This window comes from Eubacterium album, from assembly GCF_025336545.1.
Taxonomy (GTDB): Bacteria; Bacillota; Clostridia; order Lachnospirales; family Lachnospiraceae; genus Eubacterium_U; species Eubacterium_U album.
Map to the genome: position 1 here is coordinate 288,357 of NZ_JAODBU010000003.1, position 57,671 is coordinate 346,027.

Sequence of the window (57,671 nt, forward strand, 5' to 3'; positions counted from 1 at the left end):
AGTCAATTGAAAGCTGTGGAGCAGAAGTTCAGAAGGGTAATGCACCTACAGAACGTAAATTACAGAGATTGTTCAGACGTGAAGAAGTAAGTTATTTAATTAAGAAATGTAATGACTTTGGTGCAGGTGGTGTATCTGTTGCTATAGGTGAATTAGCAGACGGATTACATGTAAACCTCGATAAAGTAACTAAGAAATATGCAGGTCTTGATGGTACGGAAATTGCAATTTCAGAATCACAGGAAAGAATGGCAGTTGTTGTAGATCCTAAAGATGTAGAACAGTTCTTAAAATATGCTAATGAAGAAAATCTTGAAGCAACAGAAGTAGCATATGTAACAGAAGAACCTAGACTTGTATTAGAATGGAGAGGAAAAGAGATAGTTAATATTTCAAGAGCATTCCTCGATACAAACGGAGCTCATCAGGAAACAACAGTAGAAGTTGAAATGCCGGATGAAGATAAGAACTTCTTCAAGAAACCTCAGGTTGATGATGTTAAGGAAAAATGGTTAGAAACATTATCAGATTTAAATGAGTGTTCACAGAAGGGATTAGTAGAAAAATTTGACGGCTCAATTGGAGCAGGTTCAGTATTTATGCCATTTGGTGGTAAATATCAGTTAACAGAAACTCAGACAATGGTAGCTAAGCTTCCTGTACTTAAAGGTAAATGCGATACAGTAACAATTATGAGTTACGGATTTGATCCATATCTTTCAAGTTGGAGCCCATACCATGGTGCAATTTATGCAGTAGTAGATTCTGTAGCTAAGGTAGTTGCAACAGGTGGTGATTATAAGAAGATTAGATTTACATTCCAGGAATACTTCAGAAGAATGACAGAAGATCCAAAGCGTTGGAGCCAGCCATTTGCAGCACTTCTTGGTGCATATGACGCTCAGATGGGATTTGGTCTTCCATCAATCGGTGGTAAGGATAGTATGTCAGGTACATTTAATGATATTGATGTTCCTCCAACACTTGTTTCATTTGCGGTAGATGTTGCAAAAGAAAAAGATATTATTACACCCGAATTTAAAGAAGTTGGAAGTAAGATTGTTAAATTTGAAATATGCAGAGACCAGTACGAAAAGCCAAATTACGAATGTATGATGAAGTTATATGATGCAATTCATGAAATGATTCAGAATGGAACTATAATTTCAGCATATGCATTAGATAGTAAAGGTGTTATTCCAGCAGTAAGTAAGATGGCATTTGGTAATAAGATTGGTGTTTCTGTCAGCGGACAGATTCCTGGAGCAGATTTATTTGCACCTGGATATGGTGATATAATTGCAGAAGTACCTGCTGATAAGATTGATGATGTAAATGTAAGTTATGTATTAATCGGTGAAACAACAGATGATGCTACACTTAAATATGGAGAAGAATCAATTTTATTAGATGATGCAATTAAGACATGGGAAAAACCACTTGAAAAAGTATTCCCAACAAGAAGTCATAAAGACACATCAGTTATCGATACTCCTGTATACGATAAAGGAAGTGTTTATGTATGCAAGAATAAGATTGCTAAACCTACAGTATTTATTCCTGTATTCCCAGGAACTAACTGTGAATATGACAGTGCTAAGGCATTTGAAAATGCAGGCGCAAAAGTTATTACAAAGGTATTTAAGAATCTTACACCTGAAGATATCAGAGATTCAGTAAAAATCTTTGAAGAAAGCATTAATCAGTCACAGATTATTATGTTCCCAGGTGGATTTAGTGCAGGTGATGAACCGGATGGATCAGCTAAGTTCTTTGCTACAGCATTTAGAAATGAAAAGATTAAAGAAGCTGTTCATAAACTTTTAAATGAAAGAGATGGATTAGCACTTGGTATATGTAATGGTTTCCAGGCTTTAATTAAGCTGGGATTAGTTCCAAATGGACAGATTACAGGACAGAATGAAAATTCACCAACATTAACATACAACACAATTAACAGACATGTATCTAAGATGGTTTATACAAAGGTTGTGTCAAATAAATCACCTTGGTTACAGTTAGCAGAACTTGGTGGTACATATGTAAATCCTGCTTCACATGGTGAAGGAAGATTTGTTGCATCTGAAGAATGTATTAAAGAATTATTTGCTAACGGTCAGGTTGCTACTCAGTATGTAAATGAACAGGGACAGCCTACAATGGATGAAGAATGGAATGTAAACGGTTCATATTATGCAATTGAAGGTATTACATCTCCAGACGGAAGATGCTTAGGTAAGATGGCTCATATCGAAAGAAAAGGAAACTCAGTAGCTATGAATATTTATGGCGAACAGGATCTTAAGGTATTTGAAGCCGGAGTTAAGTATTTTAAATAATAAAAACACTTATATTGTAAATAATAAAAATAAACAAAATTATGGGCCCGGAGTAATCCGGGCTCATATTGAAAAGGAAGATGCGATATGAATTATTTGAAAAGTCTTAAATGGGAAATGGTAATTTATGCTTTGTTATGTATATTAATGGGCATTTTGATGATGATTTATCCAAGTAGCATATTGAATACAATTTGTTATATAATAGCAGTTATATTTTTACTTTTAGCAATAAGATATTTACTTGAATATAGAAAAAGAGATTTGATAAATGATTTTTATAAATATGAACTTGTAGTTGGAATTATTTTTATAGTTGCTGCAATATTTGTTCTTGTAAAAAAAGATTTTGTTATATCAATCATTCCGTTTATAGTTGGAATAATTATAGTGATAAGTGGAATTATGAAAATTGAAAATGCTTTGGATTTGAAAAGAATGGATTCACATTGGGTATTTTTACTTATAGTGGCAATTGTTAATGTATTATTAGGAATTGTAATATTAATTAATCCTCAGAACACAGCAGTATTTGTTACAAGAATTACAGGAATAATTTTAACATACTCAGGAGTTGTAGATTTAATTACAACATTAACTGTATCAGGTAAAATTAGAAGATGGGTAGATGATAATGCAATTATAGATACAGAAAGCAGAGATATAGATGAATAAAACCAAAAGCCTCGCAAATTGCGAGGCTTTTGGTTTTATTGGCTCTTTGTAAAGAATGGGGTAACCCAAGTTTTATTGTGCACCTTTTAGCACACGCTTTGAATCTTTGTAAAATATGGTGAAACCCAAGCGTATAAACATTTACTTCTCGTAATATATATCTATTTTAAAGTTTCGTATTTCTGAATAATACCTACACCTATAGGATAAGGACCTGTGTGAACAGCAGTTGTCATACCGATATCAACATTAAGTTCGTCTAAGCATTTTACTCCAAGTGTGCTTTCAGCATCCTTTAAGAATTCAGCTCCTTCCTCTTTATCATATCCCCAACCAACGTTGAAGTTGTAATCATCTTTACTCAAATTGTTGTCAGTAAAGTGCTTGTTAACAGTATCCAAAACAGCTTTCTTCAACTTAGCACGACTTCTGCCGATTCCGCCTAAACCTAATTCACCGTTTTTAAGTAAGATGATAGGTTTGATTCCTAATTTACCTGTTGCAATTGAAGCAAGCTTTCCAATACGACCACCGATTCTAAGATAATCAAGAGAACCAACAGTAAAGAAAATGATTGCTGTAGGAATTAATTTGTCAATTTTTTCAACAGACTCTTCAAAACTAAGACCGTCATTTTTCATCTTTACAATTTCATTTACTAATAATGCCTGTGTAACAGTGTTTTGCTTAGAATCAAATACTGCAATCTTTGCATCAGGGTAGTCTTCCTTAATTAAATCAGCAGCTGTTCTTGCTGAATTATAAGAACCACTAAGAACAAGAGAAATTGTTAAACATATAACAGGAATATCCTGTTTAACATATTCTAAAAATGTATTCATATATTCTTCAACTGATGGAAGTGATGACTTTGGAAAAACATTTTCATTAACAAGCCTTGTGTAAAACTCATCTCTTGTTATATCAATGCTGTCTTTTAAATAATGTTCCTGGTCAAAAGAAACAGAGAAAGGAACAACTGTAATGTCATTTTTTTCAACATATTCTTTTGATAAATCACATGCGCTATCGCTAATTATTTTATACATAAAACTAAACTCCTTAAGATAAAAGAATCTTTTGTAAAATCTATATAGTTATCAATACTAGATGAAGTATAACACTAAACTATCATACTGGCAATAGATAAAATAATAATAACATAAAATAATGCAAAATAGCTATGAACTTTATATATTTCATTTTCTTTTACTTATATATTTCATTTTCTTTTACTTGCCTTGAAACGAATACATTTATTTGATATACTTTTAGATGGCGTATTCTGCCTGAAAACAGGCGGCCGGAAAGAGGTATATATGACAATTCTTATTAAGAACGGAAGAGTAATTAATCCGTCTGAGAAAATGGACAAGGTGTTAGATGTCTATGTTAAGGACGGAGTAATTGTTGAAAAAGGGGAAAACATCGAAAAAGAAGCTGATAAGGTTATTGATGCTAAGGGATGTTTTGTAATGCCGGGACTTATAGACTTACATGTTCATTTTAGAGACCCGGGGCTTACTTATAAAGAAGATATAATAACAGGAAGTATGGCGGCAGCTAATGGTGGATTTACATCTGTATGTTGCATGCCAAATACAAAACCTGTTACTGACAATGCAGAAGTGGTCAGATATATTATAAATAAAGGAAAAGAAGCAGGATATACAAATGTACTTCCTGTAGGTTCTGTTACTAAAGGAATGGCAGGAAAAGAAATAACAGATGTATTCGAACTTAAAGAGGCAGGTATATGTGCTATAAGTGAAGATGGTAAATCTGTTATGGATTCTAATGTATATCGTGATGCAATGAAAAATGCAGTTAAAGCGGATGTGCCGGTATTAGCTCATTGCGAAGATATCAATTTAGTAAATGGCGGCGTAATGAATATGGGCGACAAATCAGAAGAATTTGGAGTTAAGGGTATTAGTAACGCTGTTGAAGATATAATTGTGGCAAGAGATATTTTGCTTGCAAAAGAAACAGGGGCTAAATTACATTTGTGCCATTGCTCAACAAAAGACAGTGTAACAATGGTTAAAAAAGCAAAAGAAGACGGAGTTAAAGTTACTGCAGAAGTATGTCCACATCATTTTGCCATGAGTACAGATGATATGGATAGTGCAGATGCAAATTATAAAATGAATCCTCCACTTAGAACAAGAGAGGATGTTGACGCACTTATAAAGGGACTTAGCGAAGATGTTATGGATGTAATTGCAACAGATCACGCACCACATAGTGCAGAGGAAAAAGCAAGAAGCATAACAGAAGCACCTTTTGGAATTGTAGGATTGGAAACAGCAGTACCATTAACAGTGACTCATTTGCTTAAACCGGGATTTATCACACCTATGCAGATGGCTGAAAAGATGAGCTATAATCCTGCTAAAGTATTAGGAATAGACAAAGGTTCATTGGACGAAGGAAAAGTAGCCGATATTACAATTATCAATCCGGATGAGGAATACATTATTGATGTAAATGAATTTAAGTCTAAAGGAAGAAATACTCCATTTGGAGGAACAAAAGTATCAGGAAAAGTTAAATGGACAATTTTAGGTGGAAAGATTGTTAAGGAGCCTGAAGAAGAAAGATAAGTAAATTAATATAAAGCATAAAGGAGCAGAATAGAATGATTAACAAACTTGTAAAAAAGATTAAAGAAACAAATGCACCTGTAGTTGTAGGATTAGACCCAATGTTATCTTACATACCAAAGCATATTACAGATAAGGCATATGCTGAATTTGGAGAAACACTTGAGGGTGTGTCAGAAGCACTTTGGCAGTATAATAAAGGAATTATCGATGCAACATACGATTTAATACCTGCAGTAAAACCACAGATTGCAATGTATGAACAATTTGGAATTCCGGGATTAGTTGCATTTGACAAGACTGTAAAATATGCAAAAGAAAAGGATTTAGTTGTTATTGGAGATGTTAAAAGAGGAGACATCGGTTCAACTTCTGCAGCTTATGCAACAGGACATCTTGGGAAAGTTAAGGTTGGCAATAATACATATTCATTATTTGATGAAGATTTTGCTACAGTAAATCCTTATCTTGGAACAGATGGTATTAAGCCGTTTGTGGATGTATGTAAAGAAGAAAAGAAAGGTTTATTCATTTTAGTTAAAACATCAAATCCATCAAGTGGAGAATTTCAGGATAGAATGATTGACGGAAGACCACTTTACGAATGGGTTGGTGAACAGGTTGCTAAATGGGGCGAAGACATAATGGGAGATGACTACAGTTATGTAGGAGCAGTTGTAGGAGCAACATATCCTGAAATGGGAAAAGTTCTTAGAAAGGTTATGCCAAAGAGTTACATTCTTGTACCGGGATATGGTGCACAGGGTGGAACAGCAGACGGATTAAAACCATACTTTAATGAAGACGGATTAGGAGCAATTATAAATTCTTCAAGAGGTATAATTTGTGCATATAAGCAGGACAAATATGCTAAATTTGGAGAAGCAAATTATGCAGATGCTTCACGTCAGGCTGTTGTTGATATGATTGAAGATATTAATTCAATTTTCTAAAATAGCTTATAATTAAAAGAGTAGTGGAATTGTATAATGCAAAAATGCATACCGGATTTCTACTCTCAAATTAAAATATACAAACACAATCTAAGAAAGGTGCTGTTTAGATGAAACATAAAGAAATCGCAAAAGTAATTTCACAGGAATCCATAGCAACAGGAGTTTACAGTATGTGGATTCAGACAAAAGATATTGCAGCAAAAGCTGTAGCAGGACAGTTTATATCTGTTTATTGTAAAGATGGAGCAAAGCTTTTACCTAGACCAATCAGTATTTGCGAAGTTAACAAAGAAGAAGGAACTTTAAGAATTGTATATAGAGTTGTAGGTGGAGGAACTACTGAAATGTCAGGATATGTATCAGGTGATGATATCGATATTTTAGGACCACTTGGAAATGGATTTATGCAAAGAGAAGGCAAAAAAGCGATTCTTATCGGAGGAGGTATAGGTATACCTCCAATGGTTCAGTTAGGAAAAGAATTAAAAGAAATCGCAGAAGTTCAGACAGTTGCAGGATATAGAGATGAATTGTTTCTGATTGACGAACTTGAAAAAAATGGTGATGTTTATATTGCTACAGAAGATGGAAGCACAGGAACGAAAGGAACAGTTATAGATGCGATTAAAGCATGTGCTGTAACAGGCGATGTAATTTATGCGTGTGGACCAACACCAATGCTTAGAGCAATAAAAGAATATGCTTTGGCAAATGACATTGAGTGCCAGATTTCATTAGAAGAAAAGATGGCATGCGGAATTGGTGCATGTCTTGGATGTGTATGCAAGTCAAAAGAAAAAGACCATCATACAAATGTAAATAATAAACGAATTTGCAAAGACGGTCCCGTATTTTTAGCACAGGAGGTTGAATTATAATGAATACAAAGGTTAATATTGCAGGCGTTGAATTCAAAAATCCTGTTATGGAAGCATCAGGAACATTTGGTTCAGGAGCCGAATACAGCGAATTTGTAGATTTAAATAAATTAGGAGCAGTAGTTACGAAGGGCGTGGCCAATGTACCATGGCCGGGAAATCCTACACCTAGAATTGCAGAAACTTATGGTGGAATGCTAAATGCAATCGGTTTACAGAATCCGGGATTTGATTTATTTGCAAAAAGAGATATCCCATTTCTTAAACAGTTTGATACAAAGATTATTGTAAATGTGTGTGGCCATTCTACAGAAGAATATATTGATGTTGTAGAAAAGCTTGGAAACGAGCCTGTAGATATGCTGGAAATCAATATTTCATGTCCTAATGTAAAGGAAGGCGGAATAGCTTTTGGACAGGACCCTAAGGCAGTAGAAGCAATCACTAAAGAAGTTAAAAAAGTTGCAAAACAGCCAATTATCATGAAATTAAGTCCAAATGTAACAGACATAACTGTTATGGCAAAGGCAGCAGAAGCAGGTGGCGCGGACGCATTATCACTTATTAATACAATTACAGGAATGAAGATAGATGTTGAACGTCAGAAATTTGCTTTGGCAAATAAGACAGGTGGTCTTTCAGGCCCTGCAATAAAACCGGTAGCAGTTCGTATGGTATATCAGGTTGCAAATACCGTAAATATTCCTATAATCGGAATGGGTGGAATTAAAGATGCAAATGATGCAATGGAATTTATATTAGCCGGTGCAACAGCAGTTTCAATAGGAACAGCAAATTTTACAAATCCATTAGTAACAGAAGAAGTTGTTGCAGGAATTGAAGACTATATGAGAAGACACAATGTTGAAGATATCAATTCATTAATCGGATTAGTAAAATGATAGAGGAGGAAACAAAATGAACGAAGTTCATTTTTTATAAATGTTTCCGACGAATAGCCGCTGACCGAAGGGAAGGGGCAATACAGATTGGTAAAGGAGAAACAAAATGGAAGCGTACAAGCAGGAATTTATTGATTTTATGGTAGAAAGTGATGTTTTAAAATTTGGAGAATTCACATTAAAAAGTGGAAGAAAATCACCATTTTTTATGAATGCAGGTGGATATGTAACAGGTTCACAGCTTAAAAAGTTAGGAGAATATTATGCAAAGGCAATCCATGATACATATGGAGATGATTTTGACGTATTATTCGGACCGGCATATAAGGGAATTCCTATCAGTGTTGTAACAGCTATTGCATATAGCGAATTATATGGAAAAGATGTACGTTACTGTTCAGACCGTAAGGAAGAAAAAGACCATGGTGCTGACAAGGGAAGTTTTCTTGGAAGTAAGTTAAAAGATGGTGATAGAGTTGTCATGATTGAAGACGTAACAACATCAGGAAAATCAATGGAAGAAACAGTACCAAAGGTAAGAAATGCTGCTGATGTTGAAATCGTAGGATTAATGGTTTCATTAAATAGAATGGAAGTTGGAAAGGGTGGCGAAAAATGTGCCCTTGATGAAATTAAAGAATTATACGGATTTGATGCAAATGCAATAGTAACAATGGAAGAAGTTGTTGAACATTTGTATAATAAAGAATGCAATGGAAAAGTAGTAATTACAGATGAGATTAAGGCAGCGATTGACGAATACTATGACAAATATGGAGTAAAATAGTCGGGAGATTTTAAAGTAGTGACAAAGACTCAAAAAAGGATACGGCTTTGGGGTCGTATCCTGTTTATATTGTATTTATTATGTGCTTTGTATGTAATGTTTTTCTCTGAAAGTTTAGATAGAGAGCTGGTTAGTGATACATACAGATATAATTTAACATTATTTAAAGAAATTAAGCGCTTTTGGAATATGCGCTACACATATGGCTGGAATGTTACACTTATAAATCTGGTAGGAAATGTAGTATGTTTTCTGCCGTTTGGATTTTTGTTGCCAACCATATCAAGAAAATCAATATTTAAAAATATAATAACAGTTACAATTTGGGCAATGCTGCTTAGTTTTGGAATAGAGACAGCACAGTTGCTGACAAAAGTAGGTGCTTTTGATGTTGATGACATTTTCCTTAATACATTAGGCGGATGTTTAGGATATATAATATTCAGAATAACAAAACTTCACAAACATGTTATGTAGGAGAAACAATGGCGAAAAGAAATAAAAAAGACAAAAAACAAAGAATAGCATTAAGCAGTTATACAAAGGGTGGAAGAATATCTTCGCTTATAGCACTTGAAGCTTTTATATTATTTGTTTTAACAGTTGCGTTATGCATAGTACAGAATGGAAACGCAGGTATATATGTAGGAATTTTGGCATGGGCTATATTTGGACTTGCGCTTGCCGGATTTGTAATAGGTTTAAAAAGTTATCAGGAAGAAACAAAGTTTCTAAAATACACATATATAGGAACAATTTCTAATGCAGTAATATGGATTGGAATTTTGTGCGTATTTTTAATATATGTATGATGCCAGGGTGAAATTGTGGGAGTGCGTAGCACGAAACAATCCGTGGACATCAAAGCCGGGGAGGTTTGCTCCACCCGATATCATATATATGATCAAGAAAACGATAGCCGGATAATTAGATTACAATTTTAAAAATATAAGAAAGGATGCTTTGCACAGCAGTAATGGTAAGACAATGTCGGATAAAGAAAGATTTGAAAAGCAGATGGAATTTATCAGAGAAGTAGATAAATCAAAAGAAATTTTTAGACAATCATATGTGACAAGTGGCAGTAGACATGAAAATGATGCTGAGCATGCATGGCATCTGGCTATGATGGCAATGATAATGAATGAGTATGCAAATGAAAAAGTAGATTTGCTTAGAGTTATAGAGATGGTACTTGTACATGACCTTGTTGAAATAGATGCAGGTGATACATATGCATATGATAATAAGGGAAATGAAACAAAGAGAGAGAGGGAGTTAGTTGCCGCAGACAGAATTTTTAATATACTTCCAAATGACCAGGCAAAAATGATTAGAGGACTCTGGGATGAATTTGAAGCCGGAGAAACAAAAGAAGCAAAATTTGCAATAACATTAGACAAAACTCAGCCAATAATGTTAAATGATGCTACTGACGGTAGAGCATGGATGGAGCATGGTGTAAAAAAAGAACAGATTATGGCGAGAAACAAAAAGACACCGGATGGTTCCGTGAAAATATGGGATTATTTTGAAAAGATAATTAATAAAAATGTAGAAAAAGGCAGAATTAAAGAATAGCCTTTAGGAGTAAATCTATGATTAAAGAAAGATATGATATTGCTATAGAAAGAATAAAAGAAATAATTACTGAAGATACAGTAGAAGAAAAATTTCTACCTTATTTTGTTGCAGCAGCACAGTTTATACTTAAAATAGATAATTTACTTGGGCTAATAGAAAGCAAAAAGATTGAAGAGTTGACTTTAGAACAGTTGACATTCCTTAATAAAGATTTATATGAAGATGAAACGGAAATTGTATATGAAAAATGCTTCGCAAATCCTAAATTTGCAGTAGAAAAATTAGGAGAAGAATACGGACAGTTATTATGTTATGTATTTACAGCAAATAGAAATATGATTTCTAACGCATTTCAGGGCAAATTAGAAGAAATAACATTGAGAATGGAATTGTTTATAGAAATATATAATCAATTTGAAGATAGAGAAAATCTTACAAAAAAATCAATTCATGATATGATTTATTCTTTTGAAAAAGATAATTCAGAAATTTTTATGACTAACAGAATAGATGAAATAATAAATCCTGAAAATGATTTTGCAGTTAAGATTGTAATGGAAAGTGATTTAGAAGATTTAAGATATTTATACAAATATGGTGAAAGTATTAGTGAAAACGAAATAGAAACAGCAAAATTTTTAAATACACTTTCACAGGAAAGAATAGATAAAATTGCAAGTGTTTATACAGAAGGATATAGACTGGGGTTTATAAATACAGGAAAGGATTTATCTATTAAAAGTGCAGTAGACATAAGATATTATATTGGATTTGAAAGAATAATCCGTGCGGCCATAAAGCAGTTTGAAAATATGGGCTTAAAACCGGTTATTTATAAAGGAGGATATGAATCTACCAAGATAAATAAACAGTATTGGTTTGACCATAAGTTTGATGATGCATTATTCTTTGACAAAGGTTATGTACAAAGAAAGTTAGAGGTTGCAACTACAGCATTTGAAAATAGAAAGAAAACAGCAGCACTTATGGCAGGACCGGCGGTTATAGAAGTATTTGGAGAAAATCCATTTGAGCCGGAAAATAAAAAAGAAGCTTTACAGTTAAACAAGGAGCAACAGAAATTAAAAGTTGAATATGCAAGAGAATATACTCAGATAGTTCAAAAATATATTAAGGGCGATGAGAGAAGCTTTACGATTATTGCGTTTCCACTTCCTGAAATTGGAATGGATTATGAAGAATTATTCGAAGAGACAGTTAAAATTAACTGTTTAGATCAGGATAAATATCGCAAGGTACAGCAGAGTATAATAGATGCCCTTGATAAGGCAGATTTCGTAAGGGTCGAAGGAAAAGGAAGCAATAAGACATACATTACGGTTAATATGCATGAATTTAAAAATCCTGAAAAAGAAACTAATTTTGAAAACTGTCTGGCAGATGTAAACATTCCATTAGGAGAAGTGTTTACTTCGCCAAAACTTACAGGAACTAACGGAGTGTTACATGTGAGTCAGGTATATTTAAATGAATTAAAATACAATGATTTGGAAATTACATTTGAAAATGGATGCATAAAAGACTATACATGTAAGAATTTCGATACTGAAGAAGAAAATAAAAAGTATATAAAAGAAAATGTTATGTTTAATCATGACACTTTACCTATAGGGGAATTTGCCATAGGAACAAATACAACAGCTTATGTTATGGCAAATAAATACGATATAGTATATAAACTTCCAATTTTAATAGTGGAAAAAATGGGACCTCATTTTGCAGTAGGTGATACATGTTACAGTTGGGAAGAAGATGTTAAGACATTTAATCCTGATGGAAAAGAAATTGTAGCAAAGGAAAATGAAATCTCAGCTTTAAGAAATGAAGATTTGTCAAAAGCATATTTCAGTTGCCATACAGATATAACGATACCTTATGATGAACTTGGAGAAATTACAGCCGTAACTAAAAATGGTGAAGAAATTGTCATTATAAAGGATGGAAGATTTGTTCTTCCGGGAACAGAACTTTTAAATGAAGCTTTTGATAAATAAAATAAACATAAAAATGTAAATAAATGTAATAAAATTGTTAATTTAGTACCCCATTTATTGACGTAATAAGTCTTAACAGTTACAATGTAAGTGTTTTTATGATTTAATAAGCCAGGGGAGGATTGTGTGAGTGCGTAGCACGGAACAATCCGTAGGCATCAAAGTTTAATGCAATACTATAAGAAATTATGAAGGAGAAGAGCAATGGCAAAAGTAGCAATTGTAATGGGCAGCGATTCAGATCTGCCGGTAATGAGCAAAGCAGCAGATTTTCTTGAAGAGATAGGAATTGATTATGAAATGACAATCATATCAGCACACAGAGAGCCGGACATCTTTTTTGAATGGGCTAAGGGCGCAGAAGAAAGAGGAGTAAAAGTTATTATTGCAGGAGCTGGTAAGGCAGCTCATCTTCCGGGCATGTGCGCAGCTTTATTCCCTATGCCGGTAATAGGTATACCAATGAAAACATCAGATTTAGGCGGAGTAGATTCATTATACTCAATCGTTCAGATGCCATCAGGTATTCCGGTTGCAACAGTTGCTATTAATGGTGGACAGAATGCAGGTATTCTTGCAGCAAAGATTCTTGCAACATCTGATGCACAGTTGCTTGAAAAGTTAAAAGCATATACAGAAAAAATGAAAAAAGACGTTGTAGCAAAAGATACAAAGTTGAAAAAAGTAGGATATAAAAACTACTAAAATTATATTAAAAAACGTAACGGTATTATATTTTCATATAATCGGTACTAAATTTTAATATGAAAAATAAAAAAACATATTTATTATAATTTGTTTTTGCATTATATGATTAAAAATGATTTAAGAAACCATTTGAAAGTAAGAGGAGAAAAGAATTATGGATTACAAGAAGGCAGGCGTTGATATCGAAGCAGGTTACAAGTCAGTTGAACTTATGAAAGAGCATGTAAAAGGAACTATGAGACCTGAAGTTTTAGGAGGTCTTGGAGGATTTGCCGGAGCTTTCAGTTTAGATTCTATTAAGAAAATGGAAGACCCTGTTTTATTATCAGGAACTGATGGATGTGGAACAAAAGTACAGTTAGCTTATATTATGGATAAACATGATACAATCGGTATTGACTGTGTTGCAATGTGTGTAAATGATATTGCATGTTCAGGTGGAGAACCACTTTTCTTCCTTGATTATATCGCATGTGGAAAGAACTATCCTGAAAAGATTGCTACAATCGTAAGTGGTGTCGCAGAAGGATGTAAACAGTCAGGAGCAGCATTAGTTGGTGGTGAAACAGCAGAACATCCGGGACTTATGCCTGAAAATGAATACGATTTAGCAGGATTTGCAGTAGGTGTAGTAGATAAAAAAGATTTAATTACAGGAGAAAATATTAAACCGGGAGATGCGTTAATTGGTATCGCATCATCAGGTGTACATAGTAACGGATTTTCTTTAGTAAGAAAAGTATTTGAAATGTCAGAAGAATCACTTAATACATATTATGATGAATTAGGAAAGACATTAGGAGAAGCTTTACTTGCACCAACAAGAATTTATGTTAAAGCATTAAAGAATGTTAAAGATGCAGGAGTAACAATTAAGGGATGCAGTCATATTACAGGTGGTGGATTCTATGAAAATATTCCAAGAATGCTTCCTGATGGAGTAAAGGCAGTTGTAAAGAAAGACAGCTATGAAGTACCTGCAATTTTTAAACTCCTTGCTAAGACAGGAGATATTGCAGAAGAAATGATGTACAACACATACAACATGGGTATCGGTATGGTATTAGCAGTTGACCCTGCAGATGTAGAAAAGACAATGAAAGCATTAGAAGCTGCCGGAGAAACATGCTATGAAATCGGAAAGATTGAGGCAGGAGAAAAAGGAGCTGAATTATGCTAAGAGTTGGGGTTTTAGTTTCAGGCGGAGGAACAAACCTTCAGGCAATCATTGATGGAATTAAGAATAAAGTAATTACAAATACAGAAATCGAAGTAGTAATAAGCAATAAGAAAGATGCATATGCGCTTGTAAGAGCAAAGGAAAATGGAATTAATGCAGAATGTATTTCACCTAAAGATTTTGCTGAAAGAAAAGATTTTAATCAGGCGTTAATTGATACTTTAGATAAGTATAAATTAGATTTAATCGTTCTCGCCGGATTTTTGGTTGTATTACCTCCTGAAATGATTTCAAAATACAGAAATAAAATTATAAACATACATCCATCTCTTATTCCATCATTCTGTGGAAATGGTTTTTATGGATTAAAGGTTCATGAAAAAGCATTAGAAAGAGGTGTTAAGGTAACAGGAGCTACAGTTCATTTTGTAGATGAAGGAACAGATACAGGTCCTATAATTTATCAGAAGGCGGTAGACATTTTACCGGGAGATACACCTGAAGTGCTTCAGAAAAGAGTTATGGAACAGGCTGAATGGAAGATTATGCCACAGGCGATTAATGATATTGCCAATGGTAAAATCAAAGTTGTAGACAATAAAGTAATATATCAGTAGACAATATAAGGAGAAGACAATGAAAGTATTAATTGTTGGAAGCGGTGGAAGAGAACATGCCATTGCAAATGCAGTAGCAAAGAGTTCAAAAGTTGATAAGATTTATTGTGCGCCCGGCAACGCAGGAATTGCAGAATATGCAGAATGTGTAAATATCGGTGCAATGGAATTTGATAAGTTAGTTTCATTTGCAAAAGAAAAAGAAATTGACTTAACTGTAATTGGTATGGATGATCCGTTAGTAGGCGGTGTTGTAGATGCTTTTGAAGCAGAAGGGTTAAGAGTATTTGGACCAAATAAGGCAGCAGCTATTTTAGAGGGATCAAAAGCGTTTTCTAAAGACTTAATGAAGAAATACAATATTCCAACAGCAGGATATGAAAATTTTGATTCTCCTGAAAAAGCATTAGAATATTTGGAAACTTCAAAATATCCAATTGTATTAAAGGCAGATGGACTTGCTTTAGGAAAAGGTGTATTAATTTGCAATACAAAAGAAGAAGCAATTGAAGGCGTAAAGAGCATAATGCTTGATAAGAAATTTGGCTCAGCCGGAAATACAATGGTTGTAGAGGAATTTATGACAGGAAGAGAAGTTTCTGTTTTATCTTTTGTTGATGGGAATACAATAAAGATAATGACAAGTGCTCAGGACCATAAGCGTGCAGGAGATGGTGACACAGGTCTTAACACAGGAGGAATGGGAACATTTTCACCAAGTCCTTTCTATACAAAAGAAGTTGATGAATTCTGTAAGAAATACATTTATCAGGCTACTGTTGACGCTATGAAAGCTGAAGGAAGAACATTTAAGGGAATTATCTTCTTTGGATTAATGATTACAGAAGACGGACCAAAGGTATTAGAGTATAATGCAAGATTTGGTGACCCGGAAGCACAGGTAGTTCTTCCAAGAATGAAAAATGACATAATTGATGTATTTGAAGCATGCATCGACGGAACACTTGATAAGATTGATTTGCAGTTTGAAGATAATGCAGCTGTATGTGTAGTTCTTGCAAGTGACGGCTACCCTGTAAGTTATGAAAAGGGATTTGAAATAAAAGGATTAGATACGTTTAAGGATAAAGACGGATATTATGTATTCCATGCAGGAACAAAGTTTGATGACGATGGAAAGATTGTAACAAACGGAGGACGTGTATTAGGCGTAACTGCAAAGGGAAAAGATTTAAAAGAAGCCAGAGCGAATGCATATAAGGCAACAGAGTGGATAGATTTCGATAATAAGTATATGAGACATGATATCGGAAAAGCTATCGACGAAGCTTAAAAGTAAGGGAAAGAGATGAAAAAAATATGTGAGAAAGGAAAATTGCAAATCATATAAGCCTTTGATTTGCACCTTTTAAACACAAGATGCTTGTGATTAAAGGAATGGGTACGAATAATGAGAAAAAGTAAATCATTATTATTAAGTTTAATTGTGGCTGCAGGATTAACAACATTAATGGGAGCAAATGTTTTTGCCGATTCTTCTTTAAAAGAACTGACAGTTAATGGTAAAACAGATTCAGGAGATAGCACGGTAGTAAATTTAAGCCCTTCATTTTCAGAAGATGTAACTGATTATGAAGCTACAGTAAAAAACAGTGTTAAGAAATTAGACATTAATGCCGTTGCAACTGAAAGTTCAGCAGATGTAAAAGTCTCATGGGATACATTAGATGAAGGGGACAATAAAACATATGTTGAAGTTACAGATTCAAATGGCCAGAAAACTACATACACAATTAAAACAAAGAGACTTACTACAGATGAGGAAGAAACCTATAAAGAAGATACCAATACTAAAAAAGATAGCGGCATTAAGGTCACTGTAAACAAAACAGAATTGACCATTTCTTCAAAAATTAAAAAAAGTGATATTCCTGAAGGATTTGAAGAAAGTACATTTACATATAATAAAAAAGAAGTGCCTTGTATTGTAGGCAAAGTTAAACAACTCACAGCAGTCTATATGACAAATGAGGAAGAAGGCATAGCAGGATTTTATATTTATAATGAAAAGAAGGACACTTTTTATCCGATGAGAAACATTCTTATTAAGAGTAGAATGTACACTGTAGTAAGACCGGAAAAAAGAGATTCATGCCTTAAGAATTATACAAAAAAAAGAATAACAATTTATGACCAGGAAGTTAGTGCATGGGAACTTGATTCAGAAGAAAAATTGTATCTTGTATATGCAATGAACTGGGATGGAGATATAAATCTTTATTGTTATGATGATCAGGAAAAAGTATTTCAGAGATACATAGCTACAAATGATGTTAATACACAGCTTGAGGCAGCAAATACTTCATATGGAAAATTACAGGATAAGTATAATAGTATTGTTGACAGATATAATATCTTAGTGAAAGCGATTGCAGGATTAATTATCTTAATTGTTATTCTTATATTTGCAGTGCTAAATCTTATATTGTCAAATAAAACAAAAAAGATAAAAAAATCAAAAGATGAAGAAACTAATAATTTTGGAATCAATGTAGAAGGTCAGGATGATGATGTTAAATCAGATGATTCTGAAAACGAAGAAAATCCTGAGACTACAGATAGTGATGATACTACAGAAGAAACTCATGAAAAGACAGAAGAAGATGAAATAGAAGAAGCTATTTCAGAAGTAAATGAGGATTTAAAATTAGCTGTGGCAATGGAAACAGGTATATTTGACGATACAGATGAACAGAATGAAGATAATGATACTGATAATGGAATTAATATCGTAGAAGAAACAAATGAAATCGAAGAAAATGAAAATAATATTCTGATGGAGAATGAAAAAGACATTCAGACAGAGAATGATATGAAAGACAGCACAGGAAAATCAGATGATGACGATGAAGATTTTGTTTTCGTAGATTAATAACAAAATAGCAAGGATCCGGAGTGTTGCAAGATGTAGCTTTCGGGTCCTTTCTGACATATAATAAAAGTATTTTTTTAATAATCACAGTTTTATTAAATTATTAAAATAATGATAATAAAGATATTTGCAAATAAATCACAAATGTCTGATACAATAAATACAGAATAGGAGGGAAAGCAATGGAGGACAAAAAATATACAAAACAGACTTTACAGGCTTTAGAATATGCAAAAGATATTGCTGTATATTTTGAGGCTGATTATATAGAAACAGAGCATCTTCTAGGTGGGCTTGCAAAGGTTACTGACGGTGTCGCTGCGAATATATTATACAATTATGAACTTGAAGCTCACGATATAATCAGGGCAATAGGCGAAGACATTACAGAGCAGGATATTTTAAAAACGAAGAGAAGAATTTCAAGAAATAATTTAAAATTTACATCCCGAAGTCAGGGAGTTTTAGATAGAGCAAAACTTGAAGCAGGAAGAATGGGAGTAAATGAAGTCGGTACAGAGCATGTTTTACTAGCAATAATTGCTGACTCAGAATGTCAGGCAAATAGAATGTTAACAAGTTTTGGTCTAAATTTAAAGAATTTATGCATAGATATTTTAAAACTTACAGATAGAGACCCTAATGAATTTAGAGCATATGTTAAGCAGGGAAGAAAAGAGCCGGTTAGAAGGTCAGATGTGCCTACATTAGAACAGTTTGGACGAGATTTAACAAGAGATGCACATGAAAAGAGATTAGACCCTGTAGTAGGAAGAGAAACAGAAATCCAGAGAGTTATACAGGTTTTAAGTAGAAGAACAAAGAACAACCCATGTCTTATAGGTGAACCGGGTGTAGGTAAGACAGCAATTATAGAAGCAATTGCACAGAGAATTGAAGCAGGTGAAGTCCCTGAAACAATGCTCGATAAGAGAATATTTATTCTTGATTTGACAAGCACGGTTGCCGGTTCAAAATACAGAGGCGAATTTGAAGAAAGAATTAAAAGAATAATAAATGAAGTTCAGGCAGCAGGCAATATTATTCTTTTTATTGATGAAATTCATACAATCATAGGAGCAGGAAGTGCAGAAGGCTCTATGGATGCTTCAAATATATTAAAGCCATCACTTGCAAGAGGCCAGATACAAATAATTGGAGCAACAACAATAAATGAATACAGAAAAAATATCGAAAAGGATGCAGCATTAGAAAGAAGATTTCAGCCTATAATGGTGGATGAACCATCAGTAGAAGATACAATTACAATTTTAAATGGTTTGAAAGAGACTTATGAAAAATATCATAACGTTGTAATCTCAGAAGAAGGAATTGATGCAGCAGCAAAATTATCTGAAAGATATATTAATGACCGATACCTTCCTGACAAGGCAATTGATTTAATTGATGAAGCATGTGCAAAGGCAAGACTTAAAGGAACACCAAAAACAAAAGCAGTTATTAATGCTGAAAACAATGTGGAACTTTACACAAATATGTTGGAAGACTCCATAAAGAAGGGTGACTTTAAGACGGGAAGCGAAGCTAAGATTAATTTAGACAAGGCAATGACTAAGTTAGATAAGGTTACTGAAAAATGGAACACAAATAAATATGAAAATAAACCTGTAATAGGTGAAAGTGAAATAGCGGAAGTTGTTTCAATGTGGACCAGAATTCCGGTAAGCAAATTAACAAAAGATGAGACAAAGCATTTGATTAAATTAGAGGAAGTTCTTCATAAGAGAGTGGTAGGTCAGGATGAAGCAGTAAAAGCTGTAGCCAAGGCTGTACGAAGAGGAAGAGTAGGATTGAAAGATCCAAACAGACCAATTGGTTCATTTTTGTTTTTAGGACCTACAGGTGTAGGAAAAACAGAATTGTCAAAAGCACTTGCAGAATCTGTATTTGGTTCTGAAGAAGCAATTATCAGGGTAGATATGTCTGAGTACATGGAAAAGCACAGCGTTTCTAAAATGGTAGGTTCACCTCCGGGATATGTAGGATATGATGAAGGTGGACAATTAAGCGAAAAAGTAAGAAGAAATCCATATTCAGTTATACTATTTGATGAAATTGAAAAAGCACATCCGGATGTATTTAACATATTACTTCAGGTACTTGACGATGGTCACATTACTGATTCTAAAGGAAGAAAAGTAAGCTTTAAAAATACAATTTTGATTATGACAAGTAATGCAGGTGCTTCAAGAATTATGGAACCTAAAAAATTAGGATTCAATTCAGAAGAAAATGAAAAACAGGATTATGAAAAAATGAAAGCAAATGTCATGGAAGATGTTAAACGAATTTTCAGACCTGAATTCATAAACAGAATTGATGATATTATTGTGTTCCACAGTCTTGGAAAGAATGAAGTAGGAAAGATTGTAAACATCATGCTTAACCAGTTTAAACACAGAGTAAAAGAGCAGATGGATATAGATATCAGATTTGCAGATTCTGCCAAAAAGTATATAATACAGGAAGGTTATGACAAGAAGTATGGGGCAAGACCACTTAGAAGAATGATTCAAAATAAAATTGAAGATACATTGTCAGATGAAATATTAAATGGAAATGTTACAAATGGAGACAGTATTACTATTTCAGTTAGAAATAAAGAGGTTATTATTCTAAAGAAATAATTGAACGAATAGTGATAAATTTGTAATAAAAATTTAATAAATTATATACGACTTTTGGAAGAAAAAAACGGACAAGTATGTTATAATGAAAAAAACACTAGGACGCCTGACGGAATTAACGGGCGAAAATAACAGGAGGATAAGATGGCAGTAGTAAGCGAATTGATTAGAAAAGAAAGCGATGGTTCTATTAGCTTTGGTGATTATACATTAGATAAGAAGACAAAGCTTGCAGATTTTGAAGTTGCAGGTGATATGTACAAAGTAAAGACTTTCAATGAGATTACTAAATTAGAAAGAAACGGAATGTTTGTATATGAATCAACACCGGGAACAGCAGTAAATGCATTCAAAGCAACAGCTGATGAAGTAAGTTTCTTTGTTGAAGGATTAGGACAGACTCAGATAACACTTGAATTAACAGCAGAAAAAGAATATGAAGTTTTCATCAGCAACAGAGCAGTAGGAAAAATGAAAACTAATTTAGGCGGTAAGCTTACAATTAGTGTAGATGCTGATAAAGAAGCTGTAACACACGTAAAAGTTGTAGCAATTTAATAATCAATAAGCACAATAATAAAATAAAAATAAACTAAAAAAGTGTCAAACCACATGGCACTTTTTTTGTTATACGCAATGAGCCAAATAATATCTGCTTTTTGCTTGCAAAAAAAGCAGATAGTATTTGGCGAATGCATAATCACTGAGAAGAAGCGAAGCGGATTCGAAGTGATTACATGGCGAAGCCATGGGTATAACAAAAAAAGATAAAGAATAAGAGTTGGCGAATGCATAATCACTGAGAAGAAGCGAGAGTTTTAAAGCCCGGAAGGTGAAGCAGGATAAATTTGAATAAAGAGCATTTGACGCCGTCGGTTCAAATCTTTGGCATATATTCTGACTGGAACCGTAGGTTCAAAAGTCAGAATATATGCCAAAGATTCAGAACCGCTACGAGCGGCAAGCAGCGCGAGCGTACTTTAGGCAAATTTATCCTGCTTCACCCCCATAGGATTGAAAAGGAGAAATATGGCAAAGGGAAAAACAACAGCATTTTTTTGCAAAGAATGCGGATATGAAACAAGCAAATGGTTAGGACAATGTCCGGGATGTAAAGAATGGAACACATTTGTAGAAGAATTAGTCACAAAGAAAACAAAGGGACTTACGGGAAAAAATATACTTGAAAGTAAACCGGTAGCAATAAATGAAGTTGATGCAGCAGATGAAGAAAGAATTTCAACAGGATTTTCTGAATTAGACAGAGTGTTAGGTGGGGGTATTGTGCCTGGAGGAATGGTACTTGTAGGTGGAGATCCGGGTATTGGAAAATCAACGTTATTGTTGCAGGTATGCAGAAACCTGTCAAATGATGGAAAAAAAGTGCTTTATATATCAGGTGAAGAATCAGTTAAGCAAATAAAATTAAGAGCAAACAGAATAGGAAAATTTAATGACAAAATGCTTCTTTTGTGCGAAACAAGTCTTGATACCATAGAAGAACAGATAAAAGTATGTAATCCGGATATTGTTGTTATTGATTCGATTCAGACAATGTATCGTGAAGAAGTAGGTTCGGCACCAGGAAGTGTAAGTCAGGTAAGAGAATCTACAAACGCTCTCATGCAGGTCGCAAAGGGAAGTACAATTCCAATGTTTATAGTAGGTCATGTAACAAAAGAGGGGGTTGTGGCAGGACCAAGAGTGTTAGAGCATATGGTAGATACAGTTCTATATTTTGAAGGAGACAGACATGCTGCTTACAGAATTATAAGAGGTGTAAAGAATAGATATGGTTCTACAAATGAAATAGGAGTATTTGAAATGAGAAGCGAAGGATTAGAGCAGATACTTAATCCTTCAGAATTTATGCTTGAGGGAAGACCTACAGATGCTTCGGGTTCAGTTGTAGCCTGCCTCATGGAGGGAACACGCCCTATTTTAGTGGAAATACAGGCACTTCTTACAAGAAGCAATTTTGGAATGCCAAGAAGAACTGCAGTTGGTACAGACTATAATAGAGTAAATCTTTTGATGGCAGTTTTAGAAAAAAGAATTGGAATTCAAATGGGAGACTTCGATGCTTATGTAAACGTTGCAGGCGGAATGAAAATATCAGAACCCGGTCTTGATTTAGCGCTTGTAATTGCCATGCTTTCAAGTTACAAAAACAGAGTTATTGAGGCAGATACAATATTTTTTGGCGAGGTAGGTCTGGCAGGTGAAATAAGAGCAGTTGCAATGACAGATCAAAGAGTTGCTGAGGCAAAAAAATTAGGATTTAAACGCTGTGTTCTTCCAAAGGTATCAATGGATAGCTTAAAAGATACTAGTGGAATAGAATTAATAGGCATTAGTAATGTAAAAGAAGCACAGGATTTAGTTTGAAGTAACTAAAAGAGTTAATAAGGCAAAATTTATAGAATAAAAGTTAAAATTACAAATTAGCAATATATACGATAGAAATTAATAATTAATTTTGAATAAGATAATAATTAATTGTAAATAGTAAGAAAATATATGGTGCCTGGACAAAGATAAAATCTGTAAAAACTAAAAAATAAAAAAGTATATACATAATTATAAATAAACCTGAAATTGATTTTAATTTTGCTAATAAATGTAAAGTGGAAGAATATATCAATTTCAGGTTTTTTATAAAAATATCTAAACAAAACAGTTGAGGAATGTCACATATTAATGTATAATATTTTGTGAGGTTCTAAATAATATGTACATTATGCATTAAATTTGTGAACTTATAAAGTAACAAAACAGATAAATGAAGGGAGAGTACAATGAGACAAAATGTAAAACGAACAATTGCATTTGCTGAAACTGTAGCAATGATTGCAACATTGACAGTAGGAATTACATTTGGCAACGCAACACAAGTAAAGGCGGATATAACATCCAGAACAAATAATATTCATATTGATACTTCAATTCCAATTTCGTCTCAGGGTGAAACAGTAGGTTATGAATTTACAGTTGAAAAAGATGGGTACTATATGTTGTACACACAGGGAGAGGATGATACATACGGAACTTTGTATGTAAAGGAAGGAACAACTTGGAAAGAACTTATCCATGATGATGATGGTGATGACGGCGATTCAAACAACTTTCTTTTAACAGCTACATTATATAAGGATAAAGAATATAAGATAGATGTTAGAGAATATGATAATAACAATTTTAGCACAGAATTATTTGCAACAGAATATACACCAATAATTAATGGGGTAAATTGTAGTTCTAATGTATATGCCAGGGTGGGTGATACAGTTGAATTGAAAACATATGCTGAAGATCAATATGGAAATTATATTGAGGATTTAGGAGATCTTGGAATAACATATAGATGGTATATGGAAGATGATGAGACAAGTAAAATTGACGAGTTAGGTACCGGAAGTTCTTATACAGTTAACAACGTAACGGAGCATATATTTAATGAAGTTACATACAAAGTTGATTGGCGTTATGGCGAATATAATGATACGCTTGAGTTTTATATATATGATATAGAATATTCTTATAAAATTAACTCAGATAATAGTGGCAATATATACGCAAGCCAGGGAGAATCTGTTTCATTAAATATTAAAGTTGAAAATTATAAAAAAGAAGAAGTTGACCCGGATGAAGAGGGAATTACTTGTACTTGGTATAAATGTAATGATGATGAAAGAAAAGAAATAGGAAAAGGAAAAAGCTATACAATTGATAGCGTTGAACAAAATGATTTATATGATGAAGATTCAAATATAAGATATCGTTGTATAATCAAAAAAAATGATAAATTTATTGATGCAACTACATTTTATATTTACGACAGAGTTTATGCATATGAAACACAGAGTATATGGATAAGAACAATGGCAGGACAGAGTTGTATACTTGAAGCTAATGTTGCTAATGCAGAAACATATAATGAAGTTAATCCTGCAAATGAAGGAATAACTGTAAAATGGTATAAGTATACAGGAAAGAGATATTATGATAGTGGCAATGACGATTATTATTATGAATATGGTGATCCTGTGGAAGTTTCTTCAGATGGATTTATTTTATTAAACAATTTATCTGAAAAAGATTTTTATAGAAATGGCGATACAAGTACATATTGGACATATGCAATCTATAAAAACGGGAAAAAGATAGATGAATCAGATGCACATATTAGTAAAGAAGATGCTGATTTTTCAGGTGTTACTGAAATGAAAGTTGTATATGCAAATGAAGGAAGTTCAGCGACACTTGTTCCGGACGTTTACGAAAATGGAACAAAAGTATCATTTAATAAAAATTATATATGTGAATGGTCAAATGAAAAGGATGAAAATCTTGGAACAAAATTAGTTTATGACATAAGTAATGTAACAGCAACTAATATTTATTCATATCAGAATCCTGTTTCCTATTATTGTGATGTTTATAAGGTAAGTTATGATGGAGATGGAGAGTATAGAGAGCGTATTGGATATACAAGATTTATTATTGTTAGAGGTAACTCACAGATAAATCAGCCAAATCAACCGAACCAATCAGGTCAGCCAACAACATTACCGGGACAGAATAATGTAACAACACCGACAACAAACAATACAGTAGGCAATGCAGCAAAAGATGCAACAATTAAAGAGACAGTTAAAGGAAATGTTTTAAAAGCCGGTAAAGAAAGTATAAAGATTTCTATTAAGAAAATCGCAAAAGCAAAAGGATATCAGGTACAGGTTTCTACTTCAAAGAAATTTAAAAAGAAAGTAACAATTACTAAATTAACAAAGAAAAATAGCATTGTTATTAAGAAATTAAAGAAAAAGAAACAGTATTTTGTAAGAACAAGATCATATACAATTGTTAAAAAGAAAAAGAAATTTGGTAAATGGTCAAAAGTAAAAGCTATTAAAACAAAATAGAAAAATGTTTATAAAGTAGTGTCGGTATAAAAGAAAATAATTAAATTTATTTTCGGAAATATATTAATGCCAATACGGCAAGCTGAATTATAAACTTATAAAATGAAACCTTCAGTGTCATTTGAGCACTGAAGGTTTTTTACAAGGTGTTGTTTATGAAATTAAATTTAAATAAGTTAATGTAAAAATAAAAAATCGTGTTAAAAACACGATTTTTTTATAACAGGGGTGGAAGGAATCGAACCCTCCTCTGGAGTTTTGGAGACTCTTATTCTACCGATGAACTACACCCCTAAAGGTTGCTGTGCGTTAAGCACTTGATATTTATATCACAAATAGAGAATATTGTCAAACAAAATATTAATAAAAGTGTTTTTATTAATTTGAATAAAAAAATAACACCTGCCTATAAAATAAAGGGTTGCATAATAAAAACAGTTCAATTACAATGAGAAAGAAGAAAGAAGTCGTTAAATTCCTAATATAATTATATCAAATACCTTCATATTTTATTAGAGACCCCAATCAATTAACGAACTTCTTTAAAATAATGAGCGTTTGCAATCGAAAGATTTGTGAATGCTCATTTTCTTTTGGCGTTATTTATACATATTATTTATTTAAATTATTGAGATTATATATTGTAAAATGAAAGATTAGATAATGAATGTTTTCTGTTTATATTATTACTTATGTCTAAAAATTTTTACGTGAAGTTTATTTAAATAAAAGATTAGATAATACTAATATTTATTATTATATTCTATGGAAAGAAAGTGCCAAATTTGATATTATATACATAGAGACTTTTAAGGAGAGAAAAGGAATGTACGATACTGTAGCATATATATACAAGGATTATCGAATTGAATTTAAAGAAGAAGGGTATCATGTGTACGGAGAGGCTTTTTATCCGGGAGAAGTTTTGCCGGTTGGAACAATTACAGGACATTCATATAACTCTAAAGACGAAAATGATATTTCACATATGAAAGACAATTCACTTCATATTGATATGCTTATTGTAAGTGAAAAGCATAATGGAAAAGGGGTAGGTTCAACCCTTATGAAGATGATGATGTTGTATGTTGAAAAAAGAAAATTTAAACATGTTACTACGAATCCAACTCCGATAGATGGGAGAACTACAAAGCAGTTGGAAAAGTTTTATCATAAATTTCATTTTAGCACAGGTATTATGATAAAACGAATTGAATTTGTAGATGACAAGGATATGTTTGAGTTAGATAGTGACGAGAATAGCGAGGAAGAATTCGAGACTCAGAAGATAAAAAATATTAACCACGATGTAGAAAAAGCCGTAAGTTCACAGAAGTCCGGCAGTTATCAGGAGGAAGAAGTTATTGAAGGACTTCAGCCTGTTGAAAAAATTGAACTTAAAGAAAATATACAGGCAGCGCTTAGAGTATTAGACGAGGAAGCTCATAAAATAGAAATGAAAAAAGTTATGCTTGAAGAGATATCTAATGCGAACGGAATAGAAGAATCTTTATATGAGTTAGAACAGGATGTTGAATTAAAACAAGAAGCTACTAATAAAAGAACGGCTTCTGATAATGTTAAAATATCTTTAAAACAAGATGACAATAAGAAAAAACAGAAACTAAAGACTGAATGCAAGATAAGCGATAAATTGGAAGATGATTTTACTAAAGAGGGAAAAGACGATTATGCAGAGCATTTAAAAGAAAAAACGGGCTCAGAGGAAAAGGCAGCTTCACAAGTTAACCATATTCCGAATTCTTACAATATTGGTATATTGACAACGATCTATTATGTAGAGGAAAGATTGCCAAAGAAGAGCGATATTCTTGATATAAGCTCAAGATTTGTAGCAAAGAAAGCTTATTTTGAACAGAAAGGTCACAAAGTTACTTCTGTTAATTCCATAGATTTAACAGAATTTAATGATGAGAGTTTTGATGTTGTACTTGCAGTTGAACCTATGGATAAATTAAAGACAAAAGAAGAACAGGTGTCATTTCTTAAAGAAGCATACAGAGTGTGTAAAGTAGGCGGAAGAGTTTTCGTTTCATTTACTTCTAATGATATGATGCTTGCAAATGAAATTTTAAATTACGATCCTGATTTTCTTAAATCTGAAAATGTAGACAAGAAAACAATGAAGATTCTTCATGGAAGTAAAACTACATTTACCATAGATGAGATGGAAGATGTAATTCATTCAAGCGGAATGGAATTTACAAATAGATTTGCCATGGATGGAATAGGTTCTATGATGACTGAACAAATTGATGCAATGAATGATAGTCAGTTTAATAAATGGATGAGTTATCATTTATATGCGTGTGAGAAAGAACATGGAATAGGATACAGTTCATCAATTGTTTATATAATTAAGAAGATAGACTTAAGTGTTTAGAATAATTAAGAAAAAGAACTTAACTAAAGATGAGAAAAATAGACTTAAATTTTTACAACAAAAATAAATTTAAGTGATTAGAATCATCAATAAATATCAAATATAAAATACGGTGATAGCGGTAATTTGTCTGCCACCGTATTTTATTACAAATTTTTCTGAAATAATTTTACAAACTTTAGTGCAAATTTCGTTTAAATACTTGTTTGATTAGTAAAAATAAAATATAATAAGAACGTTATTGGGAAAAATAAAGGAGAGGGTTTTATGTTAAGAAAACAATTATTTAAACAGGCAGCAGTCTGTGTTTTAGCTGCCGGAATGATTATGTCAAACATACCATGTACACAGGTTAATGGTATATATGCAAGTGTTGATGTTACAAATAGTGTAACAGTTAATTTGAGTCAGAAGATTCAGGTTGTAAGCACAGATTCAAAAAGTGTTTTATACAAATTTGTACCAACACAGACAGACACATATGCTTTATTTAGTGAGGGAAATCAAAGTGTCCATTGCAACATCTTAAATTCCACAGGCGATGTAATATCTAATTTTTATCCGATGGATTCAGAAGGAATCAATTTTTGTACAAATTATGAAATGAAACAGGGACAGACTTACTATTTTCAGATAATAAGTGAGTCAGGAAATGCTTTAAACACAAGCGTTACGCTTAGAAAATATTCTGACGTTTCGTTGAAAGTTGATTATTTGGGAGATAGCAAATCTAATCATGTAAAAATTCCTGTAATATTAGGAAAGCCTGTGACAGTTAGTTTGAATGCCAAGGTTACATCAGCTACAGGAACAATTACATATTCATGGTATGCATATGATGAAAATATGAATTTGACATATTTGCCAAATGAAAAAGGTGAAACGTTAACAATAAATCAGGTTAATGAGCAGAGCCCAATAGGGTACAGATGTGTTGTTTCAAATGGAATCAATTCAGAAATATTTGAAATAGAACTTTTGTCAAATGTTTCAGTATCAGAATTTGAAAAAAATAATGAAGAGATTTTCTTGAATGATTCAAAGAAAGTGGCATTTAGGGAAAATGAGACAACGCAGATGGTTTTCAAATTTGAGCCGGACAGCGATGGACAGTATGCTATGTATTCTAGTGAATCAGAAGAAAATAGCGGGCCTACGACACGTTGTGATTTATATGATGAAACAGGAAAGTACATTGATTATAATGAATATGGAAATGGAAAGAATTTTGTAGTTATCGACACTCTTGAAAAAGGAAAAACTTATTATTTTGTTATAAGTAGCAACGAACAAAACTATAATCCATTTAGAGTAACTTTGAAAAAGTCTGATGATGTTAAATTAAAAATTAATTATTCTGCAAATTATGATGTAGAAAATAACAGATATAATATTATCTGCAAAGAAGGCGAAAATATTTCAATAGGAATTGGAGCAATAATCTCTTCAGATATCGGAACTATTACATATAAATGGTTTAATGGAAATGCTCTTATCGAGGGAGAAAACAATGCAACAATTTCTATAAATAATGCAAATGAAGATAATGCCGGAATTTATTACTGTCAGGTGTCAAATGGATTAGATGTAAAAACATTTAAAGTTTTGCTGATAGTAAATAAAAATGAAGAGATTACAACTAAGCCGGAAAGAACAAAACCGGAGACAACAACAAATTTAACTGAAACAACAACCAAGTCGGAAAACACAACTTTGGCAAATGATACACAACATACAACAACTGCCAATAATGCACAGCAGAAGACAGAGGCAACTACAAATAAGCCGGAAAATTCTGCCGGAAACAATACAGCAGGAAATAAACAAACAGAAAATAATGTAGCATCGAACACAACAACAAATGCACAAAATACGTTGATTGCCCAACAACAGACTACAGTAGGAAAAGGAAAAATAAAATCAGCTGTTAAGAAGGCGAGCGCAAAGAAAGTTGTTATTAAACTTAAAAAAGTGAGAGGTGCTTCAGGATATGAGGTAAAAGTATCAACATCAAAGAAATTTGCTAAAAAGACAACAAAAACAGTAGATGCAAAGAAGTTATCTGTTACAGTTAAAAAGTTACAACCAAATAAAAAATATTTTGCAAAAGTAAGAGCGTATGTTATCGTTAATGGAACAAAAGTATATGGCAAATATTCAAAGGCTGTAAAGATTAAGTTAAAGTAAGGCTTGAAAAATAAGTTGTATTGAAAACTAAATTGTAAATGTAAAATATTATATTTGAAGAGCTGTCGTATTTATGCGGCAGCTTTTTTTAACCAAATTCAATCTAATTCAAAAAAATAGAGATTTTTTTGCAAGATTATGATAAAAATAGTGTATAAGTTAATGTACGTACAAAATCCTTAAGGAGAACAAAGAAGTGACAGATGAAAGAATTTTAAAGTTGCTGATAAATAAAGACGAAAAAGCTCTTTATAAATTATCGGGAAAATATGACAAGTTACTTAGTTACATTATTTCAAATATTGTGGGAAACAGACCGGAAGATGTAGAAGAATGCCTGAATGATACTTATTTTAAGGTATGGAAAAATGCACATAAAATCGATTTAAAAAAAGCATCACTTAAGACATATTTGAAATATGTAGCAAGAAATACGGCGATTAACAGAATAAGAGATTTAAGCAAAGATGAAATAATGCTTGAACATGGGGACGCGGAAGAAATGCTTAAAAATTATGTTTCCATAAGCAAAGGACCTGAAGACAGGGCAATGATTGAAGAAGATGTAAATTTGCTTAAAAATATATTAGATGATTTAAAACCAAGAGAAAAAGAATTGGTTATTAGAAAATATTTTTACATACAGAGTTCCAAAGTGATAGCGCAGGAAATGAATATGGAAGTTACTACGGTAGATTCATATTTATCAAGGCTTAGAAAGAAAATGAAAAAGGAATTCCAGAGGAGAGAAGAAAGTTATGAGTAATCCAATAATTGAAAATGCGATTTTTGAAAGCAAGTTAATTGATTTATTTAGTAAAATAGATATAAGTGAAGTTGAAACAGATTATCCGGACGAAGATATTGAAAAGCTAAAATTTGAAGAAACACTACTTGAAAAATGGTGGAATAACAAGAAAGTAAGAAGAGTTACTGAAGTGGGTGTGCTTGCGGCATCCCTTACAACAGGAATAATTGTTGCAATCAGAGTTATTCACAAAAAGCGAAAGGCTGCATAACAGTGAATCAATAAGATATTAAAAAAATAAAAAAAATAAAATTTTGCAAAAAAATTGCAAGGTTTTATTTTTTTTTGTGTATAAGTATATGTCCGCGTTAAAAAAGTGGAACAAAAAGAAAAGAGGAATTAAAAAAATGGTAGAAAAGATTATTGAATTAGCAAAAGAAAATTTAAGCATTGATGGAGAAATTACAGCAACAAGTTCTTTCAAAGAAGATTTGGAAGTAGATTCATTAGACTTAATGGAATTAGTTATGGCATTAGAAGATGAATTTAATGTAGAAATTCCATCAGAAGAATTACAGAATATCAAGACAGTTCAGGATGTTGCTGACTATTTAACATCAAAAGGCGTGGAGGCATAAATGAAAACAAGAATAACAGAATTGCTTAAAATTAAGCATCCTATTATTCAGGGAGGTATGGCATGGGTAGCTGACCATCATTTGGCAGCTGCTGTGTCAAATGCCGGCGGACTTGGAATTATAGGTGCGGCAAATGCTCCAGCAGAAGTAGTTAGAGAGGAAATAAGAAAGACAAGAGAATTAACAGATAAGCCTTTTGGGGTAAATGTAATGCTTCTTAGTCCATCAGCAGATGAAGTTGCAAAAGTAGTTGTTGAAGAAAAAGTTCCCGTAGTTACAACAGGTGCAGGAAATCCTGAAAAATATATGGAAATGTGGAAAGAAGCGGGAATAACTGTTATTCCGGTTATTGCTTCTGTAGCGATGGCAAGAAGATTAGAAAGAACCGGAGTTGACGCGGTTATCGCAGAAGGATGTGAATCAGGCGGCCATATTGGTGAATCAACTTCAATGACTTTAATACCACAGGTAGCTGATGCGATAGAAATTCCTGTAATTGGAGCAGGTGGCGTAGGCGATGGAAGAGGCATGGCAGCAATGTTTATGTTAGGTGCTGAAGGAATTCAGGCAGGTACATGTTTCTTAGTGGCAAACGAAACAAATATTCATGAAAATTATAAAAATAAAGTTTTAAAGGCAAAAGATATTGACTCGGTTGTAACAGGAAGAAGCCATGGACATCCGGCACGTTCATTAAGAAATAATATGACAAGACAATATGTAAAAATGGAAAATGAAGGTGCAGGATTTGAAGAATTAGAATATCTCACATTAGGCTCGCTTAGAAAGGCAGTGCAAGATGGAGATACACAGAATGGCTCTTTTATGGCAGGACAGATAGCAGGACTTATACATGAAACAAAAAGCTGCAAGGAAATAATTGAAGAAATGGAAAATCAGGCAGAAAAACTTTTGAAATTATAAATGTCAATTGAAATTTTTAAATAAAAAATAAAAGCAGGAAAATAAATAAGTATGTAGCAAATAAAAAACATGAATTATAACTCAAAGTTAGGAGGAAACATGGGAAAGACGGCATTTATTTTTCCGGGACAAGGTGCTCAGTATTTTGGAATGGGAAAAGATTTTTTTGATAAATATGAAGACAGTAAAAAATATTTTGAAGAAGCATCGAAGATTCTTGGATTTGATATGGAAAAGATGTGCTTTGAAGAAAATGAAGATTTAAACAATACACAGTATACACAGGCAGCAATGTTTACAGTATGCGCAGCAATTTTACAACAGATTGAAAAAACAGGAGTAAAGCCTGACGTGTGTGCAGGATTAAGTCTTGGAGAATATGCAGCACTTTATTCATGCGGAACAATTACATTTGAGGATGCGGTTTATCTCCTAAGAAAAAGAGGAATGTTTATGGATGAAGAAGTTCCGGATGGTAAAGGAACAATGGCAGCAGTGCTTGGAATGGATGCAGATAAAATTGATGATATTTGCAAAAATACAGAAGGAGAAGTGGCAGTTGCAAATTATAATTGTCCGGGTCAGATTGTTATAACAGGTGAAACTGATGCAGTAGAGAAAGCTTCAAAAACTTTAGCAGAAAATGGAGCAAAGAGAGTTTTGCCACTTAAGGTAAGCGGACCATTTCACTCTGCCATGCTAAAAGGGGCAGGAGATAAGCTGGAAAAAGAATTGAAAAATATTGAGCTTAAAGAACTTAAAATGCCGTATGTGGCAAATTGTAATGCAAGTTACATATATGATAATTCACAAATAAAAGAACTTCTAAAAAAACAGATTTCATCACCTGTAAAATTTATGCAGAGTGTTGAAAAAATGATAGATGATGGAGTTGATACATTTGTTGAAATAGGACCGGGGAAAACACTTTCTAAATTTGTTAAAAAAATCAATAAAGATGTAACGGTAATAAATATTGAAAAAGTGGATGATTTAGAAAAACTGAAAGGATTAGAAATATGTTAAGTAATAAAGTAGCAATTGTTACAGGAGCTTCCAGAGGAATAGGCGCTAAGGTGGCAAAGACATTTGCTGAAAATAACGCAGTTGTAATAGTAAATTATGCAGGCTCTAAGGAAAAGGCAGAAAATGTTGTTGACGAAATTATTAAATCAGGGGGAAAAGCAGAAGCTTATAAATGCAATGTAGCCTCATTTGATGAAGTAAAAGAAATGATGGAATATGTTGTAAAAACTTATGGAAGAATAGACATTCTTGTAAACAATGCAGGGATTACAAAAGATAATCTTTTGCTCAGAATGTCAGAACAGGAATTTGACGATGTAATAGATGTTAATTTAAAAGGAACATTTAATTGTATGAAAAATGTAACAAGACAAATGATGCGACAAAAAAACGGAAGGATAATTAACATGTCTTCAGTAGTTGGAGTTCATGGAAATGCAGGACAATTAAATTACAGTGCTTCAAAAGCAGGAATAATAGGAATGACTAAATCGCTTGCAAAAGAAATGGCTTCCAGAAATATAACTGTAAATGCAATTGCACCCGGATTTATTGAAACTGATATGACGGGTCAGCTGGATGAAAATGTGAAGAAACAGATTTTATCAGGAATTCCGGCTAATTGTCTTGGAAATGTAAATGATATTGCACAGACGGCGCTGTTTTTGGCATCTGATGGAGCAAGATATATTACAGGACAGGTTATCGGAGTAGATGGAGGTATGGGAATTTGAAACGAAGAGTAGTAGTAACCGGATTAGGAATAATATCACCAATTGGTAATGACATAGATACATTTTGGGAAAATGTGAAAAAAGGAACAGTAGGAATCGGAGAGATAACAAAATTTGATACTACGGATTTTAAGGTAAAACTTGCAGCAGAAGTTAAAGATTTTGATGCTACAAAATATATGGATAAGCGCGAAGCAAGAAGAATGGAATTGTTTTCTCAGTATGCAGTAGCAGCGGCAAAACAGGCAGTTGAAGATTCAGGGCTTGATTTGGAAAAAACAGATAAAAACAGAATGGGTGTTTCTATAGGCTCAGGAGTTGGAAGCTTGCAGGCGATGGAAAGAGAACATAAAAAGTTACTTGAAAAAGGACCGGGAAGAATTAGCCCGATGTTAGTTCCGATGATGATTACAAATATGGCAGCAGGAAATGTGGCAATTCAGTTTGGCTGTAAAGGCAAGTGTTTAAACATCGTAACTGCATGTGCAACAGGAACACATTCGATAGGAGAAGCATTCAGATACATTCAGTATGGTGATGCAGATATTATGCTTGCAGGTGGAACGGAAGCATCAGTTTGTCCAATTGGAGTGGGCGGATTTACAGCACTTACAGCACTTTCAACACAGGAAGATCCTTTAAGAGCTTCAATCCCATTTGACAAAGAAAGAAGTGGATTTGTTATGGGTGAGGGTGCAGGAGTTGTTGTATTAGAAGAATACGAGCATGCAATAAAGCGCGGAGCAAAGATATATGGTGAAGTTGCAGGGTATGGAGCAACATGTGATGCATTTCACATTACATCACCTGCCGAAGATGGTGAAGGTGCAGCAAGGGCTATGATGCTTGCGATGGAAGATGGAAATGTAAAACCTGAGCAGGTTGAGTATATAAATGCACATGGAACAAGTACACATCATAATGATTTATTTGAAACAATGGCAATTAAAAAAGCATTTGGTGATAAAGCATATGATTTAAATGTAAATTCAACAAAGTCGATGGTAGGTCATATGTTAGGTGCAGCAGGGGCTGTGGAATTTATCGTATGTATCAAATCGGTTATGGAAGATTACATCCATAAAACAGCAGGCTTTAAAGTAAAAGATGAAGAATTGGATTTGAATTACACACCTGAGGCTGTTAATAGAAAAGTAAATTATGCCATAAGTAATTCATTAGGTTTTGGTGGACATAACGGCAGCATAATGGTTAAAAAATTTGAAGTATAATAGCTGAAAAAATAAATGATTATGATTATGAAAAGGAAATTAAAATGGATTATGAACAAATAGAAAAACTGATAGATAAGGTTAATAAATCAAAAATAACAGAATTATCAGTTGAAGAAGGAAATTTTAAATTAAATATAAAGGCAGAACAGAGTGTGGCAATGGCAGCTTTAACAGTTCCAGGCAATTTGCCTGATGCAAATGTAGAAACTATTAGAACTGTGGGCGTGAATGAAAATGAAGGACAAAGTGATGATTTAGAAGAAATAAAAAGTCCTTTGGTTGGAACGTTTTATGCGGCAAGAGCTGAGGGGGAAGAACCGTTTATCAAGGTGGGAGACAAAATAAAAAAAGGTCAAACAATAGGAATCATTGAAGCCATGAAACTAATGAATGAAATTAGTGCAACATGTGATGGCGTAGTTGAAGAGATTCTGGTTGAAAATGAAGATTTAGTAGAGTATGGACAGGTAATCGTAAAAGTTAGCAAATAAGAAACTGTATTAATTAGAAGATTAGAAAAGTGAAGAATCGCTTTATAGAAATAATGAATCTTAAATGCTAAAAAAGTTGCGCATTTGCAACAGAATGGAGATTAATATGTTAAACACAAAGGAAATAATGGATATAATTCCTCACAGACAGCCGTTTTTACTTGTAGACAGAATAGAAGAAATGGAAGTAGGAAAGAGAGCAGTAGGAATTAAATGTGTAAGCTATAATGAACCGTTTTTTGCAGGACATTTTCCAGATCAGCCTGTAATGCCGGGAGTGCTTATTATTGAAGCAATGGCACAGGTAGGAGCTGTCAGTTTATTATCAGACGATAAATATAAAGGAAAAACTCCTTTATTTGGTGGAATTAAAAACGCTAAATTTAGAAGAAAAGTTGTTCCGGGAGATGTGCTTAGAATGGAAGTGGAAATGACTAGAGTGCGTGGACCACTTGGTATAGGTGAAGGAAAAGCGTATGTAGATGGAGAACTTTGCGCACAGGCAGAACTTGTATTTGCAATACAGTGAAAATGTTGTTAGTCGAAAAGGAGAAAGTAGATGTTTGAAAAAATTCTAATAGCAAATCGAGGCGAAATCGCTGTTCGAATAATAAGAGCTTGTAGAGAAATGGGAATTCAAACAGTGGCAGTTTGCTCAGAAGTAGATAAAGATGCACTTCATGCACAACTTGCGGATGAATGTGTGTGTATTGGTTCTTATAAATCAAAAGATAGTTATTTAAATATAGAAAAAATATTAAGTGCAGCAATTGCTACAAAGGCAGATGCGATACATCCTGGATTTGGTTTTTTATCAGAAAACAGCAAATTTGCAAAAATATGTAATGAATGCAATATAGAATTTATCGGGCCTTCAGTAGAAAGTATGATAAATATGGGAAATAAATCTATAGCAAGACAAACTATGATTAAAGCAGGAGTACCTGTAGTTCCGGGAACAAATGAGCCTCTTACAGATGCTTATCAGGGAAAGAAAATAGCTGACGAAATAGGTTATCCGGTAATAGTAAAAGCAGTTTCCGGCGGTGGCGGAAAAGGTATGAGGGAAGTAAGAAAAAGCGAAGATTTTGTAAAATTATTTGAAACTGCAAAAAAAGAAACAGAAATTGCCTTTGGTGATGACCAGATGTATATAGAAAAATTTGTGGAAAATGCAAGACATATCGAATTTCAGATTATAGGGGACAAATTTGGAAATGTATTACAACTAGGAGAGCGAGATTGCAGTATTCAAAGAAGACATCAGAAGTTAGTTGAAGAAACTCCTTCGGTTGTTTTAAAAGAAGAAGTAAGAAAGAAAATGGGAGAAGCGGCAATTAAAGCCGCAAAGGCTGCAAAATATTACAGTGCAGGAACAATAGAATTTTTGCTTGATAAAGATGGTGAACATTTTTATTTCATGGAAATGAATACAAGAATTCAGGTAGAACATCCTGTGACAGAAATGGTGACAGGAGTTGATTTGATAAAAGAAATGATAATGGTAGCAGCAGGTGAAAAACTTACAATGACACAGAACGATGTAAAACATTCGGGATGTGCAATAGAGTGTCGAATAAATGCAGAAGACCCTGACAATCATTTTATCCCATGCCCAGGTACCGTAAATGAACTTCATTTCCCGGGAGGAAATGGAATACGGGTAGATTCCGCATTGTTTCACGGGTACAAAATTCCTTCGTGTTACGACTCGATGGTGGCAAAAATAATAGTTCACGGCCACGACAGAAAAGAGGCCATTGAGAAAATGAGAAGTGCGCTAGGGGAAGTTGTAATTGATGGGATAAAAACGAATTTAGATTTACAGTATGAAATTATTAATTCAAATGAATTTGCCAAAGGGAATGCACTGGAAATCAACAGACGTTTGGATGATAGAGGTTAAAAATCATTGCAATGAATAGTCATGTGCTAAAGACAATAAAAATTATGACGCCCGGGGATAGAGATAAAAATGGGTTGTAAAAATATGGACGCTTTGAAATCAGAGGTTAAAAAATGTTAAAAGAAATGTTGAAAAAAACTCCGAAAAGAATAGGAAAGAATGAAAGCAATAAGTCAAATGTTCCTGATGGAATGTTTATGCGTTGTCCAAAATGTAAGGAAATAATCTATTCTGAGGATTTAGTGGCAAATAAATATGTATGCCCAAAATGTGAACATTATTTCAGAATAAATGCAAAACAAAGAATTGAAATGGTGTTAGACAGGGGTAGCTTTGTAGAATGGGATAAGGAAATTGTAACGGACAATCCGTTACAGTTTCCAAATTATATTGAAAAAATAGAAAAAGCACAAAAGTTAACAGGGCTTGATGAAGCTGTAATTACAGGAAAAGGAACAATTAAAGGAAAAGAAGTTGCGATTGGAGTAATGTCTGCGGATTTCATAATGGGAAGTATGGGAAGCGTAGTAGGAGAAAGAATTACAAGATTATTTGAGAAAGCAACTGAAGAAAAATTACCGGTTGTTATGTTTTGCTGTTCAGGTGGAGCCCGTATGCAGGAAGGCACAGTATCTCTTATGCAAATGGCAAAAACGAGCCAGGCAGTTAAAAGACATGATGAAGCAGGACTTTTATATGTTTCAGTATTAACTGACCCAACAACAGGAGGGGTTACGGCGAGTTTTGCAATGCTTGGAGATGTAATAATTGCTGAACCGGGAGCATTGATTGGGTTTGCCGGACAAAGAGTAATTGAGCAGACAATTCATCAGAAACTTCCTGAAGGATTTCAACGGGCAGAATTTTTATTGAAACACGGATTTATAGATAAAATTGTGACTAGAACAAGATTGAAAAAAACATTGGAATTTCTTATTTTATCTAATTAAGCAAAGCGAAAGGGCATAGAAATGGAACAAATACTTACGCCATGGGAGCGCGTTAAAATAGCCAGAGATAAAGACAGACCATATAGTTTTGATTATATAAATGAAATATTTGACAGATTTTTAGAATTACATGGTGACAGATTTTATGGAGATGACGGAGCAATTGTAGGTGGAATTGGTGAAATCAATGGCAGCTATTTTACGATAATAGCTCAGCAAAAAGGAAGAAATGTAAAACAGAATATTACCAGAAATTTTGGTATGCCATCGCCTGAAGGATACAGAAAAGGAATCAGACTTATGAAGCAGGCAGAAAAATTTAACCGCCCAATTATTTGCTTTGTAGACACGCCGGGAGCATATCCGGGAATTGAGGCAGAGGAAAGAGGACAGGGAGAAGCGATTGCAAAAAGTATATTTGAAATGTCAGGACTAAAAGTTCCGGTTCTTACAATAGTTATAGGCGAAGGAGGAAGCGGAGGAGCTTTGGCAAATGCAGTGGCAAATAAAGTTTTAATGCTTGAGAATGCAATGTATTCAATACTTTCTCCTGAAGGATTTGCAACAATTCTTTGGAAAGACGGTTCAAGAGCGGATGAAGCTGCAAGCGTGATGAAATGCACATCTCATAAATTGCTTGAACTAGGTATAATTGATGGGATTATTGAAGAAGAACAGCAGGCATCACTTGAAAATGTAGATATAATAGCTGAAGAAATAAAAAAAGAAATTTTAAAGTTTGCTGATGAGTACAAAGACAAAAATCCTGAATATATCAGAAATCAAAGATATGAAAGATTCAGGCAAATGTAATATATGAATTCAAAAACATAAATAGCAGAGTTGGAAAATAAAAAATCGAAAACATAAATAGTTGAGTTGAAAAAAACGGAAAAATGAAAACACTACACAAATTTAGGCAAACTAAATATGGAGATATAAATGAAATCATTAAAAATTGGAGAATTAGAGGCAAAAATTCCACTCATTCAAGGTGGAATGGGCGTTGGAATAAGTCTTTCAGGACTTGCCGGGGCAGTGGCGCTTGAGGGAGGAATAGGTGTAATAAGCACGGCACAAATAGGTTATAAAGAGCCTGACTGGGATAGAAATCCGATAGAAGCAAATTTGAGGGCAATAAAAAAAGAAGTAAAGAAAGCAAAAGAAATCAGTCATGGTGGAATAATTGCGACGAATATAATGGTTGCGACAAAATTTTATGATAAATATGTTAAAGCTGCAATCGATGCAGGCGTTGATATGATAATATCCGGAGCCGGACTTCCACTCAATTTGCCTGAACTTGCAAGGAAAAGTAAAGTGAAATTAGCACCGATAGTTTCATCTAAAAAAGCTGCGCAAATTATATTTAGAAGATGGGAGAGAAATTATAACACGACTCCTGATTGCGTAATAGTTGAAGGACCAAATGCCGGTGGGCATTTAGGATTTAAACCGGATGAAATTGAACAATATAATGTATGCCGAAATGACGAACCAGAAAATACAGACAAGTATAATAAAACAGAAACGAATAATATAAATGTATGCCGGAAAGCAAATTCTGTTAATTTAGAATTTGATAATAGGGCAAAAATAAAATTATACTCAGATGAAATAAAAGATATTATAGATTTTGTACACACATATGAAGAAAAATGTGAAAAAGATATTCCGGTTGTTGTTGCAGGAGGGATATATGATAAAGCGGATGCAGATTGTATATTCGAATTAGGTGCATCAGGAATTCAGGTGGCAACTCCATTTGTCGCCACAAAAGAATGTGATGCCCATGAAAATTACAAGATGGCATATGTGAATTGTAAAAAAGATGATATTGAAATAATAAAAAGTCCGGTTGGAATGCCGGCAAGAGCAATAAACAACAAATTTCTTAAAAGGGTTAAGAAAGAGGGGAGAATTGCACCTATAAAATGTCATCAATGTGTATCTACATGCAACATGTTAGAGACACCTTATTGTATCACGGATGCTTTGATAAATGCCGTAAGTGGAAATGTTGATGAAGGCTTAATATTTTGTGGAGCGTATGCATATAAAATTAACGATATATCAACAGTAAAAGATATTATAAAAAATTACTTTTAAATATGCTATAAGCAGTAAAAGATGTTAAAAAAAGTGGCTTTATAGGCAGTTAAATAGGCAATTTTAACAAAATTATTTTTCAACAGAACATACGGTTGTATTTTCTCACTGTTAAGATATAATTATGATGTGATAGGTATGTATAGTAAGAAAAGTATACAAACTTATATCATTTTTTTACTTGAATTCTAATATACTTATGAAAAGAATATGGTGAGTGCGAATGGAGAACAACAAAAAAGACAGATACGAGAGTGTAAGTGGAAAAGGATACAAATCAAAGAAACCTGTAAAGAAGAGAAAAAGAAATAAGCCTGTTTTTTCTAATTTGAAAAAATACATAGGAATAGTTATAGGAATAGTATGCATAGCTTTGGTGGCAATATATGTAAATGGAACGGTTTATTATACAACTCATTTTTACAAGGGAACACATATTAACGGAATAGATGTATCTAAATTGACAGCAGATGAAGTTGAAAATGCTATAAAGGATTATGAACTTACAATTACTGAAAGAGGTAAAGAAAAGTCAGCTACATATATTGAAACTCTTGCAGGAAAAGATATTGATATGAAAGTAGTTTCAAGAGAGTCATTGGACAATCTTGTAAAAGAGCAGAATCAATTTGTTTGGTTTACTGCAACCGGTACAAATCATGAAGAGAAGCAGATGATAGAATATGATAGCGACAAACTTGCTGAATTTGTAAATAACTTAAAAGGTTTAGATTCTAAATATGCTGATAAGCCGACTAATGCATCTATATCTGATTATAATAACGGATATACAATAGTTGAAGCTAAACAAGGGAACTTTCTTAATAAAAAGAAAACAATTGAGTGCCTTGAAAATACTATCTCTTCTTTAAAAGAAAAAGTTGATTTGGATAAAGAAGGATGTTATCGCGTGCCTAATATTGCATCTGACAGTGAACAGCTTACAACAGTTTTAGATCAGTTAAATAAATACACGGGAACAACAATTACATATAATTTTGGTGATACTCAGGAAGTCGTTGACGGAAGTGTTATTTCAGGTTGGCTTGTTGTTGATGGAAATAATGTTTCATTAAGTAAGGAAAAAGTTGATGAATTTGTTGACTCAATACGAAAGAAGTACGACACAATTTTCTCAAACAGAGAATTTAAAACAACATATGGAAAGACTGTAAAAGTTAATGGCGGTGATTACGGTTGGTGGCTTAATACAGCTAAGGAATCTGAGGGTTTAATGCAGCAGATTGAAAATGGTGAAAGCGGTGAAAGAAAGCCTGTTTATTACCAGGAGGCTGCAAGTCATGACAAAAAGGATTATGGAGATTCATATGTAGAAATTAATTTGACTTCACAACATTTGTTTGTATACAAAGATGGTCAGAAAGTTTTAGATACTGATTTTGTTTCAGGAAATGTTTCTACAAATCATGGAACACATACAGGTACTTATGGAATTACATACAAGGAAAGATATTCAGTGCTTGTAGGTGAAACATATGAGTCAACAGTATCATATTGGATGCCATTTGATGAAGATATAGGAATGCATGATGCAATATGGAAAAGCCAGTTTGGAAGCAATTTCTACAAAACAGATGGTTCTCATGGTTGTATAAATCTCCCATATCTTACTGCAAAAAAGATTTATGAATATGTTGAAAAAGGAACTCCTGTAATTGTATATGAACTTCCGGGAACAGAATCCGGCTCAGTTACATACCAGAATTCTTCTGAAATTGCTCAGGCTGCAATTGAAGCAATTGATGCCATCGGCACTGTAACTAAGAACAGTGGCGATACAATAAAAGATGCAAGATACATGTACAACAAAATCAACTCAGATGCTAAAAAATATGTAACTAATTATGACAAGTTACAGGCAGCTGAGAAGAAATTTAAAGAATATAGTAATTAGAGTAGTATTATGGCAATTGCTATTTTAATATAGGAGTTAAAGCAACATAATGGAAATTACTATTTAAATATAGGAATTTGAATGTGATTATAGAGAGCACTCCATTCTAAGAAACAAGTTATTATAGATTGACTTGAATATCTTAGAATGGAGTGTTTTATTATGTTTCAAGTGATTGAAGTGTACCATATAAGTTGGAACACTTTCGCCATGAAACAATCCACAATATTCCAAAAAACCCAAAAGCTTTTAATTATTCAAATTAACATGAACTCTTCCTTATGAATGATATTTGTGGTAAAATACAAAAGATGTAAATATAAAAATACAATTGAGAAGAAATTACGGATGTGTTTAGATAAAAAGAATAAATACGTAACAAACAAAAAGTCTATAAAATAAACACATCAAAACAATACTTCACAAGTAATAACAATAGGAGATAAAAAGATGGCTGAGAGATACGAAGATATATTAACACTTGAAAATAATCAGTGGACTTACGGATGTCCTGTCCTAATAGAGGGAGGCGTATTGCAGTATGACACTGTAAGCGAAAGAAATCTTTTAACAATTAATTTTATGAATATCTGCGATGCTGTTTTGTCAGAAGTAGATTTGACAATTTATGCATCAGATGAAGCAGAAGAAAATATATTAGAAATTGAGCATCAGTATTTGAAACTCCATTTAGAGCCGGGAGCAAAATTTGGAAATAATGTACATTTGCCTATAGAAGATAAAGAGGCAAAGAAATTTAAATTAAAAATAACCAAAGTTGTATGCGAAGATGACGGAAGTGAATGGATAAAGGATGATATATTTGAAGCACATCCTGAGATAACTAATCCTGAAGAATTTGGACAAAAGATGGATCAGGAATACGAAGACAAATACAATAAATGCGAAGAGTTGATTGTATTAGAGGATTCCGAAAATCTTAAAAAAGTTGTAGAGATTCTTGAAACATTAAGATGGTACAAGAACTGTGAAGAAATGTACGATTATGCTAAGAGAAAATATGATATAACTCTTAGAACAGAGAAAAGAAAAAAACGTGAAGGCGAAAGAAAAGATGCACGCAAGAAGAAACAGAAAATGGCAGCAGCAATTGCAGCTTGTATTGCCAGCGTAGCAGTCATAATATTCGCAATAGTTTACCTTACAGTAATCGGACCAAATCATCAGGTTAAAATTGCTAAAGAATACAACAATCAGGGTGAATTCCAGAAAGCAATTGAAATTTGTGAAAACCTTCATGGATTTGGAAACAGTAAAGAAGTATTAAAGGAAGCAAACTATCAGATTGGATTTCTTGCATTTAACCAGCAGGATTTTGAAACTGCATTAAAGTATTTTGAAAAAACAACAGGCTACAAAGGAACAAATAATTTACTTTCACAGTCTTACTACAATTTAGGACAGCAGTCAGCACAGGGTGAACAGTATGAAGCAGCATTGGATTATTATACAAAAGGATATAATACAGCAACAGAAGATAAAGTAAAACTAAATTGCCAGACAGGAATAGCATTAGCACAGTATAAATTAGCTTATGTAACAGAAGCATGGTCAACAATCAATGCCGTTTATGAAGCAGATAAAAATGTAAAAGCAGCATACGATGAATACGGATACGCTTATGCAATGAAAGTTTTATCAGAAGGAAATGTAGACGAAGCAACTGCAGTATTTAAGTTAATAAAAGGATATGCAGATAGTGCAGCACAGTATGGCAAGATTATTTATGAAAAGGCTGTTCCGGTTGCAGAAGCAGGAGATTTGGCTTCAGCATTAAGCACATTAAAAGAAGTTAAAGATGATTATGAACCGGCTGGAAAACTTTATAAAGAAATGGATGAGTTTATAACAGCAAGTTCTAACTGGGTTGGAAACTGGAAAATGAAAGGTGACCAGGGTGATTACACAATGACAATAAGCACATTGTTATACAAAGGCGAATTGTGCTTAAAGGTTACTGACACATATTTAGATTATGATAAAATTATAAGCACGAAAGAAAAGGTTAGAAAAATTTATGTGGCATCGGAAAGAGTTGAATATAAATTAAAAGATGTTCATAATTATAAAATCATTCTTACAAGAGAAACTTCTAAGAAAATCAAGAGAGTTTTATCTTATGATGGAGCATCATATATAAGAAAATATAAGAAAACAAAATAATAAACATAATGAATGGGGCTGTTGTGCTAATTAAAGTTAGTGTAACAGCCCTATAATAAAATAAATAATTTGAGGGAAGAAATGAAGAAAAGAATATATTCAATAATTATAGCTGTGGTGCTTATGCTTTCGTCTATAGCAGCACCTACCAAAGTATCAGCGTTAGAAATTCCATACAGAGTAGATGTAACAAAATATACATCAGACGAAGCAAATGCCTCAGCACAAATTAGGGAACAGGTAAAGGCACACGCAAATACAGTAACAGTATATGTAAGAACAAAAGACAAAGATTTGTATGCAGTATTTAATCGAATATGGAATAATGCATTTGCAGAAACTACAAATCCGGACGAAGGAGATTATTTATATTGGCAAATGTCAAGCATGGCAGCAAGCTACAACGCCCTTATGCGTAAAGAGAAGGGAAGCAATACATATTATACAAAATACACAATTAATGTAGATTACTTTATTTCTTTAGAACAGGAACAGATGTTGACACAAGAATTAAATATAATAAATGAGAGTTTTGGTTTCACGGAAACAACAACAGATTATGAAAAAGTAAAAACTATCTATGATTATATTTGCCACAATGTAACATATGATTACAGCGATAACAATATGAAATTTACGGCTTATGCAGCAGTGACTACAGGTAAATCAGTATGTCAGGGATATGCAACTCTGTTTTACAGATTGGTAAAAATGCAGGGGATTTCATCCAGAGTGATAGCAGGCCATGGAACAAATACAGATGTATATCACGGATGGAATATAGTTAAACTGGGAAATCTGTATTACAATGTGGATGCAACATGGGATGCGGCAAATTATAATCATGGGCATGCTTATGAATATTTTCTAAAGGGAGATGTATTTGAAGACCATACACGAAATGACGATTACAAGACCAAAAGTTTTTATGCTACATATCCTATGGCTGCAGATGATTATGTAGAAGGAGTTGAAGCTGTTGCATCGGCTGAAACAGTTAATTCAACATTTACAATGAATAAAACATCAATTAAGAAACTGACAAGAAAAAAAATCAGTTTTAATAAAATTGCAGAAGCGACAGGATATGAAATTCAATATTCGACAAATAAAAAATTTGCCTCAAAGAAAAAAATGACAACAACAAAGACAATATGCAAATTTAGCAAATTAAGTAAAAAGAAAACATATTATTTTAGAGTACGTGGTTACAGAAAAGCAGGTAGTGGAAAAATATACACTAAATGGTCGACAGTTAAAAAAATAAAGAAAATAAAGAAAATAAAGAAATAATTATATGGATGGAGATGACAATGGAAATATTAGATGTGGTTGATGAAAATGGAAATCCGATAGGAGAAACAGTTGAAAGAACTGTAGCACATAAAACGGGAGTAAGACATAGAACGTCTCATGTGTGGGTGGTTCGCAAAAACAATGGAAGTATGGAAATTCTCTTGCAGAAAAGAAGTAAAAACAAAGACTCGCATCCGGGGTGTCTTGACTGCTCAAGCGCAGGACATATTCCGGCAGGAGTGGATTTTATTCCGTCTGCAATTAGAGAACTCAAGGAAGAGCTTGGAATTGATGCTAAAGAAGACGAGTTTGTGTATTGTGGGCAAACGGTAGGGAAAAGAACAAATGTATTTTACGGCGAAGAATTTATAGATAATCAGGTAAGTAACATCTATTATATAGAAAGAAATATGGAAGCTGATAAATTCAATATACAAAAAGAAGAACTAGAGTCCGTTGTATGGATGAAATACGATGATGTAGTTTTTATGGTAGAGAATAATACAATACCAAATTGTATTAAAATGGAAGAGTTAGAGATGATGGGAAAGAAAATTAAATAAATAATTATTGCGATAAAATAAACGCCGTTTAAGAAATTATTGAAATATTTGAATAATAATAAAAATGCTTCGATAACTTTTTAAATGGCGTTTTATAATGTTTGCGATAACATTGAATACGCTTACTTGTGCAAAATCACAAAAATAGTAAAAACATTTTTATACCTAAAAAGATAAAAATGTTTTAAATTATGCATAATGAACAAAATGTATGACTATAAATTGTTGAATAATATGATAAAAAACAGTAAAATAGTGAGTGAAATGGAAAAAGTAAATAAAAAGTATACAACTATAACTACGGGTGATTGAAAAAACTGTTTTAATTTGGTAAAATTATCTAAGGAAATGGAAAATCAGTATATGATTTGACAGAATATTTTAACTGAAAGGGGAAAAAACATGAATGTTATTTCAAAGAAGAAACAAGGAATAATCGCAATAATATGTGCGATAGCAATGGTTGTAACATCACTTACGATTTACAATCCAAGAGAGGCAAAGGCTGCTGATACAGATTATAGTCAACTTACTTATGATTATAAAAACAAAGGTGAAGCCAATATGAAAGGGGCAGAGACAACAAAATCACAGTGGAGAGTGGCTGTTGATAAATCACAATCAACTGGAAATATTGTAGATTGGATGACAACAGGTAGTGGAGAATTAAATTTCTATGGTGATATGTTTATGAAGGTTGTATGGCATGGAAATTATCCTGGTGCAACATTAGAAATAAACGGCGTAAAAATTGTTAAAACGGGAGCAACTGTTCCGGTATGTAATGATTTTGAAACTCATGTAAATGCAAAAAATTGGATTAATAACAATGCATACAATGTTGTTAAAGTAACAAGCAAAGATGAAAAACAGTATGTTACTTTTATTGTTGCAACGGGTAATAAAGTTGATACTTCAACTGAAGAAAGCACAGAATTACAGAAACCAGCAGCACCAGAAGGATTAGCTGCCAATATTAATGATTTAAAGACAAATTATACAATTGCATTTTCTAATGTGGAAACAGCTACAAGTTATAAATTTTATTTAGATGGTGTATATAAAAAAGATATAACAAATGGTGGAGTTGTTACAATTAAAGAGCTGAATCTTGAAGTTGGAGAAACATACAAATTTGGTGTTAGTGCAGTAAATGATGCAGGCGAATCAGCTATTTCAGAGATTGATGTTAAAGTACCTTCTAAAGAAACAGAAACAACAGGGCCAGAGGAAACAACAAAGCCGCTTGACCCGTCAACAATTAAAGATTGGACTGAAGTTGGAAATTCAAACAAAACAATGTTCTATTACATTGCTGATGATGCATCAGATAAAGTGCAAACTAAACCGGAAATGCGCGGTGACAGTCTTTTTGCGATATTTACGTTAACTCCTGAGTATAAAGTTAAATTGAATGAAAAAGCAATTACAGTTGGTAGGGGTGCTGACATATCAATCCCAAAGACTTCATTTGATAAAGAATACAATAAATTAGTAGTAACAAATTACTATGGAAATGATTCAGTTACAATATATATTAAAGTTGTTTCAGCAACTGAAAAAACAAAATACAAAGTAACAGTAGACGGAACTGCTAAAGAAGTAGAAGAAGGAAGCACATATACATTTGGCGATAATGCACAGGGTTATTATGATACAACAAATAGTGTAGCATATGCTCCAAATACATCAATTAAAGTAAATGGCGATTTAAATATTAAGAGTATTAAATTAAATGTAGCAATGGCAAAGGGAGCAAGTATTAGATTAGCAACACCAACAGGTTTAAGATTCCAAACAAAAATCACATCAAATAATAATGATCTTAGTTTAGATGAAATACTTAATAGCGGAATTGTTATAAAAACAGGAACAATCATTACTACTTCAACAATTTTAGGTGAAAATGGAGTTGTAAACGATGAATTTGTAAACGATAATAGTAAATTAAAATTGAATATCACAAACAGTGGATGGTATGAAAATACAACTGGAACATTCTGTGGTTCAATTGTAGAAATTAACAAATCAAATTATGGTACAGACTTTGTTGGCGTAGGATATGTTACTATCAAATATAATAATGGTAAAAAGACAATATATGCATCAGTAGAGACAAAAGGTGATAATGTTAGATCTGCTTCAACAGTAGCTAAAAAAGTTCAGGGATCAGATGCATATAAAAATAAGTATACTAAAGCGCAAAAAGATGTTGTAGATGCATATGCAAAGGAATATACAGCTAATTAATAATTTGATTATGGAGGAAGTTTTAAATGAAGAAAAAATATATTAGTCCTGAGATGGACATAATAGAATTTGATACAAAAGATGTCATAACAACAAGTGGCATTGGTGGAGAAGCAGGAGATTCTCCAGATATTTTAATTGATGTTAATAAAAACACAAATTGGTCAGACTTCTATTAAAATTAAATAAGACTAACAAAAAGATGCTCTTGGGTTGCACTAAGAGCGTCTTTTTTTTAAAAATAAAATTTAGGATTGGCATGTGACAGGTATTTGTACAATCCTTTAAAATGAAATATAAAGGAGTAACTTATGGGAAACAAATTAAAGAAATCAGTTGCGGTTTTACTTACAGCAACAATGATAGCAACACCTGTAACATCGCCTGAAGGAACGAAAGAGGTTCAGGCAGAGCAGTTAGGAAGTATTGCTAAGGAAGTAACAGGTACATGGTCTTATTGGGATGGAAATAAAGATGTTGTACAGACAAACAAAATGTTGTTAGATAAGTTGCCAACAAGGGCAAATCAGGGAACTTACAGATTTACAACAGACAATTATGATGCAAACACAAATGCAATAGATGTTGGTGGTTTTTCATCATCAATGTTATGGAATTACAGTACATCAGCATTTGGGGAATGTGCTTATGCAATACCTATGGCATATTGTGGTAATACAAATGGAATGTATGTGTCGAAACCATCTACTTTGATTATAAAAGATACATATACACAGACTGTTGTAATGTCGATGAACAGTATGGGAACAATGTCTGATTTTATTGTAGGTACAGACTATACATTTGCAAGTACAAAAGTTGACAAATCAGATGAGTGGTTAACAGACGTTGTAATGGAAAATGCAAATGATTCATCACAGTATTTGAAGACAACAATGGTTCAGGGAAGTCCGTTTGCATATTTTGAAGTATCAGGTGGAAACACAATTACATTGCAAAGACCAAGAACACTTCCTAGTGAAGTGGCATATTATAATGGCACAACATTAGAAGATTCAACACAGTTAATTATCAGAGTATATGATAATGCAGATTTAATATCAGGATATAGTGATTATGATTACTATGCAGTATATTTGCCTGAAGGTACAAAAGTATCACAGGCAGATGCAACAGCAAAATATGCTGATAATAAAATGGGTGATTTGACATTTACATTACCATCAGACAGAGCTTATATGTCTATGGCTTGGTTAATGGAATCAAATGGAAAGAAGGATGCAGATGCGCAGGAAGTTAAAGATGCATTTGCACCATATGCTTATAATTTTATAACAGGTACAAAAACATCATTTACACAGAATGGTGCTGAAATTAAGACAACATACAAATATACAGTTGATAAAAAGGCTGAAAGTACAGCAGATGGTACTGTAATGGGAATTTTGCCACATCAGTATAAGAATATGAGCGGATATGACTACATGGATTATACTGCAAGAACAATCAGAGGAACAATGAAGTATTTGATTGGTGATTCTTATCAGACTACATTACAATATACAGGAATTCTTCCAACATTACCGGGTATTGATGAGTCAGACAAAGCTACACTTAGACAGTATGTAAATGATTTTATGGATGTATATGGTCCTACAGATGATGGTGGACTTACAAAAGAGTCATATGAAGTAAACACATACGACACAGGTAAGAAATTGAATCGTGCAATTCAGGTTATGGAAGCAGCAGAAGCTTGTGGAGATACACAATCAGCTGATAAATTATTAAAAGGCATAGAAAATGAATTGGCTGATTGGTTTACAGCAGATGGTGAAGATGATGACAAATATTTTTATTATGATAAAGAAGTAGGAAGTTTATTTGGATTCCCTCAGGCTTACTATACAGTAGATGGTATGACGGATCATCATTTCCATTACGGATATTTTGTAAATGCAGCAGCACAGGTAGCAATGCGTGACCCTCAATTTATTCAGAAATATCAAAATGTAATTAATGAAATAATTGGAGATTTTGCAACATATGAAGAAAATAATTCAAATTCAAGATATCCATTTTTAAGATATTTTTCAACATATGAAGGACATTCATGGGCATCAGGTCATGCAAACTTTGGTGATGGAAATAACCAGGAATCAAGTTCAGAAGCAATTAATGCATGGGCAGGACTTATTTTATATGGTCAGGCTACAGGTAATAAAGAATTGACATCACTTGGAATGTACTTATATGCAACAGAAGTATCTTCAGTAAATTGCTACTGGTTTGATACTGATGGCGATATTTTAGATGAACAGTATACAGAAGGAAAAGGCGAAAACGCTAAATATAGTCAGGCATCAATGGTATGGGGTGGAAAATATACTTATGCCGCATGGTGGACTGATGAACCTTTACAGATACAGGGAATTAACATTTTACCTATGACTCCTGCTTCATTTTATGCAGCAGCTAATAAGGACTTCATTTTAACAAACTGGAAAACAGCAGAAAGAAATGAAAAGAATTATAATGGTAAAAATGAAAAAAATCCAAAGCGTTGGAATGAAATTTGGAGTGAATATCTTGCAATGGCAGACCCTGACAAAGCATTGGAGTATTTTGATGAACAGTGTGACCCGGAAGCAGGTGAATCAAAAGCACATGCATTTAACTGGATTATGGCAATGCAGAAAAATGGTACACCTGATTTGACAGTTACAAGTGATAATCCGCTTGCGTGTGCATTTAAAAATGCAGACGGCGAAATGACATACACAGCTTATAACACAACAGATGAAGATGTTAAAGTTTCATTCTCAGATGGAACAGAAATAGTTGCAAAACCACATTCAATGACAACAACAGGCGATGGAGAAGTCACAACAAAATCAACATATAAGGTTGAACATTATTTGTCAGATGGAAATGGAAATTACAATCTTTTTAATACAGAAAAGAAGTCAGGAAAGATTGGAAATGAAGTAACAGCTGTAGCAAATACATATCAGGGATACAAATTTAACCCTGAAGTAGAGGGTACAGTTCAGAGTGGTGTAATTGCAGAAGATGGTTCACTTGTATTGAAACTTTACTATGATATTACAGAGATAGAAACAACTAAGGAGTATGAAGATGATAGTAAGTATACGTCGCTTGGAGTATCTAACGGAGTTGAAATATCTTACAGAGTGTTAAGGAATGATTTCAATGCAGGTGTCAAATTATTGGATGCAAATGATACATTTTACATGGAATATCAGGGAATCTATACATCAGAAAATACGAATGCTTATTTGAATAAAAAGTCATTAAGTACGCTTAACGGAGTATTCAAATTTTCTGTTAAAAATACGTTGACTGAAAATACATATAACACAATTAAACTTGTTAGTGGCAATAAGCAGGTTTATATTCTTGTAAAATATGGAAAGCCTACTACAGCTCCTGATTTATCAGATTATGAAAGTGAACAGGAAGAAACAACAGTTGATGAAAATGCACCTACAGATGCAACAGGCCTTGTTTTAGGAACGCCTGCAGATAATGTGATTTCAGTTACATTTAGGGCAACACAGGAACAGAATGATAAAGGTCAGTTGTACAATGTATATGTTGATGGAACATTAAAATTATCATCAGTTGCAGCAGGAAATTATACAATTGATAAGATTTATGCCGGAACCCGTACTGTAGAAGTCAAAGCAGTATTAAATGGAAAAGAGTCAAAAGGTATTTCTTCAACAATAAAAGTTACAGGTGAAAAAGAACCAACAACTAAGCCGGAAACAACTACTAAAAATGAAGTGACAACAACTAAGTCAGATAATCCTGGTGAGACAACAGGAAAGGGTGAAACACCTGGTGAAGTGACAACAAACAAAGGACAGGGCGAAACAACAAAAGCTCAGTCATCAGATACAACAACTAAGAAAGATGATTTTGCTAAGACAACAGTTACAAGTCAGGATACAATAAATGGCCAGAATCAGGCAAAGGCTGTAAAAGTTGGCAAAGCAAAGATTAAGAGTGCAAAAATTACAAAGAAAGCATCTGTAAAGAAGTTAATAATTACATTTAAGAAAATTAACAATATTTCAGGCTATCAGGTAAAACTTTCATCTTCAAAGAAATTTGCCAAAAAAGCTACAATGACAAAACTTGTTAAGAAAAATAAGAAATCTTATATCTTTAAGGTTTCAAGTAAAAACTTAGCAAAAGCAAAGAAACTTTACGTTAAAGCCAGAGCATATAGAATCGTTGATAATAAACGTATCTATGGCAAATGGACTAAGAAAAAAGTTGTTAAGAAATAAGAAGTTTAAGAATAAAAAATTTCTAGAAATAAAAGTTGTTTAGAAATTAAAAATGTAGTGTAAATAATTACATAATTACAAAAAATATAGAATAGTGCCATGCTTCATTGCAAGATGGCACTATTTTATTTGCCAATTCTCGGATTATAAATAAAATGCTTGAAATATCTCATACAGTATGTATAATTAAAAGAAACACATACAATAAGCAACTAATACTACTTTGACGAGGAGGTATAAAGGTGGGAATAAACAGAAAGTATAAAGACAGGATTTTTTGCATGCTATTTGGATATACGAAGTATAAGAAAAACTTACTTGAATTATTTAATGCACTGAATGGAACGAATTACGAAGATGAGAATGAACTTGAAATTAACACAATTGAAGACACCATATATATGGGAATGAAAAATGACGTGTCGTGCATCATACAAAGCAATATGGCAATGTATGAGCAACAAAGCACGTGGAATCCGAACATGCCTCTAAGAGGAATTCTTTACAGCGCAAGACTATTTTCAAAATACATAAAGGCAAATAAGCTTAACATATACAGCGAAAAGCTTATAAAAATACCGACGCCGCAGTATTACGTGTTGTATAATGGAAAACGGAAAATAAAAGACAAAGTAATATTGAGGCTATCAGATGCATTTTCAGCATTACAGAACGAAGGTCAGTTTGAATGGACAGCAACAGTGCTTAACATAAACAAAGGACATAATGAAGAATTATTATCCAAGTGCCAAATTTTAAAGGAATATGTTATACTTATAGACAGAATCAATGAAAATCAAAAGAAGTATGACTCGGTGGAAGAAGCAGTTGAAAATGCAGTGTCCTACTGCATAAAAAATAATATATTACAAGACTTCCTAACAGAGCATAAGGCGGAGGTAATTATGAGTTTGTTAACGGAATATGATGAAGAAGAAACGATGGGCTATGTAAGGCGGGATGCGTACCGTGATGGAGAAAAGGCTGGAATAGAGCAAGGATTGAAGCAAGGTGAAATGTTAATGTTAATATCTATGGTAAATAAAAAGATGCAAAAAGGAAAAAGCATTGAAGAAATCGCTGAAGATTTAGAAGAAGATAGGGAAACGATAGAAAAAATAGTTAAAATAATAGAAGAAAACGGACATGACATCAATGCAGAAAAAGTGTATGAGATGATAAAAGGTAAATAAAAAAACAGAAATTTGAATAATGGTGTTATAATTATTAATGAAATAATAAATTTATTAATAAAACTTACAAGAAAGTATAATATTATTAATAAATAATTATCGATGCAAAGATAACATAATAATTGCTTTGAATTAATCGCAATTATAATTGTGGTATCATAATAAATATTTTACAAGGAGGCAGTTAATAATGAATGACGATAAGATGATTGATGACATCGTAGCAATGCTTGATGCAGGAGTGGCTAAAGGACAGGGACATATTAATGTAAAGGTTGAGGACAAGAATGCAACTGAAAAAGAAATTGTTAATGGAACAGCAGACTGCTCTATGAATTCAATGGCTTGTGCTGTGCCAACAATGATTTTGGATGATGACGATGAATTTGAACTATAAAAGAAGTGGTGAATAATTGAAAGTGGAAAATAAGGAAAAAGCAAAAAAAATAGCAAAATTCATATGCAGATATATAGTTATTACTTTTGCTGCCTGTATATATGCAGTAGGAATTTCTATGTTTTTAGACCCTAACAATTTGGCACCCGGAGGCTTGACGGGTGCGGCAGTAATTTTGACAAGAATTATACCAATAACATTAGGTACTTTAATTGTGATTATGAATATACCTATAATGATTTTAGGTGCATGGAAATTTGGAGCAAGATTTACGTTGTCAACATTATACACTCTTGTAGTTTCATCAGCATTTATGGAAATATTTGAGAGAATGGGATATGTTGTAACACACGATAAGATTTTAGCAGCATTAGTAGGTGGAACTTTAATGGGAGCAGGAATGGGACTTTGTCTTAGAATGGAAACCACGACAGGCGGTATCGATATAATAATTAAAGTTTTGCGTCAAAAATACAGGCAGGTTAAATCCGGTGAAATGTATTTGATAATTGATGGACTTATTTTAGCAGCGGCAGCATTATATTTTAAAGATATAGAAGTGTCAATGTATGCAGGAGTTGCGATTGTTATATCGACTTATATTTTGGACAAGGTTTTATATGGAAGCGATGAAGCAAAGTTAGTTTATATAGTAAGCAATAAGCGAAAAATAATAGCTACAAGAATGATGGTCGAACTTAATATGGGTGTCACATTGGTCGAAGGAAAGGGCGCATATAATATGGAAAATACAGAAGTTATTATGTGCGTTATGCATAAACAGAATCTTACAAAGGTAAGAAATCTTGTAAGTGAAGTTGATCCGGAAGCGTTTATGATAGTCTCTTCCGCTACAGAAGTGTTTGGTGAGGGATTTAAAGGACACACGGATGTGGAAATGTAAAGAAAAAACTTAATTTTGTAAGAAATTAAAGTAAATTTAGTAAAATTTTGTTTACAAATAACAAAAGTATGCGATAAAATAAAAAAGTATTTTTTCTAATAAGAAAGAAATTATTTTTTATGATGGAGGAACAAAGCAAATGAAGAAACTATTAAGTTTAGTGCTTGTGTGCGCAATGACAATAGCCCTTGTTGGTTGTGGTCAGAAGGCAGAAAGAGTTGACAATGGTTCAGGTAGTGATAAGAGCTCAGCTAAGAAGATTGGCGCAATTCTTCTTGGAGATGAAACAGAAGGTTACACATTAGCTCATATTAACGGAATCAAGGAAGCAGCCAAAGAATTGGGAATATCTGACAGTGATATTGTATGGAAGTACAACATTTCTGAATCAGATGAAGTTAGTAAGGCAGCAGACCAGTTAGTAGCTCAGGGATGTAAATTAATTATTTCTAATTCATACGGACATCAGGATTATATGTATGCAGCAGCTCAGAAGTATACAGATGTTGATTTTGTAGCTATGACAGGTGATTATGCAGCAATTTCAGGATGTGACAATTTCTACAACGCATTTACAAAGGTATACGAATCACGTTATGTATCAGGTGTAGTTGCAGGTATGAAGATTGCAGAACTCGTTAAAGAAGATAAGATTCCGGCAACAGGATATGATGCAGATGGAAATGTAAAAGTTGGTTATGTTGGTGCATATCCATACGCAGAAGTTGTATCAGGTTATACAGCATTTTATTTAGGAATTAAATCAGTATATGATAAAGTAGCAATGGAAGTAAGTTATACTGATTCATGGTTTGATATTGAAGGTGAAGGTGCAGCAGCTGAATCATTAATGGCCGACGGATGTGTTATCATCGGACAGCATGCAGATTCGACAGGGGCTCCAAGTGCAGTTCAGGCAGCACAGGATAGCAGTAACACAGTAGCATTCTCAGTTGGATACAATGTAGACATGTTAGACGTAGCTAAGACAGCAGCTTTAACAAGTGCTACAAATAACTGGGCAGCATACTATACAACATTATTCAAGGCTTATGAAGATGGAAAAGAAATTCCTCAGAACTGGGCTGAAGGATATGATGCAGATGCAGTAGCAATCACTAAATTAGGTGATTCTTGTGCAGAAGGAACAGCAGAAAAGGTTGCTGAAGTAGAAGCAGCGTTAAAGGATGGCTCATTACATGTATTTGATACATCTAAATTCACAGTAACAGGAAAGAATGTTAAGAAGAATGAGGACAATGGTTTAGACCTTGAAATTGATGATAACGGAGCTGTTACATCAAATAAGATTGATTTATCAATCATTGATTTTGCAACAGGAGATGTAACATACAAGGGAGATACAGTTGAAGCAATCGTAAAAGATGACAACGGTGCAACATACTTTGATGAATCATCATTCCGTTCAGCTCCATATTTCCAGATTAGAATTGATGGAATTACAGAATTGAATAAGTAATCAAATCAGACATAATTATATAAGACATAAAAGGGAACTGTCGCTTTAGCGGTTATTAAATATAAATCGTTGAAGCGACAGTCCCATTTTTACAAAGAAAATCTAATGATGCAAGGAGAAACAAAAGTGGAACAAAAATATGCT

48 protein-coding genes and 1 tRNA gene (2 of these 49 cut by a window edge) are annotated in these 57,671 nt (G+C 33.2%); 47 read left to right on the plus strand and 2 right to left on the minus strand.

From position 1 onward, the window contains the following. Positions 1-2,339: the 3' portion of a phosphoribosylformylglycinamidine synthase gene (locus N5B56_RS03865; protein ID WP_118565336.1), read on the plus strand. 1,414 nt of this gene lie to the left of the window's left edge; 2,339 of the gene's 3,753 nt are visible here — the last part of the coding sequence; the start codon falls outside the window, past its left edge; the stop codon is at positions 2,337-2,339. A gap of 87 nt (positions 2,340-2,426) precedes the next feature. Then, positions 2,427-3,014, plus strand: coding sequence for an HdeD family acid-resistance protein (locus N5B56_RS03870; RefSeq protein WP_118565335.1), 588 nt, complete (start codon positions 2,427-2,429; stop codon positions 3,012-3,014). 161 nt (positions 3,015-3,175) lie between these two features. Here the strand turns inward: N5B56_RS03870 and N5B56_RS03875 are convergent, their stop codons facing one another. Continuing rightward, positions 3,176-4,063 (minus strand): DegV family protein, encoded by an 888-nt coding sequence (locus N5B56_RS03875; RefSeq protein ID WP_260978417.1) that lies wholly within the window; start codon positions 4,061-4,063, stop codon positions 3,176-3,178. A 270-nt stretch (positions 4,064-4,333) separates the two neighbouring features. Here N5B56_RS03875 and N5B56_RS03880 point away from each other — a divergent pair, with 270 nt between their 5' ends. The 18 genes from N5B56_RS03880 (at position 4,334) to N5B56_RS03965 (ending at position 25,713) form a co-directional block, all read left to right on the plus strand. Beyond that, positions 4,334-5,620 carry a dihydroorotase gene (locus tag N5B56_RS03880; RefSeq protein ID WP_117908765.1) on the plus strand — a complete coding sequence of 429 codons (1,287 nt, stop codon included), beginning with the start codon at positions 4,334-4,336 and terminating at the stop codon, positions 5,618-5,620. Between the two features lie 35 nt (positions 5,621-5,655). Next, positions 5,656-6,573, plus strand: a complete 918-nt coding sequence (gene pyrF / locus N5B56_RS03885) for an orotidine-5'-phosphate decarboxylase (protein ID WP_260978418.1) — start codon at positions 5,656-5,658, stop codon at positions 6,571-6,573. 110 nt (positions 6,574-6,683) lie between these two features. Beyond that, positions 6,684-7,454 (plus strand): dihydroorotate dehydrogenase electron transfer subunit, encoded by a 771-nt coding sequence (locus tag N5B56_RS03890; protein ID WP_117908767.1) that lies wholly within the window; start codon positions 6,684-6,686, stop codon positions 7,452-7,454. Continuing rightward, positions 7,454-8,356, plus strand: a complete 903-nt coding sequence (locus N5B56_RS03895) for a dihydroorotate dehydrogenase (protein ID WP_118565332.1) — start codon at positions 7,454-7,456, stop codon at positions 8,354-8,356. Before N5B56_RS03890 ends, N5B56_RS03895 begins: the two co-directional genes overlap by 1 nt. A 106-nt stretch (positions 8,357-8,462) precedes the next feature. After that, entirely contained in the window at positions 8,463-9,143 is a 681-nt protein-coding gene (pyrE, locus tag N5B56_RS03900) for an orotate phosphoribosyltransferase (RefSeq protein ID WP_022089773.1), read from the plus strand. Between the two features lie 18 nt (positions 9,144-9,161). After that, a complete protein-coding gene (locus N5B56_RS03905) occupies positions 9,162-9,620 on the plus strand; it encodes a VanZ family protein (RefSeq protein ID WP_260978419.1) in 459 nt (152 codons plus the stop codon). Positions 9,621-9,628: 8 nt separating this feature from the next. Continuing rightward, positions 9,629-9,955 carry a hypothetical protein gene (locus tag N5B56_RS03910; RefSeq protein ID WP_022089775.1) on the plus strand — a complete coding sequence of 109 codons (327 nt, stop codon included), beginning with the start codon at positions 9,629-9,631 and terminating at the stop codon, positions 9,953-9,955. Between the two features lie 151 nt (positions 9,956-10,106). Further along, the gene (locus tag N5B56_RS03915) at positions 10,107-10,724 is read left to right on the plus strand and encodes an HD domain-containing protein (protein WP_346432188.1); all 618 of its coding nucleotides are present in this window, start codon (positions 10,107-10,109) and stop codon (positions 10,722-10,724) included. Between the two features lie 17 nt (positions 10,725-10,741). After that, positions 10,742-12,742, plus strand: coding sequence for an aminopeptidase (locus N5B56_RS03920; RefSeq protein WP_260978420.1), 2,001 nt, complete (start codon positions 10,742-10,744; stop codon positions 12,740-12,742). A 204-nt stretch (positions 12,743-12,946) separates the two neighbouring features. Next, on the plus strand, positions 12,947-13,447 hold the full coding sequence (gene purE / locus N5B56_RS03925; RefSeq protein WP_022089778.1) for a 5-(carboxyamino)imidazole ribonucleotide mutase: 501 nt from the start codon (positions 12,947-12,949) through the stop codon (positions 13,445-13,447). Positions 13,448-13,604: 157 nt separating this feature from the next. Further along, positions 13,605-14,630: a phosphoribosylformylglycinamidine cyclo-ligase gene (gene purM, locus N5B56_RS03930; protein WP_117908777.1), complete on the plus strand. Its 1,026-nt coding sequence runs from the start codon at positions 13,605-13,607 to the stop codon at positions 14,628-14,630. Continuing rightward, complete coding sequence (gene purN, locus N5B56_RS03935; RefSeq protein ID WP_117908779.1) at positions 14,624-15,247, plus strand: phosphoribosylglycinamide formyltransferase; 624 nt, start codon at positions 14,624-14,626, stop codon at positions 15,245-15,247. Before purM ends, purN begins: the two co-directional genes overlap by 7 nt. Positions 15,248-15,266: 19 nt before the next feature. Next, complete coding sequence (gene purD, locus N5B56_RS03940; RefSeq protein ID WP_118565329.1) at positions 15,267-16,541, plus strand: phosphoribosylamine--glycine ligase; 1,275 nt, start codon at positions 15,267-15,269, stop codon at positions 16,539-16,541. 117 nt (positions 16,542-16,658) lie between these two features. After that, a complete protein-coding gene (locus N5B56_RS03945) occupies positions 16,659-18,140 on the plus strand; it encodes a cadherin-like beta sandwich domain-containing protein (protein ID WP_260978421.1) in 1,482 nt (493 codons plus the stop codon). Positions 18,141-18,322: 182 nt separating this feature from the next. Further along, complete coding sequence (locus N5B56_RS03950) at positions 18,323-20,788, plus strand: ATP-dependent Clp protease ATP-binding subunit (RefSeq protein WP_260978422.1); 2,466 nt, start codon at positions 18,323-18,325, stop codon at positions 20,786-20,788. Between the two features lie 144 nt (positions 20,789-20,932). After that, complete coding sequence (locus tag N5B56_RS03955) at positions 20,933-21,346, plus strand: hypothetical protein (protein WP_022089784.1); 414 nt, start codon at positions 20,933-20,935, stop codon at positions 21,344-21,346. A gap of 471 nt (positions 21,347-21,817) precedes the next feature. Then, positions 21,818-23,176 (plus strand): DNA repair protein RadA, encoded by a 1,359-nt coding sequence (radA, locus tag N5B56_RS03960; RefSeq protein WP_118565326.1) that lies wholly within the window; start codon positions 21,818-21,820, stop codon positions 23,174-23,176. Positions 23,177-23,586: 410 nt separating this feature from the next. Further along, entirely contained in the window at positions 23,587-25,713 is a 2,127-nt protein-coding gene (locus tag N5B56_RS03965; protein ID WP_260978423.1) for a hypothetical protein, read from the plus strand. Positions 25,714-25,936: 223 nt separating this feature from the next. Here the strand turns inward: N5B56_RS03965 and N5B56_RS03970 are convergent. Next, positions 25,937-26,007: transfer RNA gene (locus N5B56_RS03970), tRNA-Trp, on the minus strand. A 532-nt stretch (positions 26,008-26,539) separates the two neighbouring features. Between N5B56_RS03970 and N5B56_RS03975 the strand changes: the two genes are divergently transcribed. The 27 genes from N5B56_RS03975 to N5B56_RS04100 form a co-directional block, all read left to right on the plus strand. Beyond that, a complete protein-coding gene (locus tag N5B56_RS03975; protein WP_118565324.1) occupies positions 26,540-28,117 on the plus strand; it encodes a bifunctional GNAT family N-acetyltransferase/class I SAM-dependent methyltransferase in 1,578 nt (525 codons plus the stop codon). Between the two features lie 267 nt (positions 28,118-28,384). Then, positions 28,385-30,304: an immunoglobulin domain-containing protein gene (locus N5B56_RS03980; protein WP_260978424.1), complete on the plus strand. Its 1,920-nt coding sequence runs from the start codon at positions 28,385-28,387 to the stop codon at positions 30,302-30,304. 196 nt (positions 30,305-30,500) lie between these two features. Further along, positions 30,501-31,070, plus strand: coding sequence for an RNA polymerase sigma factor (locus tag N5B56_RS03985; protein ID WP_022089921.1), 570 nt, complete (start codon positions 30,501-30,503; stop codon positions 31,068-31,070). After that, entirely contained in the window at positions 31,063-31,323 is a 261-nt protein-coding gene (locus N5B56_RS03990) for a hypothetical protein (protein WP_117908796.1), read from the plus strand. Before N5B56_RS03985 ends, N5B56_RS03990 begins: the two co-directional genes overlap by 8 nt. Before the next feature lie 136 nt (positions 31,324-31,459). Continuing rightward, entirely contained in the window at positions 31,460-31,690 is a 231-nt protein-coding gene (gene acpP / locus N5B56_RS03995) for an acyl carrier protein (RefSeq protein ID WP_022089919.1), read from the plus strand. Next, positions 31,691-32,614: an enoyl-[acyl-carrier-protein] reductase FabK gene (fabK, locus tag N5B56_RS04000; protein WP_117908798.1), complete on the plus strand. Its 924-nt coding sequence runs from the start codon at positions 31,691-31,693 to the stop codon at positions 32,612-32,614. Positions 32,615-32,713: 99 nt separating this feature from the next. Beyond that, positions 32,714-33,640, plus strand: coding sequence for an ACP S-malonyltransferase (fabD, locus tag N5B56_RS04005; protein WP_260978425.1), 927 nt, complete (start codon positions 32,714-32,716; stop codon positions 33,638-33,640). Beyond that, positions 33,634-34,374: a 3-oxoacyl-[acyl-carrier-protein] reductase gene (gene fabG, locus N5B56_RS04010; protein ID WP_117908802.1), complete on the plus strand. Its 741-nt coding sequence runs from the start codon at positions 33,634-33,636 to the stop codon at positions 34,372-34,374. The genes fabD and fabG overlap by 7 nt, the downstream gene beginning before the upstream one ends. Beyond that, on the plus strand, positions 34,371-35,606 hold the full coding sequence (gene fabF / locus N5B56_RS04015; protein WP_260978426.1) for a beta-ketoacyl-ACP synthase II: 1,236 nt from the start codon (positions 34,371-34,373) through the stop codon (positions 35,604-35,606). The genes fabG and fabF overlap by 4 nt, the downstream gene beginning before the upstream one ends. A 44-nt stretch (positions 35,607-35,650) precedes the next feature. Next, a complete protein-coding gene (gene accB, locus N5B56_RS04020; protein WP_118565321.1) occupies positions 35,651-36,100 on the plus strand; it encodes an acetyl-CoA carboxylase biotin carboxyl carrier protein in 450 nt (149 codons plus the stop codon). Between the two features lie 106 nt (positions 36,101-36,206). Further along, positions 36,207-36,629, plus strand: a complete 423-nt coding sequence (fabZ, locus tag N5B56_RS04025; protein WP_022089913.1) for a 3-hydroxyacyl-ACP dehydratase FabZ — start codon at positions 36,207-36,209, stop codon at positions 36,627-36,629. A gap of 30 nt (positions 36,630-36,659) precedes the next feature. Beyond that, complete coding sequence (locus N5B56_RS04030; protein WP_022089912.1) at positions 36,660-38,006, plus strand: acetyl-CoA carboxylase biotin carboxylase subunit; 1,347 nt, start codon at positions 36,660-36,662, stop codon at positions 38,004-38,006. A gap of 113 nt (positions 38,007-38,119) precedes the next feature. After that, entirely contained in the window at positions 38,120-38,956 is an 837-nt protein-coding gene (accD, locus tag N5B56_RS13390) for an acetyl-CoA carboxylase, carboxyltransferase subunit beta (protein ID WP_147585589.1), read from the plus strand. Positions 38,957-38,971: 15 nt separating this feature from the next. Next, the gene (locus N5B56_RS13395; RefSeq protein WP_336306685.1) at positions 38,972-39,769 is read left to right on the plus strand and encodes an acetyl-CoA carboxylase carboxyltransferase subunit alpha; all 798 of its coding nucleotides are present in this window, start codon (positions 38,972-38,974) and stop codon (positions 39,767-39,769) included. 129 nt (positions 39,770-39,898) lie between these two features. After that, positions 39,899-41,065: an NAD(P)H-dependent flavin oxidoreductase gene (locus N5B56_RS04040; RefSeq protein ID WP_260978427.1), complete on the plus strand. Its 1,167-nt coding sequence runs from the start codon at positions 39,899-39,901 to the stop codon at positions 41,063-41,065. A gap of 223 nt (positions 41,066-41,288) precedes the next feature. Next, on the plus strand, positions 41,289-42,980 hold the full coding sequence (locus N5B56_RS04045) for a L,D-transpeptidase family protein (RefSeq protein WP_260978428.1): 1,692 nt from the start codon (positions 41,289-41,291) through the stop codon (positions 42,978-42,980). 450 nt (positions 42,981-43,430) lie between these two features. Next, positions 43,431-45,164, plus strand: a complete 1,734-nt coding sequence (locus tag N5B56_RS04050) for a tetratricopeptide repeat protein (RefSeq protein ID WP_260978429.1) — start codon at positions 43,431-43,433, stop codon at positions 45,162-45,164. A gap of 81 nt (positions 45,165-45,245) precedes the next feature. Continuing rightward, positions 45,246-46,457, plus strand: coding sequence for a transglutaminase domain-containing protein (locus N5B56_RS04055; protein ID WP_260978430.1), 1,212 nt, complete (start codon positions 45,246-45,248; stop codon positions 46,455-46,457). A gap of 20 nt (positions 46,458-46,477) precedes the next feature. Beyond that, positions 46,478-47,023: an NUDIX hydrolase gene (locus N5B56_RS04060; RefSeq protein WP_260978431.1), complete on the plus strand. Its 546-nt coding sequence runs from the start codon at positions 46,478-46,480 to the stop codon at positions 47,021-47,023. A 402-nt stretch (positions 47,024-47,425) separates the two neighbouring features. Beyond that, entirely contained in the window at positions 47,426-49,273 is a 1,848-nt protein-coding gene (locus tag N5B56_RS04065; RefSeq protein ID WP_260978432.1) for a hypothetical protein, read from the plus strand. Between the two features lie 26 nt (positions 49,274-49,299). Beyond that, positions 49,300-49,452, plus strand: a complete 153-nt coding sequence (locus tag N5B56_RS04070) for a hypothetical protein (protein ID WP_260978433.1) — start codon at positions 49,300-49,302, stop codon at positions 49,450-49,452. Positions 49,453-49,584: 132 nt separating this feature from the next. Continuing rightward, positions 49,585-53,553: a glycosyl hydrolase gene (locus N5B56_RS04075; RefSeq protein ID WP_260978434.1), complete on the plus strand. Its 3,969-nt coding sequence runs from the start codon at positions 49,585-49,587 to the stop codon at positions 53,551-53,553. A 242-nt stretch (positions 53,554-53,795) separates the two neighbouring features. Then, complete coding sequence (locus N5B56_RS04080; RefSeq protein WP_260978435.1) at positions 53,796-54,746, plus strand: RpnC/YadD family protein; 951 nt, start codon at positions 53,796-53,798, stop codon at positions 54,744-54,746. A 190-nt stretch (positions 54,747-54,936) separates the two neighbouring features. Then, positions 54,937-55,143 carry a hypothetical protein gene (locus N5B56_RS04085; RefSeq protein ID WP_117908826.1) on the plus strand — a complete coding sequence of 69 codons (207 nt, stop codon included), beginning with the start codon at positions 54,937-54,939 and terminating at the stop codon, positions 55,141-55,143. Between the two features lie 22 nt (positions 55,144-55,165). Continuing rightward, entirely contained in the window at positions 55,166-56,047 is an 882-nt protein-coding gene (locus N5B56_RS04090) for a YitT family protein (protein ID WP_243003005.1), read from the plus strand. Positions 56,048-56,186: 139 nt separating this feature from the next. Next, complete coding sequence (locus N5B56_RS04095; protein WP_260978436.1) at positions 56,187-57,527, plus strand: BMP family ABC transporter substrate-binding protein; 1,341 nt, start codon at positions 56,187-56,189, stop codon at positions 57,525-57,527. A 126-nt stretch (positions 57,528-57,653) separates the two neighbouring features. Beyond that, positions 57,654-57,671, plus strand: partial view of an ABC transporter ATP-binding protein gene (locus N5B56_RS04100; protein ID WP_260978437.1) — the beginning only. It continues 1,518 nt past the right edge of the window; only the first 18 of its 1,536 coding nucleotides appear in the window; its start codon is at positions 57,654-57,656; its stop codon lies beyond the right edge, outside the window.

Excerpts from the sequence above, each read along its gene's own strand:
- N5B56_RS03870 (WP_118565335.1), top strand. The coding sequence starts at position 2,427 with ATGAATTATTTGAAAAGTCTTAAATGGGAAATGGTAATTTATGCTTTG.
- N5B56_RS03875 (WP_260978417.1), bottom strand. The coding sequence starts at position 4,063 with ATGTATAAAATAATTAGCGATAGCGCATGTGATTTATCAAAAGAATAT.
- N5B56_RS03880 (WP_117908765.1), top strand. The coding sequence starts at position 4,334 with ATGACAATTCTTATTAAGAACGGAAGAGTAATTAATCCGTCTGAGAAA.
- pyrF (WP_260978418.1), top strand. The coding sequence starts at position 5,656 with ATGATTAACAAACTTGTAAAAAAGATTAAAGAAACAAATGCACCTGTA.
- N5B56_RS03890 (WP_117908767.1), top strand. The coding sequence starts at position 6,684 with ATGAAACATAAAGAAATCGCAAAAGTAATTTCACAGGAATCCATAGCA.
- N5B56_RS03895 (WP_118565332.1), top strand. The coding sequence starts at position 7,454 with ATGAATACAAAGGTTAATATTGCAGGCGTTGAATTCAAAAATCCTGTT.
- pyrE (WP_022089773.1), top strand. The coding sequence starts at position 8,463 with ATGGAAGCGTACAAGCAGGAATTTATTGATTTTATGGTAGAAAGTGAT.
- N5B56_RS03910 (WP_022089775.1), top strand. The coding sequence starts at position 9,629 with ATGGCGAAAAGAAATAAAAAAGACAAAAAACAAAGAATAGCATTAAGC.
- N5B56_RS03920 (WP_260978420.1), top strand. The coding sequence starts at position 10,742 with ATGATTAAAGAAAGATATGATATTGCTATAGAAAGAATAAAAGAAATA.
- purE (WP_022089778.1), top strand. The coding sequence starts at position 12,947 with ATGGCAAAAGTAGCAATTGTAATGGGCAGCGATTCAGATCTGCCGGTA.
- purM (WP_117908777.1), top strand. The coding sequence starts at position 13,605 with ATGGATTACAAGAAGGCAGGCGTTGATATCGAAGCAGGTTACAAGTCA.
- purN (WP_117908779.1), top strand. The coding sequence starts at position 14,624 with ATGCTAAGAGTTGGGGTTTTAGTTTCAGGCGGAGGAACAAACCTTCAG.
- purD (WP_118565329.1), top strand. The coding sequence starts at position 15,267 with ATGAAAGTATTAATTGTTGGAAGCGGTGGAAGAGAACATGCCATTGCA.
- N5B56_RS03945 (WP_260978421.1), top strand. The coding sequence starts at position 16,659 with ATGAGAAAAAGTAAATCATTATTATTAAGTTTAATTGTGGCTGCAGGA.
- N5B56_RS03950 (WP_260978422.1), top strand. The coding sequence starts at position 18,323 with ATGGAGGACAAAAAATATACAAAACAGACTTTACAGGCTTTAGAATAT.
- N5B56_RS03955 (WP_022089784.1), top strand. The coding sequence starts at position 20,933 with ATGGCAGTAGTAAGCGAATTGATTAGAAAAGAAAGCGATGGTTCTATT.
- radA (WP_118565326.1), top strand. The coding sequence starts at position 21,818 with ATGGCAAAGGGAAAAACAACAGCATTTTTTTGCAAAGAATGCGGATAT.
- N5B56_RS03965 (WP_260978423.1), top strand. The coding sequence starts at position 23,587 with ATGAGACAAAATGTAAAACGAACAATTGCATTTGCTGAAACTGTAGCA.
- N5B56_RS03975 (WP_118565324.1), top strand. The coding sequence starts at position 26,540 with ATGTACGATACTGTAGCATATATATACAAGGATTATCGAATTGAATTT.
- N5B56_RS03980 (WP_260978424.1), top strand. The coding sequence starts at position 28,385 with ATGTTAAGAAAACAATTATTTAAACAGGCAGCAGTCTGTGTTTTAGCT.
- N5B56_RS03990 (WP_117908796.1), top strand. The coding sequence starts at position 31,063 with ATGAGTAATCCAATAATTGAAAATGCGATTTTTGAAAGCAAGTTAATT.
- acpP (WP_022089919.1), top strand. The coding sequence starts at position 31,460 with ATGGTAGAAAAGATTATTGAATTAGCAAAAGAAAATTTAAGCATTGAT.
- fabK (WP_117908798.1), top strand. The coding sequence starts at position 31,691 with ATGAAAACAAGAATAACAGAATTGCTTAAAATTAAGCATCCTATTATT.
- fabD (WP_260978425.1), top strand. The coding sequence starts at position 32,714 with ATGGGAAAGACGGCATTTATTTTTCCGGGACAAGGTGCTCAGTATTTT.
- fabG (WP_117908802.1), top strand. The coding sequence starts at position 33,634 with ATGTTAAGTAATAAAGTAGCAATTGTTACAGGAGCTTCCAGAGGAATA.
- accB (WP_118565321.1), top strand. The coding sequence starts at position 35,651 with ATGGATTATGAACAAATAGAAAAACTGATAGATAAGGTTAATAAATCA.
- fabZ (WP_022089913.1), top strand. The coding sequence starts at position 36,207 with ATGTTAAACACAAAGGAAATAATGGATATAATTCCTCACAGACAGCCG.
- N5B56_RS04030 (WP_022089912.1), top strand. The coding sequence starts at position 36,660 with ATGTTTGAAAAAATTCTAATAGCAAATCGAGGCGAAATCGCTGTTCGA.
- accD (WP_147585589.1), top strand. The coding sequence starts at position 38,120 with ATGTTAAAAGAAATGTTGAAAAAAACTCCGAAAAGAATAGGAAAGAAT.
- N5B56_RS04040 (WP_260978427.1), top strand. The coding sequence starts at position 39,899 with ATGAAATCATTAAAAATTGGAGAATTAGAGGCAAAAATTCCACTCATT.
- N5B56_RS04045 (WP_260978428.1), top strand. The coding sequence starts at position 41,289 with ATGGAGAACAACAAAAAAGACAGATACGAGAGTGTAAGTGGAAAAGGA.
- N5B56_RS04050 (WP_260978429.1), top strand. The coding sequence starts at position 43,431 with ATGGCTGAGAGATACGAAGATATATTAACACTTGAAAATAATCAGTGG.
- N5B56_RS04055 (WP_260978430.1), top strand. The coding sequence starts at position 45,246 with ATGAAGAAAAGAATATATTCAATAATTATAGCTGTGGTGCTTATGCTT.
- N5B56_RS04060 (WP_260978431.1), top strand. The coding sequence starts at position 46,478 with ATGGAAATATTAGATGTGGTTGATGAAAATGGAAATCCGATAGGAGAA.
- N5B56_RS04065 (WP_260978432.1), top strand. The coding sequence starts at position 47,426 with ATGAATGTTATTTCAAAGAAGAAACAAGGAATAATCGCAATAATATGT.
- N5B56_RS04070 (WP_260978433.1), top strand. The coding sequence starts at position 49,300 with ATGAAGAAAAAATATATTAGTCCTGAGATGGACATAATAGAATTTGAT.
- N5B56_RS04075 (WP_260978434.1), top strand. The coding sequence starts at position 49,585 with ATGGGAAACAAATTAAAGAAATCAGTTGCGGTTTTACTTACAGCAACA.
- N5B56_RS04085 (WP_117908826.1), top strand. The coding sequence starts at position 54,937 with ATGAATGACGATAAGATGATTGATGACATCGTAGCAATGCTTGATGCA.
- N5B56_RS04095 (WP_260978436.1), top strand. The coding sequence starts at position 56,187 with ATGAAGAAACTATTAAGTTTAGTGCTTGTGTGCGCAATGACAATAGCC.